We start from the raw sequence: 57671 nt of genomic DNA on the forward strand, positions 1-57671 counted from the left end.
ATTTCAAAGTTAATAATTTTTGAAAACACTCTCTTAGTTTTGAATTAAATCAGTCCACTTTATGCTGACGATTTACATTATTAAGTTTCTAGTAATAACTGACCAACAACCAAATCTAAGGTCTGTAAAGAATTCTGTAATGTTGAAAACAAGCCAATGGACTGTATCCGCTTTTTCTTTAAACATATATTACAAATAATTTGTTGATTTAATTAAATTTTAGTCTGTAATTATATTTTAATTTGATTTTTTATAACTCCAAACCGCCATGCCATTTACAAATATTGCAAATCCGCTTACAATTAACAGATTGGGTAGTACTTCTGTAAATCCAGAACCTTTTAGTAAAACCATTCTAATAAACTCTACAAAGTATCGAATAGGATTTAACAACGTTAGATTTTGAGCCCATTTAGGCATGCTCTCGATGGGTGTAAACAATCCACTCATTAAAATAAAGATTACCATAAAGAACCATGCAATAAACATTGCTTGTTGTTGAGTTTCAGTATGATTAGAGATGTATAGTCCGAAGCCTAAAATTAACAGCAAATACACTGATGTGAAACCATATACAAGGAAAATGTTGCCTAGCATGGGAACATTAAAAACAATTTTTGCGATTAATAAACCCACTGTCAAAATCACTAAACCTAGCACCCAAAACGGAAATAATTTTCCAATAATAAATTGATATTTTTTTATTGGTGTTACATTTATTTGCTCTAAGGTGCCTAATTCTTTTTCTCTAACGATATTCATTGATGATAGAAATAAAGTAAGCATAGTGACTAATAAAACCAATATGCCCGGAACCATAAAGGTTTTGTAATTTAAGGTGTTATTATACCAAAAAGAGGGAATAACCATTATGTTTTGAGCAACTTCTATGTTTTCAGAGAAGTATTTTGACTGCTTTTGAATATTTTGATTATAGGTATTTAAAATCTGTGTTACATACACATTTTCAACACCAGCCGTTGCAGCATCAATGGCATTAATACTTACTGAAACACTTGCTTTTTGTTCTTTTTGTAGGTCACGATTGAAATGAATGGGAATAGTAACAATAATGTCGGTTTTCCCTTTTTGCATTTCTTCGATAGCTTCTTTTTCAGAATAATAAGGTTCTGTAACTTTAAAATAAGTTGATGCTTTAAAAGCATTTATTACATCTCTTGAATCCCGACTTTGATCATTATCGACAAAAGTAATACTGATATTTTTAACTTCAAAAGTAGCTGCATTAGACAAAATCAATAATTGCAAAATGGGTAGAATAAATATCAGTTGCAGCATACTTTTATCTCTAAAAATTTGCTTGAATTCTTTTTGTATGATGAATAGTATTGTTTTCATAATTTGTTTTCCTAACCCTGTCAGGATTTTAAACCCTGACAGGGATACAGTTTTTATTCTAATCTAATTTTATATTTTTTAATACTCACCGATATAAAAAACACGGTCATTCCAATTAGAATAAGCGTTTCTTTCCATATGTATTGAATTCCGACTCCTTTTAGCATAATGGCTTTTACAATAATAATAAACCATTTGGCGGGTATGATGTTGCTGATTACTTGCATGGGTAATGGCATACTGTTTATAGGAAATATAAATCCGGATAGAATAATTACCGGTAGCATCAAACCCATTAGCGACAGCATCATTGCCGTTTGTTGCGAATTAGAAATGGTGGAAATTAATATGCCTAACGAAAGTGCAGAAATGATGAATAAAATACTTTCAAATGCCAACAAAAAGATACTGCCGTTGATGGGCATTTTGAAAACAAAATAACCTAATGTCAAAATTACGATTGCGTTTATAATGGAAAGAAAAATATAGGGAAATACTTTACCGATAATTACCTGAAAGGGTTTTAATGGCGAAACTAAAAGGATTTCCATCGTTCCTAATTCTTTTTCTCGCGTTATAGAAATAGAGGTCATCATGGCTGAAACGAGCATCAAAATAACGGTCATCACTCCCGGAACAAAATTAAAAACACTTTTAAGTTCGGGATTGTATACCATTCGCGAATGCACTTCCACCTTGATTTGATTGGTATTGGGCTGTTTTTTTTGAGCTTGATAATTTTGAATTATCGCTGAAGTGTAATTTGCTATCGTGTTGGCAACATTGGGTTCCGTTGCATCGGTAATGGTTTGTATAATGGCTACCTTTTTTGTTTCTAAATTTTTACTAAAATTGGGTTCAAAAATTAAGACTGCTTTGATTTTTCCTTTTTTAAATTCCGATTCTATATCGCGTTCTTTTTCAATTTGATTTTCGACATTAAAATAAGGTGATGCTTTTATTTTATTGATGATTTTTTGTGTTTCTACATCATTTGATTGGTCTAAAATAGCAATGTCAACATTGTTAATCTCGTTTGTAATAGCAAATCCAAAAAGTAAAATTTGTGCAATTGGCATACCAAACAGAATAAACAAGGAGCGTTTGTCTCTGAAAATATGATAGAACTCTTTTTTTACAAATCCGATGAATCGTTTCATTTTGTCATTGCGAGGTAGGATAAAATCTTTTCCTCTTTTTTTAATTAGTTATTCGATATTCCGTGCTAATTTTAAAAACACATCGTTCATAGAATCAACTTTGAATTGTTGTTTTAAATTTTTGGGTGTATCAAGTGCTTCAATTGTACCGTCAACCATAATGGAAAGTCGATCACAATATTCTGCTTCATCCATGTAATGGGTAGTTACAAAAATGGTTATTCCTTTATAGGCTTGTGTATAAATCATTTCCCAAAATTGTCTTCGGGTTATTGGGTCAACACCGCCAGTTGGCTCGTCTAAAAAAACAATTTTAGGTTCATGCATTAAGGCGACTGAAAACGACAATTTTTGTTTCCAACCCAATGGCAACGAACCGACTAAATTATTTGCTACCTCTTGAAGCTCCAGTTCTTCGAGTAGTTGGGCAATTTTTTGTTTGATTTGTACTCTTGATAATCCATAAATTCCACCAAAAAAAGTGATGTTTTCTTTGATGGTTAAATCATCATACATGGAGAATTTTTGGCTCATATATCCGATACTTTTTTTCACCAAATCGGCTTGTGTATGTACATCAAAACCTGCGACATTGGCTTCACCGGAAGTGGGATTTGAAATGCCAATCAACATTTTCATCGCTGTTGTTTTTCCTGCTCCATTGGCACCTAAAAAACCGAAAATCTCTCCTTTATACACATCAAACGAAATGCCCTTGACAGCCGTGAAGTTGCCAAATTTTTTGGTTAGGTTTTTTACAGATATTATTTTTTCTTTTTCCATTTTTATTTACAAATCCATAAAAACATCTTCAATCGTTATTGTTGCTGGTTTTATAATGATATCGTTATGATTTTTATTTTTCAAATAGGTTTCTAAATCGTTTGGATTGAACGCTGCATTTTTATCTATGTAATGCACGTATTCACCAAAAGCATACACACTGTATTGATTAGGGTAATTTTTTAGATCGTGTATCAGTCCGTGTGTGTTTTTTGCTTGTACATCATAAATTACTTTTTCGTAATTACTAATGATGTTTGCTGGTGTATCTATTTTTAGAATTTTACCTTTTTGTATCAATGCAATCCTATCGCACAACGACGCTTCATCCATGTATGGAGTGGAAACTAAAATAGTAATCCCTTTTTGTTGCAATCGCTTGAGCATAATCCAAAATTCTTTACGAGAAACGGGATCAACTCCGGTGGTTGGTTCGTCAAGAAATAATACTTTGGGAGCATGAATTAAGGCACAACATAATGCTAATTTTTGTTTCATTCCGCCAGAAAGTGCTCCAGCTCTTCGGTCTTTGAATGGTTCAATTTGAATGTATATGTCTTTTATTAAATCATAATTTTCCTCAAGGGTAGTTCCGAAAATAGTAGCAAAAAAGTGTAAGTTTTCCTCAACAGTTAAATCTTGATACAGTGAGAATTTACCAGGCATGTAACCAACAGAGTTTCTGATTTCTTTGAGTTGTTTGATTACATCAAAACCAGCTACCTCAGCATTTCCTTCATTAGCGACTAATAGCGTTGTCAGTATTCTGAAAATAGTTGTTTTTCCTGCACCATCTGGACCAATTAAACCGAATAATTCTCCATCGTTTACATCGAAAGTAATATTTTCGACTGCTTTTGTTTTTTTATACGATTTTGATATGTTGTTGACGACAATACTCATTATTTTATCAACAAGAAATTACTTTCTTCGTGAGCATCTACCCAATGTTTTACGTTTATCGGAATGTTGAAATAATCACCTGATTGTAATGTAATAGTAGTTCCGTTTTCATCTTTGTACGTTGCATTACCAGAAACACAAACTAATAAAGCTGGTACTTTAGTCATGTGTTCTGCTAATTGCTCGTTTTTTGCAATTTGCAACGAAATTACTTTTCCATCGGTAGGTTGAAACAATACAGAAGTTTGAACCGCTTTATTTTCGGTGTGCAGATTTTTTAAATTCATAGTTGTTGATTTTGAGTTGATTGGAACTGTTTTGCATCCGATTAAAAGAAATAGAGATGCCATTGTGATAATCATTTTCATTTTTTAGATTTTTAAATTTGTTATTGTACCCACATTTCAGCAGGCATTCCGATTTTTAAACTGCCATCGTTTTTTACTTTCACTTTTACTGCATAAACCAGATTTACACGTTCTTCTTTGGTTTGAATTATTTTGGGAGTAAACTCTGCTGCAGAAGCTATCCATGATACAGTTCCTTGATACGATTTCATGTCTTTTTCGGCATCAATTTTAACCGTCACATTTTGTCCTACTTTTATGGTTGACAACTGCTTTTCGCTAACATAGATTCGCAAGGTCATTTCTGAAATGTCGGCGATTTTGTAGAGTGGTTTTCCAAATGCGGTGATTTCGCCCGGTTCGGCGTATTTGGTCAAAACAGTTCCATTAATTGGATTCATAATTTTGCTTTTGGCAATTTGGTCATTGATTTTAGAAATTTGTACATCTATCGATTTTAAGTCATTCAAGATGGGTGCATTTTGAGTTCCTACACTTTTTATTTGCTCTTCGATAACCTTCACCTTACCATCAATTTCATCTACTTGGCGTTTGGTTGCTGCATTTTCCGCATACATATTCCGGATTCTACTTTTCTCTAAATGGGCAGTTTTTAATTGTTCTTGCAGTACACTTTTTTGTGATACTACATTTGCGGACTTTGAAGATATAGTATTTTTAGTGGCAATTAATTGCTGCTTTGCAAAATGTAATTGTAACGTATCTATTAAACCAACTTGAGATTGAGATTTTAATTCATCCCCTTCTTCAATCTTTAAAAACTCGATTTTTCCGTTTGCTTCTGAAGAAATAGTTATTTCTGTTGTTTCAAAATTTCCATAACCATCTGCTTTATCGCTATTTTTGTTACAAGAAATTAATCCTATAGTTGCTAAAATTATGCTAATTACTTTTTTCATTATTTTTAAATTTTTCGGATACTAACTTTATTTCCCTTTGATTATTTCGTAATTTGATTTTGCGGCAGCCAATTGAATTTCATGCATTTTAAAATTGCTTTTTGCTTCAAATAAATGAGTTAATTCAACTAGGTATTCTGACGATGTTATTACACCGTTTTTCAACTGAGCATCTGAGGATTTTATCACTTTTTCTCGTATCTGAATTATTTCGACGTCAGAAAGTAAAAGTTGTTCTATTTTCTTTATCTCATAATCTTGCTCCTCTAATTGCATTTTGTTGTTCAATTCAAATACTTCTTTTTCAGTAGTAACTATTTCTTTTGTAATATCTAATGCTTTTTTATCTGTTTTGATTTTTCCCCAATCAAAAACATTCCAATTAACCTTTAAACCAACAATATAAAAGGTTTGAAAAGAATTGTCTAACATGTTTAAACCAGGATTACCATAACCGGCTTGACCAAAAGCATTTATTTTTGGAAGATTTAATTTAGAAATAATACTTTTAGATAGCTCTAATTGCTCATTCTGCAAATCATAAAAAGCAATTTCAGGTCTTGTTAAATTAGTGTCATTTGTGTACGACACTGGTTGTATCAACTTTGTTTCAGTATCAATTTCAGAAAAAGTTAATTCTGAAAGATTTTTTAGTAGTTTGATATTTTCAAATTTAATTTCCGTTAATTGTTGATTAATTTTAATAATCTCTGCTTCTAAAACTTGTTCTGAGGTTGGAAGGATAGCACCAAATTTCACACCTGATTTGACTTCTTTAACTTTAGAAGCAAGTAACTCTTTTTTGGATGTTAATAATATTTTTTTTTCCTGAAGTAATAAAACAGAAAAAAAATAGTGATTTATCCGGCTTTTTAATTGGTATAAACTGACTTCAATTTGTTGCTTTTGAGTTTTCGTTTGTGCTTCTTTTAATTTAGCATTTGCATCGATTATTCCTCCATTATATAGCAATTGATTTACATCTAAAGTTGCTCTATATTGATCTTTGTTTAATGGTTGAACTCCTGGCAATGTAGCTGGTAATCCTATGACTTCAGATTGATGACTTGCCTGAGCGTTTACATCAATTTTTGGTAACTTCCCTTTGCTTAAAGCTTCAATTTCATAACTTGATTTTTGTTGTATTAATCCTGTTTGTTTTGATAAAGGATAATTTTTAGAAGCTAAAGTGTAGCAATCATCCAATGCTAAAGTTTGTTGAGCTGTTGAGTTTATTATTGAAAATAATAATAGTAGGATTACGTTAGTTTTCATTTGTTTAAATTTTTATAGAATTTATGATAAACTCAGCCACTTCTGTTTTTCTATTTTCTAGTATTTTATGGTAGCTTTCATTATCTACATTAACTAAAGCCATTAAAAGAGGTTGACCTATAAAAGGAAAAATGTTTAAAGACATTATATTAATAAATAATTGTTCAGCTTCAATTGGTTTAATAATTCCTTGTTTTATAGCATCGTTTACTTGAATTTTAAATTTTTCAGTAGAAGGAAAATTTTCTTCAGATCGAAGTTTCATCACAAATTCTGGATTTTTATTCAATTCTTGAATTACAAAATTTGGTAAATACGGATGATTGATAACAAACGAAATATAACTTTCACTAAATCTTCTTATTTTTTCAAATAAATCAATTTCTTCATTTAGTACCTTATTTAATTGTGGAGCCAATAACGAAAAAGCACTTTTGAAAACTGCTTCAAATAAAAGTTGTTTGCTTCTGTAATAATAATGTAATAATGCTTTATTGATTTTGGCTTTATCTGCTATTTCTTGCATTCTTGCACCTTCCATTCCTTTTTGCTGAAAAATTTCTTTGGCGGCAATTAATATTTCATTTTCTGTGTTTTCAGTTTTAATTTTATCCATATTGTTTAATTATATAGTTTAACCATTTGGTTAACAAATTTACAAAAAAGATGCTTACTATTAATTTTTTATTGCTTTTAATTATTTTATTAAAATACTAAGTAGATTAATTGTTGTCTAGTGCAACTTTTAAAATTTAATTTAAAAAATTTCTAGTAAAAACTTAACTAAAATTAATTAATTATCCTTAATTTAGCTGTGAAATTAATTTTTAACAGAACACTAATTCGTACACCAATTTCAAAGATATTTAATAATTTTTAAGCAATATGAAGGATGAATTTGATTTTATCCTAAATTCATAACCCAAAGGTCCCGAGTTCAAATCTCGGTCTCGCTACAAGATTATTACTTTGAAAGTAAACGGATTAAGGTTCTTAATCCGTTTTTTTTTTCAAAAGTTGACAATACGAAAGATTTTTTAAAATATTCTTTCCTAAATGATGTATATATTATCACAGGAATAGTTTTTGATTGTTAGTATAAGAAGTGCTATCTTTCTATTTAATCTTTCTGTCCCTTAATTACTTTTCTACTGAATATGTAAGGTTTAGAAACACATTTCTACCCATTCTAGGAATGTTATTCCAGTCGGTAAATGTGGAATAATAAGTGTCAAATGCATTTTCTACACCCACATTCAGCATTAATTTTTGTGAATTCCATTTGAAATTGTATCCTGCCGAAGCATTCAAAATAACAAAATCAGGCGTGCTGTTTTCTCCATAAAAAGAACTGTAATTAGATTGTGTGGCATTTCCTTGTATAGTAGCTTCCGTTTGAAATTGATTCTTTTTATATTGTAATTGACTTTGGTATTGTAACGGACTTATAAATGGCAGATTTCGGTTTTCGGAATCTTTTCCATAACTATATTGCAGTTGATTATTCCAAAAAATATAATCGGTTAAACGATAATCAAATTTTAATGAACTGTGAATCAAATTGGCATAGGTTAGTTGATTATACACTTTCACACCACTTGCTCCAATGGTCATTGGAATAAAATTACTATCAGGAATTCCAATCATATAATCTAAAATATGAAAGATAGAAAAAGTGATTCCTGTTTTTAATTTTTCATTTTTAAACAAAACATCAAAACTTGCTTCAATTGATTTTTCATTGGATAAATTCGGATTTCCGATATAATCAAACAAATCAAAACTATTGAAAATATAAAACGCATAACCTTCTGTTACGGAAGGTGCTCGTTCTCCATATCCTGAACCAACTGAAAAATTCCACTGATTAATTTGATGTTTTAATTGCAATGAAAAGCTTTTCAAAAATCGATTTTGTTGGTCTGCCATTTCCGGGTAAAAAATTTGTAAACTTTCCAAACCAAACTCATTGGCTACTTTGTTTTGATGATAGCCAACAGAACCATTAAATTTTAGAGAGTTTCTAACCGAAAATTCAATTTCATCTTCCAAATAAATACCATTGTAAAGTGTTCGAACATCGGGCCAAGTATACATAAACATAGCATTTTCATTTGGGTCATTCGGATACATTGTCATTTCAGCAATAGACCGATTGTAAAAACCATTCAAATTAAATTGAATATGGTGCTTTTCTTTTGTGCTTTTTCCTTTTGAATAATAACCATACGTATCACTCCAACCAGGCATATCCATTCTGATGGGAACATCCGGCCGTTTGGAATCATCCATAAAGTGAGTAATCGTATTGAAATACAACTTGTTTTCCCAGTGATTTACTAATCCGGATTTTGGAGCAACTTCAAATTTTAACGAAGTTATTAGTGCTCTAGCCAACGAAATATCCATTGGTAAAGCAGGGTAACCAACATCATTAGCTTCATCAAAAATAATAGAACCTTCAATCAATTTGTTTTGAAACTGATAACCGGAAATTATAGAAGCATTCATTTTTTGGAACTGAGAATAAAGTACTTCCTCATTATCACCTGCAAAATAATTGTCGGCTTTTCGAAAGGTTAGACTCGCATCAGCATATAACGAACTGTCTTTGTAATGCACCATTCCGCCCAAAATTCGTTGCTTGTTATTGAATTCAAAACCACTGCTTAAACTTCCTGACCAACCTAAATTTGCTTGATTGCTGCTAAGTCGTTTCAAATCTAAAGCTCCGCCAATCGTTGGTCCGTGACAACTTCCTCCTTGACCGGATGAAATTGTAGCTTCCGAAAGATTCGATATTTCTACATACGAAGTCACCGGATCCATTTTATCAGTACAAGCACCAAAAATACGCATGCCGTCAATGGTAATGATTGTTCGCTCTGTTGCCATATTATTAATCATGGGTTCCCAAGCATAACTTCCGCGTTTAATCATATCGATTCGTCCGGATTGTTGTAAATATTCATCCAACGAAGCTAGTGGTTTTACTTGTTTTTGATTTAATCGAGAAGGTTTCCCAATAAGAATGACTTCATTTAGTCTAACAGGTAAAATACTGTCTTTCAATTGTTCTTGTGCCAAACAATAAGTTGTAGACAAAAGAACAAATAAAACATAAAATTGTTTTTTCATAATACATAGTAAAAGGCCAAAAGTTTAAATAACCTTTGGCCGTTAATACTGTTTTTAGAATTCTACTTCAAAGAAAATGCTACTTGCTTCATTTGATTCGGTAACTGTTTCTCCTTTTAAAACATCATTGGAAGCATTCACTAATTGAAGATTAATTTTCCAATAACCTGTCATGGTTAATGATAATTTCCCGTGATAAAATTCATCAGAAGTTGATTGGGTTAAATCTACATTATTTGGTGAGCCGTGATTTCCCATACTTGGCATTCTCGGATCAATCATCAGTTTTAGATCGTTTACAACCGGAAAACTCATCATGTTTTCCATTTTAAAAATCCCTACCGTCATATCATTGAGAGCTACTCTTGGTGTTTTTGGGTCAATTAAGGCAACAATATACCTTATGTTGTCTGTACCTATAAATGAATTGACTACCCTTTTTGACGAAGCAGGAACATCAATTATATCTGTTACAGTGTAATTAGTTCCATTTATGGAATAATCAACTTTTAAATCCCAATATTCAGTAGAATTTTGTGGCATTTGAAAAACGATGTAGCCGTTGTATAACGTTTCTTTTCCTGCTACTTTTTCAACCATTGACAAAGGACAAGAGTGACTCATCATGGTCATGTGCATAATAGGCATCCATTCTATTGTTGCGTTTTGTATGTAGTTGTTAGTGGTTTTGTCTTTGATTCGCAGAGTGATATCGTTGTATCCTTGTTGAGTAATGCCTGATGCTGTATATAATTCAACAACATGAGTGTCATTGGTAAATTCTTTGACTTTTAATAAACCATCTAATTCGTTAACAGGTTTTGATTCATCATCAGAAGAACATGATGTAACTAAAGCTAGAGCAAAAAGGAAAAATATTTTATAAATTTTCATTGTAAATTTAATTTTGAGTTATAGAAATAGTAACCACAAGCCCATAAAGCTATGAGTTGGAATTCACCGATTTTATCGGCTTATGGTAAAAATAATGTACTAGTAGTATAGTTGGATTAGAATTTAATCCAGTTTATAAATTTAAAAATACTAAAAGGAAGATTAAATAGTGGGCGGATGAAAAATGCTGGTATTATGTAATCGAAAGTATAGTCTGGAATAAGAAATAGAAACCTGATTTTTTTCAACATAAATTCGATTGAATTTAAATTCAGGAATGGTTTCTAAGAATAATAATTCTAAGGTTATATTACTTTTTGATTCATGGGAAGCCGGCGTGCTCTCTTCTGATGCATTGGCTAACTCAGCTTTTAAATGACATTTACCATTACATTCCAATTCCGGTTTTGCCTTGTTTTCACACAATTCCTTTGAGATATAATCATAATTCACCACATAATTCATCACCGGAAAAATAGGTCTGAATAAAAAGAAGAAGGTTACTATGGCTATAAAATATTTCAAAACGAGATAGTAATTTATTGTGCAAATATAAGGGTTAAAAAAACATGATTTGTATGATTGCAATCATAAATTTTCGAATAATTACACAGGAAATTTGTATCATAATTTTAACCTAAATTAATATGAACAAAATGTATTTATTAGCAGTTGGTTTGCTCTTATTTGTTTCTTGTGGAAAAGAAAAAACCAATGCTGGAGAAGACTTTACAAAAGCTTCTTCAACTGAAACCTCATCAGACCCATCTTCTTATGATCCAAAAAGAGGTGAGGGAAAATTTACCACAGTAGACTTGGGAACCGGTTTAGATGTAGCTATGGCTTCAGAAGGCGAAAAAGTGGCCGGCGTAAAATGTATGTCTTGCCATAAATTAACCGACGAACGTTTAGTAGGACCCGGTTGGAAGGGAGTTACCGAACGCAGAACTCCGGAATGGATTATGAATTTCTCAACGAATCCTGATCCAATGATAGACAAAGATCCAGAATTACAAGCTCAATTGGAATTGTGTTTGGTTCGTATGCCTAATCAAGCTCTAACCGATGATGATGCCAGACATATTTTGGAATACATGCGTCAAAATGATGGTGTGAAATAATTTTTGAAATAAACAATTTTAATATAAATCGAAAGTATATGAAAACAAATTTTTTAAAAATTACTTCAGCAGTAGTTTTAATTGCAGCTTTTCTAGGTTCTTGCAAACCCAAAAATACAAGTGATACAGTGAGTGGGGATGCAGCTCAAAAAGCATACGTAGCTCCAGGTAAATATGACGAATTTTACAACTTTGTGTCAGGCGGATTTAGCGGACAATTAAGTGTGTACGGACTTCCAAGCGGAAGATTGTTCAGAGTAATTCCTGTTTTTTCAGTTGATCCGGAAAAAGGTTGGGGATACAGTGAAGAAACGAAACCTATGTTGAACACTTCACACGGTTTTGTGCCTTGGGATGATTTACACCACACAGAAATGTCGCAAACCAATGGAGAAGTAGATGGACGCTGGGTTTTTGGTAATGCCAACAATACACCTCGTATTGCTCGTATTGATTTAAAAACATTTAAAACAGCTGAAATTATTGAGTTACCTAACAGCGGTGGAAATCACTCTTCTCCTTTTATTACAGAAAACACAGAATATGTGGTTGCCGGAACTCGTTTTAGTGTGCCCGGTGATTATGAAAATGGTGATGTTCCAATTAATACCTACAAAGAAAACTACAAAGGTCACATCAGTTTTGTAAAAGTGGGTAAAGAGGGCGAAATGGATATCGCTTTTCAAATTATGACACCAGGTGTAAATTTTGATTTATCGCATGCAGGTAAAGGCAAATCACACGGTTGGTTTTTCTTTTCTTGCTATAATACTGAACAAGCAAACACATTGCTGGAAGTAAATGCTTCGCAAAAAGATAAAGATTTTATCATGGCTGTAAACTGGAAAAAAGCCGAAGAATATGTGAAAGCAGGAAAAGGTAAAAAACAAAAAGTTCGTTATGCTCATAACACTTGGGACGAACACTCGCATACAGCAAAATCAGAAATTAAAACAGAAGTTTTAGTCTTGGATGCTTCTGAATTAAAAGATATTTGCTACATGATTCCGTGTCCAAAATCGCCGCATGGTTGTGACGTAGATCCAACAGGCGAATACATTATTGGTTCAGGAAAATTAGCTGCTTTAATTCCGGTATTTAGTTATGATAAGTTACAAAAAGCGATCAAAGACAAATCATATGAAGGTGACTATGGAGGAATTCCGGTATTAAAATACGAATCCGTTTTACATGGTGAAGTTCAAAAACCGGGACTTGGACCATTACACACCGAATTTGATGGAAAAGGAAATGCCTATACAACCATGTTCGTTTCTTCAGAAGTTGTGAAATGGGATATTAAATCGCTAAAAGTGCTTGATAGAGTTCCAACTTATTATTCCGTAGGTCACTTGTGTATTCCTGGTGGTGACAGTAAAAAACCATTTGGTAAATATTTAGTTGCTTATAACAAAATTACAAAAGATCGTTATTTGCCTACCGGACCAGAACTGTGTCAAAGTGCTCAAATATACGATATTAGCGGTGATAAAATGCAGTTGATATTAGATTTTCCTACCATTGGAGAACCTCATTATGCTCAAGCAGCACCAGCCGATTTAATTCGAAACAACGGACAGTTGAAATTTTACAAACTTGAAGACAACAAACACCCTTATGCTACCAAAGGTGAAAAAGAAGCCAAAGTAGTTCGTGAAGGAAACAAAGTACACATTTATATGACTTCTATGCGTTCGCATTTTGCACCGGATAATATTGAAGGTGTATTTTTAGGTGATGAGGTTTATTTCCACGTAACAAACTTAGAACAAGATTGGGATGTGCCACATGGATTTGCTGTAAAAGGTGCTGATAATGGTGAACTTCTAATCATGCCGGGTGAAACCACAACTTTAAAATGGGTTCCGGACAGAGTGGGAACATTTCCATTCTATTGCACAGATTTTTGCAGTGCATTGCACCAAGAAATGCAAGGTTATCTTCGTGTTTCTCCAAAAGGTTCTAATGTACCTCTTCAATATAGTTTGGGAACAAATTTTCCGGCTGTAAAATAATATAATTTCTAGGGAGCATCAGTTTCTTGATGCTCCCTTAATTCAAAAAAAATGAAAACAGTAAAAATATCTTTACTCTCAAGAGTCCTACTTTTGATTGTAGCAGGGTTGTTTTTAGGTTCGCTCTATTTTCCAATGTGGCAAATAGATTTAGATGCACCGCAATATCCGGAAGGTTTAAATTTAAAACTGTATGCCAATAAAATTGGAGGTGATGTAGAAATTATCAACGGTTTAAATCATTATATTGGCATGGCAACTTTGCATACCGAAAACTTTATCGAGTTTAAAATTCTGCCATACGTTATTGGCTTTTTTGGAATTTTTGCTTTAGTATCTACTTTAATTGCAAAAAGAAAATTTGTAGTAGCTTTATTTATTTCGTTTATACTTTTCACCATTCTTGCAGGTGTCGATTTTTATCGTTGGAATTATGAATACGGACACAATTTAGATCCTAATGCAGCGATTAAAGTACCCGGAATGTCTTATCAACCACCATTAATTGGGTACAAACAATTGTTGAATTTTGGAGCTTATTCGGTTCCTGATAGTGGTGGATGGATGTTAATTGGTAGCGGTTTGTTAATTTTTATTGTATTGACATTGGAGTACAAATGGTACAAGCGTTTTATAAAACCAAAAGCTGCTTTGTTACTAATGCCAATTTTTATCCTAACAGCTTGTAGTGGCAATGAGCCAAAACCAATTAAATTAAATGTAGATGCATGCGAATTTTGCAAAATGCCAATATCCGATGGAAAATTCGGTGCAGAAATTCAAACCCAAAAAGGACGCCATTTCATGTTTGATGATATTTCCTGTTTAGTGAAATACTGCGAAGAAAATGAATCTACAACAATTAAGAGTTATTACGTGCATGACTACACAAAGAATAATCAATTGATTGATGCTACTAAAGCTTTTTACATTAGTGGTGGCAACATCAATAGTCCGATGCACGGCAATACTGCCGCTTTTACCACTTTTTCGGATGCTCAGAATTTTGGTGATAAACTAAAAGCCAAAGCCATTAATTGGAACGAAATTTTAAAATAAATAAACTTTCTAATGCGATTACTTTTTATTTTAATAGTTTGTATTACTTCCCTTCAGGCTCAAAAACTGGAAGTAGGAATCAATAAACCGTATAAATCCATCAAACAAGCTTTAAAGGCTGCGAATGATGGCGATACTGTGTTGGTTTACAAAGGAATTTACAAAGAAGGTAACCTTCGAATAGATAAAAAAATTGTTTTCCTAGGAAAAGATTTTCCGGTTTTAGACGGACAGAAAAAAGTGGAAGTGCTTTCCATTCATGCCGACAGTGTGGTGGTTAAAGGTTTTAAAGTAATCAACTCCGGATTTGCAGCATTAGAAGATCCTTGCGGAATAAAAGTTTACAACAAATCGTTTGTGTTAATTGAAGGAAATCAATTGGATGATAATTTCTTTGGTATTTATATTCAAAATGGAAGAAATTGTGTCGTTAAAAACAATATCATTATTGCCTACGGAAAAGAAGAGCAACAAATTGGAAACGGAATTCATGCCTGGAAAAGTAATGATTTGCAAATCATCGGTAACACAATTAAAGGTCATCGCGACGGAATTTATTTTGAATTTGTCTACGATTCTGTAATCTGGCGAAACATCGCTACAAATAATATTCGCTACGGATTGCATTTTATGTTCTCTTCTAATGATTCATATCTAACCAATATTTTCAGAAATAATGGAGCTGGAGTAGCAGTAATGTTTTCTAAAAATGTCACGATGATCAATAATTATTTTGATGAAAATTGGGGAGCTTCTTCCTATGGACTTTTATTAAAAGAGATTTCAGACAGTTATATCCATTCCAATCATTTTAAAAATAATACGTCGGGCATTTACATGGAAGGAACTAACCGCATCAAAATTGAAAAGAATGTCTTCCAAAGCAACGGTTGGGCCATGAAAATTCAAGCCAGTTGTATGGATAATGAAATTGTAAACAATAATTTTCAAGGCAATACTTTCGACATGGGAACCAATGGAAGTTTGGTCTTAAACACGTTTAACAATAACTACTGGGACAAATATGAAGGCTATGATATTAACAAAGATGGTTTAGGAGATATTCCTTATCATCCGCTAAGTTTATTTGCAGTTTTAGTAGAAAAAAATCCATCTGCCATGTTACTGTTTCGGAGTTTTATGATAACATTATTAGACAAATCCGAAAAAGTGTTACCCAGCATCACGCCCGATAATTTTGTAGATAAAGCACCACTGATGAAGCCCCTGAAATTATGATAGAAATTAAAAATTTAACTAAAAAATTTGGAAAGTTAAACGTGCTCAACGATGTTTCACTTTCCTGTAAAAAAGGTGAATGTATTGCTTTAATTGGTCCAAACGGTTGTGGAAAAACAACATTGATTAAAACTATTTTAGGAATGGTTTTACCAGACAGCGGCTCTATTGATTTTAATGAAAAAAGTATAGTTAAAGAATATCTATACCGTGAAAAAATTGGATACATGCCTCAAATAGGACGATATCCGGACACAATGACCATCGGTGGTGTAATTGAAATGATTAAAGCCATCAGAAATTCTAATCAAGAATTAGATCAAGAATTATGGAACAGTTTCGAGTTAGACAAAATGTCAAATAAGCAAATGCGTACGCTTTCCGGAGGAACCACGCAAAAAGTAAGTGCAACATTAGCATTTTTATTTAATCCCGATGTTTTGATCTTAGATGAACCAACTGCCGGTTTAGATCCATTGGCTTCTGAGATTTTGAAAGATAAAATCATCAAAGAAAAAGAAAAAGGAAAATTAATTCTAATTACCTCGCATTTGCTGAGTGAGTTAGACGATTTGGTCACCGAAATTATTTTTATGCAAGAAGGCAACATTCATTTTCATAAAAAAGTGGCCGATTTGAAAACGGAAACCAATGAAACGAAAATTTCTAAAGCAATTGCGAGTATTCTAAAACAGAAAAAATGAACAGAATCATCAAAATTATATTAACCGATATCTTAAAAAACAAAATTGTTTTAGTCTATACCATTGTTTTAAGTCTGTTGTCTTGGAGTGCTTTTGGTTTAGAAGACAATAGTGCCAAAGGACTGTTAACCATTTTAAATGTTATTTTGTTTACAGTTCCGTTAGTGTCTATTTTGTTCACAACAATTTATCTATACAACAGTTCCGAATTTATCGAATTACTATTGAGTCAGCCCATCAAACGAAACAAAATCTGGCAAAGTTTATTTTTTGGTTTGAGTGCTTCGATGGTCTTGGCTTTTTTTATAGGAGCAGGAATCCCGTTGTTAATCAATGCATCAAATGCTGTTGGATTGATGATGATTTTAATTGGATGTTTGATTTCCGTAGTGTTTATTGCGTTGGCTTTTTTATGTTCTATTCTAACTCGCGATAAAGCAAAAGGTATCGGATTTGCCATATTAACTTGGTTATATTTTGCGTTACTTTTTGATGGATTAGTATTGTTTTTATTGTTTCAATTGTCCGAATATCCTATTGAAAAAGCAATGGTAGCTGTCACAGCATTAAGTCCGATAGATTTAGCCCGAATCCAAATATTACTGCATTTAGATGTATCGGCTATGATGGGTTATACCGGTGCTATTTTTAAAGATTTTTTTGGAACAACGGTCGGACTTTTTGCTTCCTTCGCTTTGTTGGTACTTTGGGTGGTAATTCCGTTTTATTGCTCATTGCGAAAATTCATCCGAAAAGATTTGTAATAACCTAATTTGAACTGCGATGAAAAAAGATATACACAACCGAAATGACATTATCCGATTGGTGAATGCATTTTATGAAAAAATAAAAACAGATCAAGTTATTGGTTTCTTGTTTACTGAAATTGCTCAAATTAACTGGGAAAATCATTTGCCAAAGATGTATGATTTCTGGGAAAACGTATTGTTTTTTACCGGAAATTTCGACGGAAATCCAATGCAAAAACACAAAGAATTGCATAACAAATGTCCGCTTTCGCATGCTCATTTTAATCATTGGAATGAAATTTTCAGACAAACGGTAGACGAACTTTTTGAAGGTAAAAAAGCCGAAGAAATTAAAATGAGAGCCAAGAATATTTCGGATGTTATTATGTATAAAACTATTCAATAATTAAAACTCAGTTAAATAAGCTTACTATGATTTGAATCATAAACAGACAGTTGTAAAGCTTTTATCTTTGATGAATAATTTAAAAAAATAACTTCCAATGAATACAGTAGAACAATTAACAGTTGGTGAATATGTTGCCAACGACTTTAGAACGGCAGCTTTATTTTCTAAATATGGCATCGATTTTTGTTGCAAAGGCAATCGAACTTTAGAAGAAGTTTGTGCTAAAAAAAATATAAATCCTGCTGATTTAGAAAAAGAAATAAATTCTGTTATTGAAACAAAAAGCGAAAACGTAATCGACTTTAAATCATGGTCTCCTTCCCTACTAATTGACTATATTGTAGAGAAACATCATTCGTTTGTTGAGGAAAAAACGCCAATATTACTTCAGTTTTTAGAAAAATTATGCAAAGTACATGGCGAACGTCATCCGGAACTCTTTGAAATAACTTCATTATTTAAATTAAGTGCAGGCGATTTAGCTCAACACATGAAAAAAGAAGAATTGATTCTTTTCCCTTTCATACAAAAAATGGTGAAAGCCCAAAAAGAAAATCAAGCCATCGAACAACCACATTTTGGCACAGTAGAAAATCCAATTGCGATGATGAAAGATGAACATTCTATTGAAGGAGAACGATTTGATAGGATTGCCACTCTCACAGATGGGTTTACACCACCCGAAGATGCCTGTTCAACTTACAAAGTAACTTACCAAATGCTAAAAGAATTTGAGCAGGATTTGCACAAACACATTCATTTAGAAAACAATATCCTTTTTCCAAAAGCGATTGAACTTCAAGAGCAATATCAATAACAAAATAAATAAATTCTAAGAACCGAAATTTGGCTGCTTTTTTTTAAGGCAGTCATTTTTCAATTTTAAAACTATAAAATCATGAAAACTTTGCTTAAAATTGTAATGCTTCTTTTACTTGTTGTAATGGTCTCTTGCCAAAAAAAAGACAGTCAAATAGAAAGTATTGAAATACCAGCAGAAGAACTGGAAGATGATTTTCACTCGCAGTCGGTTTCTTCAAATAATGGCATGTTGTGGAACGCAAATGCAGAAACTACGCAAGGAATAAAAAATATGCAGGACTTACTTGATAATTATTCTAGCGAGACTGGCAATTCTGAAAAATTAATTTCGGATTTAAAAGAAGAGTTTGCAATGATTTTTAAAAAATGCACGATGACAGGCGAAGCTCATGACCAATTGCACAATTATTTAATTCCGCTAAAAACCAAAATTCAAAATCTTTCAGCGGGAATTACTGTAGAAAAAACAGATGATATTAAAAAGTATTTAAAAGATTATTTTAGCTACTTTCAATAATCACAAGTATTTTGATGAAGAAGATTTTTATCGTCAATAATTAAGTAATATTGCAAAAAAAGAGGCTATGTTTTCAAAATCATGTGAATATGCAATTAAAGCCGCAATTTTTATTGCAACCAATTCGCTACAAGATAAAAAAGTTGGATTTGTTGACATCGCCAAAGAAATTGAATCACCAGAAGCTTTTACCGCAAAAATACTTCAAAAACTCTCAAAAGATGGAATAATTCAGTCTGTTAGAGGAGTTAATGGCGGTTTCTATATTCCTAAAAATTTAATTTCAAAAGTCAAATTAGCTCAAATTGTCTTTGCTATCGATGGAGATTCTGTCTTTAAAGGTTGTGGTTTAGGTATGGAAAAATGTAACGCAAATCATCCATGTCCGCTACATGAAAAATTTATGTCTATTCGAGATAATTTAAAAGAGATGCTTGAATTAACTAATTTGGAAGAATTGGCTTTAGGTTTTAAATCCGGGGAAACTTTTTTAAAATATTAATCTAATCAATAAAAAAAGCGTGAATACGAACATTCACGCTTTTTACGAATTAATAATTAAACTATAAAAAAAGTATTTTTATTTAGGCAATAACACATCTCCAATTACATGTATAATCCCGTTTGCCGTTGGAATACTGGCAACAATTTCTGAACCATTAACAAACGTTTTATCACCCTCTTTAGTAATTTTAACTTTCCCACCGTAAACCATGTCAAATTCTTGCTCGTTTTGCATGTATTCGGCTTTTAAAACACCAACATAGGTGTGATACCCTAAAATATTCTCTAAATCACCTTTTTTCTCAGGTTTTAATAAACCATCTACAGTTCCTGACGGAAGTTTATCAAAAGCAGCATTGGTTGGGGCAAATACGGTAAATGGACCTGCGTTGCTAAGAGCATCAACTAATCCAGCGGCTTGAACAGCAGCTACTAATGTAGAATGATCTTTACTTCCCACGGCGACTTGCACAATATTTGGATTAGAAACATCATCTTGAACACCGGATTGACCTACACTTAAATCTACACCATTTTCTGAAGGGGCTGCTGCAGGGGTTTCATTGTTTTGTTTGCAACTTAACACCAGTACACAACCGGCTAAAACGAGAAGTTGAATTGTTTTTTTCATAATTAGAATACTTTAAAATTTCTGACTCAAAGTTCATTCATTTAACAAATCTATTTTATGAGTGAAATCATAAGAAAGCTGTTTTCTAAACTTTTTTATGATTAAAAAATACAATTCCTAAGATACCGGTTAATAGAACAAGTGCAGATAAAAACAAAAGTTCGTTGGCATAAGGAATCAATATATAGTCTAGAGAAAATATTCCTTGTAATGCTAATAAGAATTCATTTAGAAAAATACCAAAAATAAATATTGCCAAGAAAATCATGGTTTTGGCAGAACGGTGAATTAATTCGTTTGTATATAAAAAGGTTAGTAAAAAACCAGAAATAATAGCTAATAATACCAAATGCAAATAGGCAATAACAATGGGTCTAAAACCAAAAGCCAACTTGCTTAACGCAGGAAAAACTGAACCAAATTGCAACAATAATTTGAGTGCAACACAAAAAGCGATTCCTTTGAATAAAATCTTTAAAAATGTGGATATACGGGGATTTATTTTGAATATTAGAAAAGATAATTTTACTAATTTATAAAAGGCAATCACTTGAACAATTGCCGCAATAACAGCAAGTGCATAAATCCAAACAGGTAATTTTAACCACAAAACAGATAATAAATAAGCCGGAATGCAACTCCAAGCAAAAAGTTTAAAAACAGTTGTATTTTCTTTGGCAGTTATTTGATTAGTTTGCAGTAAACTTACAAATAATCCTGTGCAAGCAAACCAAAACCATCCATTGTACTGAAAATGTAAATAAAAATAAATTGAAGACAAATACAAATCTTGCGGCACATTTTTGCTTGCCATCATGTAGGCTAATGCAAAAGTTCCGATAGAAGAAAACACACCAAAGAACAAGGATAATAGAAACCATTTTTTACTCAAAGAATGGGTGGGGATTTCTTTAGAATCTTTATAAAACCAAACGGCAAACCAAACAAATACAAAAATGCTTATGGTAGAGAATAAGATTGAAACAAAGCCATAACCTTGGATCATAAAACTAATTAGCATGACATATGCTCCAAATATATTAACCCAAAAAAGGGAGTTATATTTTAAAATTTTTGCTTCTGAAGTGTATTGCGATAAGTACTTCACCATTAAAACCATCAACAATTGTGTTACCCAACCCGAAAATGCAAAATGTGAATGAGCATGCTGAATATTTTTTTGAGCCAAAAATGGTAATTCAAAAGCTATTTTATAACGCATTAAAGCTCCCAAAAGTGCTACAATGAGTAAGCTTAAAAGTGAAATTTTTATCCAATACGCTAAAGTTTTATTTTTCATTAAAAATATAATTTATGCTTATCAATGTTTACTTTTTTTGATTTATTCATTTCTGAAAGTGTTCGAATTACAGTTTCAACACGTAAACCGGTAAAATCCGCAATCTCTTGTCTAGTAAGTGGAATAAGTTGCTTTTCCGAACAACAAAGCTGGTTTTGCCTTTTATAATTTTCTAAGAAAGATTTAATTCGATGTTCCGGTTTTTGATTAATAATTTGTTTACTGGAAATTGTTTTATCATAAATTCTTTTTGCCATTAATTCCAAAAAAGATAATTTCACTGATGGATAATCTTCTAAAATTTTCATCAATTTCTCTTTAGAGAGTTTAATTATTATACTGTCTTGAGATGCCACTGCAGTGGTTGGGTATACTTCGTTGATAAACAATGGTGGCTCTCCAAAACTGTTTCCTTTGCAAAAAACACCTTGCGTGAATTCTTTGCCTTCATCATTTGAGTTATACATTCGAACAGAACCGTCCATTATTTGATAATAAAATAAAGCCAAGTCATCTTCATAAAAAATAACATCGTTTTTTTTATATTTCTTAGCAATTGCTCCCCAAGTGAAAAGTAAATCTAAATCAATTTGCATACTTATATCTTATTAAAGATGTAAATGTCTTTAATGTGCAGCTAATTAAAAATGATAAAAGTCATAAATACAAAGTTTTAATGTATTTATCAACTTTGCACTTAAAAAAGAGATCGAATTAAAAGCAAAAAAAAAGTATGATAGCTTTCAAACTAGTTTAATGACAAAAAAATTGAGTGATAATCTACGTTATAAAATTAACTTTTTTATAATCTCATACATTTGAAGAATAATAGTATTAAAGATTTCAAAAGTTCCTTTATCTACTAACCAAACTCCTCCAATTTCAATTTTCATTTCTCACATAAAGACTAGTCGAGTCTAAAAAATATCATTTTCAATAGTGTAACAATTCTACAATCGTAATTGAATTACATTGCAAAATTCATATTTACAATTTAAAACGCAATAATCTTAATAAAAATATTGTAAGTTTTTTACATATATTATTTTATATTTAATGTATTTCAACGATTATTTTATACATTTCATCGATTAATTGAAATTACATTATTACTTTTGGCTTGTCAAAATTCAATTAAAAAAAGTAATCACTAAATTTTAGTATTATGAAAACTATTTTATTTAATAATGTAAAAAAAGGATGCTTATTTGTCTTCCTGATTTCTACAATATTAAGTCATTCTCAGGTTCAACTAAAAAACCAAGGATTTGAAGGAAGTACTTCCGATAACTTGTCGTATTCAGTTTCCTCTACATCCTATGTAACCGTTTCTAACACAACTGCAATGAGCGGAACAAGATCTTTGCGATTTACAGGCTCATCAAACAATTCAAGCAATGTTGTTTTTGAAAATGTTTTGCTTACTAATTATACAAATGCTCAAGTTTCTATAGCATTTGCAGCAACAAATGTTGATGATGATGAAGACCTTTTTATTGATTTTTCATATAATAATGGTTCTTCCTATACATCTACCATTCAACTTATTGATGGAAATAACGGTGGCAATGGGCAAAATTTAACTTTTGGAACAGGTGATACTGCTCCGGGTCAACCTAATAATCCCTACTTTTTCAACATCCCAAATAATAATTCTAGTGTTAGAATTAGAGTTAGAGCTACAAATCTTGATTCTAGTGAATTTTTTTATATCGATAATATAACAATTACCGCAATGGTAGACACAGATGGCGATGGAATTGAAGATAATGCCGATCTAGATGCTGATAACGACGGTATTCTTAATTCTATTGAATGCGAATCGTGTTTTACCGACTTTTTTACAAACGGAGATTTTGAAAACCCATCAATTGCAGCGTCAAGTTATTCAATTTTACCCACTAATAGTGTTCCGGGATGGCAAACCAGTGCCGAAAACTTTATTGAAATTTGGAGCTCAGGTTTCAATGGTGTTACCGCAGCTTCCGGAAATCAATTTGCCGAATTAAATGCAAATGTACCCGGTATTTTATATCAATCATTTTGCTTAAACGGTGCCGGTGGAACAATCAATTGGTCAATTAAACACCGCGGAAGATCGGGTGTTGACCAGGCTTTCGTGAAATTTGGCTCTTCTCTTGCAAATGCATTAGCCTCTACTCCTGTATCAACCATGGTAGACGGAAATACTGCTTGGGGAACCTATTCCGGTGTGTATGTTATTCCTGAAGGTCAAACTCAAATTGTTCTTACTTTTCAAGCGGGTTACACAGCCTCTGGAAGTCAATCAATAGGAAACTTTATTGATGATGTTAAAATAACAATCAACCAAGCATGTGTTGATACCGATAAAGATGGCAAACCAGATTATTTAGATTTAGATTCAGATAACGATGGTATTGCTGATATTGAAGAAGCTGGATTTAAAAATATGAGCAACCAAAAATCTACTTTCGATTTAAGCAATTCGTCCTTGTGGAAAGACGATAACAAAAATGGTTTAAACGATTATATTGAAACTTTAATTTCAGGTGGAAACTACTCCATTCCAGATACAGATGGTGATTCAGTTAAGAATTATCTAGACTTAGATAGTGACAATGATTCGCTTTTTGATGTTGATGAGGCTGGTTTATTAAACGGCGACGGAGATATAAACGGCGACGGAACCGGTGATGGTGCAGACACCGATGGAGACGGAATTTTAGATTTATATGACAATTCTACTTCTTTTGGAACTGTAGGAAGAGCTTATGCCCAAGATACCGATTCAAACGGAGTGAGTGATTATCTTCAATTAGACTCAAATTCAGATGGTAGTTTTGATATTCAATCTGGCTTGTATGCTCATTTAGATGCAAATAATGATGGAAAAATTGATGGTTCTGCCGATGTAGATAAAGACGGAATTATTGATAATTTCGATACTAATACTTCAAATTTTGGTTCTCCAAGAGACTTAAACAGAAAGTTATTTTTAGCTTTTGATGGCAGAAACGATTATGCTCAAGGCTCATCTGTTTTGGGCGGTTTATCTCAAGCATCAATGATGGCATGGATAAATCTAACTTCTCCTTATAATGCGAACGGAATTGTTGTTGGCCAAAGTAATTTTTACATCAGAGTATTAAATAATCGTAGACTGCAAGTTGTTTTAAATGGAACATCGCTACAATTCAATACTGCTCTTAGTGCTTCAAGATGGTATCATGTTGCTGCCACTTTGGGCGGAGGCTATTTGAAACTCTTTATAAATGGAAATAATGTTGCTAGTCTAAGTACAAATGCATCAATTAATGCAGATGCTACTTTGTTAACCATTGGAAAAAATCCAGTTGCAAATAATAATCTTTTCAAAGGAAAAATTGATGAAGTAAGGATTTTTAATACCAATCTTTCACCTCAACAGCTACAAAGAATGGTGTATCAAGAAATTGAAAACAATAATGGTCAAGTGAGAGGTGCAATTGTTCCTAAAAACATAGAAGACTTACCTTTTGCAAACTTACTACGCTACTATAGAATGGATGTTTACAAAAATGATATTATTGATGATTTAAGCACTCCAACTGTTGATACTGAAAGCGGAATGAGAATTTTTAACCATAAAATTATTAGTTCACAACAAGCTCCAATGCCTTTTGTAACACAACAAGGTGGTAGTTTTGCTGAAGCGGTAAATAATACTCACAATGAAATTAGAGGTTTAGATATTATAGATTCTAATTATTCAATTATTCAGGTAAAACACGATATCACAGAAACATCAAATATTACTACTGTTGGATTACTTATTGATCCAAACGTAAAAATCACGATGAACAATGATACTAAACTTCAAAATGATTGGTATCTGAAATTAGACGGAAAAATTGATTTAAAAGATCGTTCGCAACTTATTCAAACTGTAACTAGTGAATTAGCTCCTACAAGTATTGGAAGTTTGGAACGTGATCAACAAGGGCAAAGCAATAAATTTAATTATAACTATTGGTCGTCTCCGGTGAGTTCTATTAATAATTCAACCATAAACCATGGTTACACTGTTGCAGGAGTGATGAAAGACGGCACAAACGCGGCCAATCCGATGAATATTGCTTGGGTTAGCGGCACAAATAATCCGTTAACTAGCAACCCGATTACGTTGAGTAGCTATTGGATTTATAAATTCCAAAACGTATCTCCAATTTATGCCAATTGGGCAACTGTTGGTCAGAACGGAACATTATTAGCGGGTCAAGGCTTTACTTTAAAAGGAAGTGGTGCTGCTTCTGCTACACAGAATTTCACTTTTATCGGTAAACCAAACAACGGTGAAATCACAAGTTATGTTTCGGCAAACAACTTGAATCTGTCCGGAAATCCATATCCATCTGCTTTGGATGCGAATGAATTTATCAGTCAAAATTTAGGTTCAATTAACGGAACATTGTATATCTGGGAACATTTTGCAACCAACAACACACATACTCTTTCAGGTTATCAAGGTGGTTATGCAACGCGTAATTTAGTGGGCGGAACAGCTCCTGTTTCTCCTTCCGGAATTAGCGGATTAGGTTCCAGCAACAGAATTCCGGGAAGATTTATTCCGGTTGGGCAAGGTTTCTTTGTAAGAGGAAATACAACAGGTGGAAGCTTTGTTTTCAATAACAGTCAACGTTTGTTTATCAAAGAAAGCAATGCTAATTCAAGTGTTCTTTTCCGTTCAAGTGAAAATCAAACAAGTAGTGATGATGATATTGAATATGGAACAGATAATAACCAAGAAGACGAATATACTGAAGATGAATTCATGAAAATCAGAATTGGTTTTAATTCGTATAATAATTTCCACAGACAATTGTTGATTGGTTTTATGGATGAATTGGCAACGGAAGAAATTGATTTAGGGTATGATGCTATTCACATCGACAACCAACAAAATGATATGTACTTTTTAAATAATGGTGTAAAACTAATTATTCAAGGTGCTTCATATTTTGATGTAAACAAAACCTATCCGTTAGGAATCAAAACGTATGCTGCCGGAAATGTGGAGTTTACATTGGATGGAACCGAAAATGTGGATGAAGCAACAGACATTTTTATTCATGACAAAACAACCGGATTATATCATTCGATTAAGAATGAACATTTTACTATTGAATTGCCGCAAGGAGAAATTCACAACCGCTTTGAATTAACGTTTAGAAATTCAACTTTATCAACGGGTGATTTTAACCTTGATAATGAAATTGCGGTTGCCTTTACCAATGCCCAAAATCTACTAACGATAAAAAATAACTTAACCGATGTAACTGTGGAAACAGTGAGCATCTTTACGATCCTGGGTCAGACCCTTGCCACCTGGAATGTTGAAAATTTACCCCAAACCAACATTTCGCTACCGGTGAGCCAAGCAAGTACTGGCACCTACATTGTTCGTGTGCAAACGAATGCCGGAACAATTAGCAAAAAAATCATTATTAAATAGGGTTTTGATAATTGATTTTTGACACCGAAAGGCCCCTCGACGTGAGGGGCTTTTCATTTTTATATAGGTGGTGTTCAAAACCCAAACCTTTGTAAAAGTGCAACTTGTTTAAGGAGAATTGCTGAGTGTGTAGAAAGTTGTTGGGGAGAAATAAAAGGTGGTTTGGTGGTGGTTGAGAAAAAATATAATATATTTGGTTTTAACAAATTATGAGAGAAACTTTCGCTAATACAAGTTGTTTTGGGTGTATAGAGGGAGGTTTATTCCGCATATATATAAGTTGGTGGTAATTATCAGAAACAATGGATAAACTAGGGCTAAAATCTATCAATTTGAGGTATCTTTTGGGTAAAACAAACTTAAAAAGAGACCTTCTATATTTTGACAAACTAATATTTGATGAAAATGAATTAAAAATGAGTAAAATGCTTTCTGGTCCGCTTGGAGAAACTTTACTCGGAAAAAGTCAATTTGAAGAAATTCAAAGTTTTCAACTCGCTGAATTAGATTATCTGCAAGACAATAATTTGCTTCAAAGTTTTGATAGTAATAAATTAGAGAAAGTTGCTTATAAACTTGAACTTAAAACCTTTACTGAATATTTTGATGAGCACAAAAAAAATAGACTATTATTTAGTCACAATGATGTGATGAATTTAGGAAGTATATTTCAGGAATCAACGAATATACTACATGGGCTTGAAGGAAACGGAAATACAATTTACAAGAACTATTTCTTCTCTGAACTCATTAATGCAACTTCCGATGTTGACGTAATGCCAATATTTGATCTTTTCATACCAGAAAAAAAATCTGATTTAGGAAAAGAATATAAAATACTTGAAGTTGTTTTAAAGAAATTCCCTGTCATAGATGATTCTGTAAGTTGGGAACAACTAATTGAATTCAAAAAAGATACAGATTCAAAAAGAAAGTTTTTAGCATTAAGGAATTGGATGATAGACATATCTAAAGGCAGTTTTGACACAAAAGAAATTAGTGAAAAATTTGATTATTTATATTTAGAATACGAAGAACACTTAAAAAGACATAAACTAAAAACCAATTCAGGAGTTATTAAAACTTTTTCTATTACAACGTCTGAAATATTGGAGGACTTGATAAGATTTAAATGGAGTAAAGCTGTTAAAGCTGGGTTTGAAATTTTTGAAGAAAGCACAAAATTAGCGGAAATAGAATCCAACGCTCCTGGAAAAGAAGTTGGATATGTTTATGACATAGCACAAAAATTAGGTGTAAAATAACTACCGCCAACAGCAGTTTGTCCAAATGGCGGGTTCAGTGTTAAATTGAATATTCGGTTTTCAAATGAACATTAGTACTAAATTGAAAGTAGGTGCTTCGAAATCCGCCACTTCGCCAACTGGCAAAACGTTTATCAGTAATCAATATCCAAAGCATGCGAGAACTTAAACAATTAAACATAGAAGAAAGTATTACACAAGAAAAACTGATTTTTAAAGAAAGTTGGTTAGACAAATTTGATACAATTATAATTTATTTATTTTTCGGTTGGGCAAGTGTAATTCCGTTCATAATTTATTTTGACCCTCATCGAAACCAAAATGAAACTGGAATTTTTTATTACGTGCCTTTTCTTCTAACCTTATTAGGTATTTGGGTGATTTATAGAAAAGCAACAGAAAAAAAACTAATTAAAGTTTCAAGTAAGTTTTATGAAGATGAAAATAGAGAATTAATAAAAGTATACTTTAATAAAGAAAAATTTGAAAAAAATAGAGACTCAAAAAGATTAATAATTTTCAATGAAGACGCAGATTTCAACATTAACCCAAATTATAAAACTTCTTACATTTTCTTATTTGACAAGAACTATGTATTATTTACAGTTATAAAAGAAAGATTTAAATTAAACTTACCAACATTGATAAAACATTTGATTTTGAAAAGAGACTTGAAGAAATTACTAAACAATAAAATAGATTAAAGCTTCAAATCAGGGAATTAAAAAGTTCTACTGAACTATGTACTAAAAATCCACATCTTCTTAAAGCTGCGAAACGTTATAAAATTCTCTCCACAAAACCAACGCCTCCCTCAACCCCTCAAAATCCAATTTCACTCCTAATCCAAATGCAAAACTGTAACAAATTTAAAAATACCATACCTATTGTGTACTATTAAAATTTTAAAAAGGCACAATGAGTAATAGAAGAAATTGGTTAAAGCAAACAAGTATAGGCATTGTAGGTTTGGGTATTATTCCGTTTGAGCGTTTTGCAATTGCAACAAAAGAAGACATCATTGAAGAAAAAAATGTAGGCCTAATTCGGTTGCGGTCAAACGAAAATCCTTATGGTCCTTCAGTCTTGGCGAGAAATGCAATGCGTGATAGTATCAATGTCAGCAATCGCTATAATTGGGAGCTGTTGGACGAACTAATTGGAAAAATTGCTCAAAAACATACTTTAACTGATCAAAGCATACTATTGGGTGCGGGTTCTTCGGAAATTTTAAATTTAGTTGCTTTGTATTGCTCAAAAGAAAAAGGAAATTTACTTATTGCGGAAACTACTTTTGATTATTGGACAGTAACCGCTGAAAATGCAGGTCTTAAAAAAATTGCAATTCCTTTAACCGATGATAAAAATCACGATTTATCGGCAATGTTAAATGCAATTGACGCTGATACGAGATTGATTTATATCTGTAATCCTAATAATCCAACGGGAACACTTTGTGCTAGTGAAGCACTTTTAAATTTTATAAAGGAAGCTACAAAAAGAACAAAAGTTTTAGTGGATGAGGCTTACCTGGATTTTACAGACCAACCCTCACTTGCCAATCTTGTAACAGAGAATAAAAACCTAATTATTGCCAAAACCTTTTCAAAAATATATGGTTTAGCAGGTGCACGCATTGGCTATGCACTAGCACATCCGGAAACCATAACGGAAATGAACCAATTACACTTTTCTGCAAGTGGAAGTGTTAGCATACCATCTGCTTCAGCAGCTTTAGCATCGTTAAAGGATGATAAATTTGTAGCAGAAACAATTTTGCTTAATGCAGAAGCAAGAAAATACACGATTGAGCAATTGGAGAAGTTAAAAATACGTTGTATTCCGTCGCATACAAACTTTGTTTATTTTTCATTAGAAAATTATAGCAAAGACTTTTTTGAGCAGTTAAAAAAGAACAATATTCTTGGAACAAAGATTTATGAAGAAAAAGGAAAATGGTCGAGAATTACAATTGGTACAATGGAAGAAATGAAACAATTTATTAAGGCATTAGAGTAAATATAAAAGCTGTATTGAAATTATACGCATATAATTCATATATTTGCACGTACAACTTATCGTTATGGACACAAAATTGACCTTAAAATTAAATCAAGAAATCATTGAGAAAGCGAAGGTTTATGCTGCTCAAAAGAAAGTGAGTTTGTCACGAATCATCGAGAATTATTTAAATTCACTCACTAACGATGCAAAAAGTGACGATTCAATTGAAATTTCTGCTTTTGTAAAAAGTATAAGTACCGGCAATAAAATTCCTGCTGATTTAGATTACAAAAAAGAATATGCTGAACATCTTTTGAACAAACACAAATGAGTAAAAAGTTATTCTTGGACACTAATATTATGCTTGATTTTCTTGGAGAAAGAGATCCTTTTTATATTCCAAGTGCACAATTGGCTACTTTAGCAGATCACAAAAAAATAAAACTCATTGTTTCTCCTATTTCATTTGCTACAGTAAATTATTTTCTTGCCAAGTCGGAAGGAATTTCAAATGCAAAAGAAAAATTGAGAAAGTTTAAAATTCTTTGTGAAATAGCTTCACTTAATGAAAGCATTGTGGAAAAAGCTTTACATTCTGATTTTGAAGATTTTGAAGATGCGTTACAATATTTTTGTGCCTTAGATGCAAAATGTGATATCATCATTACTAGAAATCCAAAAGATTTTAAGCATTCTTTAATTCCAATTATGTCGGCTGAAGAATATTTAAAAAGTTTATAAAGATATACTCCTGAAAATTAAACGAGGGTAATTTTTACTCCCATTTTAAAAACGAGAGTAATTTTTTGTGTATTTTACTCTTGTGTTCTTAGCATCAGGTTAGTATACATAATTTTGTTGTCGTATTTTTCTACGTTTATTACCCTATAACAACGCCTCCTTCAACCCCTCAAAATCCAACTTCACCTGTTCGCCTGTTTGTAAATTTTTCAAACCAAAAACATTCTCTTTCATTTCCGATTCTCCGGCTATCACGGCAAAAGGAATTCCGCGTTTGTCAGCATGTTGAAATTGTTTAGCGATTTTGGCGGCATCGGGATATAATTCTACTTTAATTCCGCTACGGCGTAAGTTGGAAATCGCTTCCATTGCATAGAAACTTTCCGCATTTCCGTAATTAATAAAAAGGGCTTTGCTGGTGGCGGTCACCGTTTCGGGGAATAAACCTAATTCTTCCAAAACCAAGTAAATTCGGTCTAATCCAAACGAAATGCCGACACCACTCATATTTTTTAAACCGAAAATTCCGGTCAAATCGTCATAACGTCCACCGCCACCAATGGAACCCATTGCCACTTGCGGAGCGGTTACTTCAAAAATGGCTCCGGTGTAGTAATTTAAACCTCTGGCTAATGTGACATCCAAATCAATTTTTGCTGATTGTAATCTTAATTTTTCTATCGTTTCGCAAATGAATTTTAATTCTTCTACGCCTTTTTTTCCTTCTTCGGATGTAGATAATAAGTCATTCAACTTTTCAATCTTTTCAGAAACCGTTCCGGTGAATTGAAACAACGGTTGCACTTTTTCGATGGCTGATTCAGAAATTCCTTTTTCAAGCATTTCTTTTTTCACACCGTCCTCGCCTATTTTGTCTAATTTGTCTAATGCAACTGTAAAATCGATTAATTTATCTTTGGCACCAATTACTTCTGCAATTCCAGACAAAATTTTTCGGTTATTGATTTTGATGGTTGTTCCGCCTAAACCTAATTGCGTAAAAACCGCGTCATATAATTGAACCAACTCCACTTCTTGCCACAACGAAGTCGAACCGACAACATCTGCATCACATTGATAAAACTCTCTGAATCTTCCTTTTTGCGGACGATCGGCTCTCCAAACCGGCTGAATTTGGTATCGCTTAAACGGAAACTCAATTTCGTTTTGGTGTTGAACGACGTAGCGTGCAAACGGAACGGTTAAGTCGTAACGAAGAGCTTTTTCGGAGATTTTGGAAGTTAATTTTTTATAATCAATGTTTGATAATTCTTCCTGACTTACTTTATCCAAATAATCACCCGAATTCAATATCTTAAAAATCAATCGATCGCCTTCTTCCCCATATTTTCCCATCAATGTCTCCGAATTTTCAAACGAAGGCGTTTCAATCGGCTGAAAACCAAAAACCTCAAAATGATGTTTCATTATTGAGCTGATGTAATTGCGTTTTGCCACCTCTGCCGGTGAAAAATCTCTGGTTCCTTTGGGAATACTTGGTTTTTGAGCCATTGTTATATTAATTCTAATGTTGTAAGTTGCATTTTTGCCCGCCTCGGCGGGAGATTCTTATTTCGACTTCGTCATCTTGCAGAATGACAAAAATGAAAAGCTCTGCAAATATCTTACTTTTAAAAGAATTTTAAAGAAAACGTGTAACAAAAAATGTAAATTCGTGTCAAATGAAGATATGGCCAGTTTAGTAAAAGAAAATATAAAAATTGCGTTGGGTTCTATCAAAACTCAGTTGCTTCGTACGATTTTGACAATCATCATTATTGCCATCGGAATCACGGCATTGGTGAGTATTTTAACCGTTGTTTCTGCATTAGAAAACACCTTATCTTCTAATTTTGCATCGATGGGAGCCAATACTTTTACGATTCGGCAATATGAATTGGAAGTACGAATCGGTGGAGGCCGAAGAGGTGAACGAGAAAAAATTAACCCAATTATATCCTACCCGCAAGCAAAAGATTTTCAGGAAAAATACAACTATCCGTTTACCAATTCATCGCTTTCCTTTATTGCTACTTCAACGGCCGAAGTAAAGTTTGAAAACAAAAAGACCGATCCGGAAATCACTGTTGTTGGTGTTGATGAAAATTTTGCTCCAAATTCAGGCTTAGAATTAGCTGCCGGTCGAAATTTTACCGGTTTTGATATCGAAAACAATAATTATGTTTGTGTCGTGGGTTCCGATTTTGAAAAAGGATTACTAAAAGATGTCAATCCAATTGACAAAGTCATTTCCATTCGCGGAGCAAAATTTAAAGTAATTGGTATTTTAAAAGAAGAAGGTTCAACCTTTGGAAACAGTCAGGATTTGCGGGTGATGATTCCGATTCAAGTAGCTCGTTCGTTGTTCACGCAGCCCAACATCAATTACAATTTGAGTGTGATGGTGGAGAAAAAAGAATTGCTGGAAGCCGCTATCGATCAGGCAATGATTACCATGCGACAAGTTCGGAAACAAAATCCGGTAGAAGAAAACAATTTCGGAATCATTCGAAGTGACGAATTAATCAATCAAATTTTATCGCTAACTTCTGTGTTGAGTGCTTCAGCTTGGATAATTGGCATCATTACAATTTTTGGTTCTTCCATTGCTTTAATGAACATCATGCTCGTCTCCGTAACCGAAAGAACTCGGGAAATTGGTGTGCGAAAAGCCCTGGGTGCCAAACGAAAAACAATCGCTTTTCAGTTTTTCACCGAAACAATTGTCATTGGTCAATTAGGTGGATTGGTAGGAATTATTTTAGGTGTAACCTTTGGTTCAATCGCTGCATCTTTATTAGAATTCACCTTCGTCATCCCTTGGATGGCAATAATTGCAGCTGTGGTTACGAGTTTTGTGGTGGCGTTGGTTTCAGGGTTATATCCTGCAATTAAGGCTTCTAAATTGGATCCGGTGGAGGCTTTGCGGTATGAATAGTTATGGTAATTGGTTATTGGTAATGGGTAAAAGGTTCTAAAAACCAATAATCGTTAATTTTTTTGAAGCGAATGGCTCGGGCTTTTTCAGTAAACCATGTTCCCGCTTTCGCCTTTAGCCCGCCAAGGCGGGGCTACCGTCTCAATCGGGGCTAAAAAGGAAACCATGAAAACGAAAGTGCTAAAATACACCTGACAGGTTTTTGAAACCTGTCAGGTGTAAAAGTTAAAAACCACGCGACAAAAGCCTTAATGTCCCTTAATTTCTTAATGGTTTGAAAAAAAAAATTATTTGAACTTATATGACTTATATGGTTCAAAAAAATAATTTAATTTCAAACCTACGATTACCTATTCAATGAACACTGATTTTAAAAATTGTTAAAATCGAAAAATTCTAAATTCTGAATTCTAAATTCTGAATTCTGAATTCTAATTTCAACCAAAAGACGTCTTCACCATCCTATCATTTCCATAAATATCCTTCCGCAATTCAATGTTTTTAAATCCCAAATCAGTTAATAGAGAAACAGTTTCTTTTCCTAAATACTGATTAATTTCAAAAAACAACAAACCATTCGGCTTCAGATTTTGTTGAGCTAACTCAGCAATTTTCCTGTAAAAAATTAGTGGATCTTCATCTGAAACAAACAATGCTAAATGCGGTTCAAAAGCCAAAACATTCGTATTGATTTCTGCCTTTTCAAGATTCCTTACATACGGCGGATTGGAAACAATTACATCAAATTGATTTTGTAAATCGGAAGTTTCTAAAATATTTTTTTGCATAAACTGAACGTCAACCTCATTCATTTGAGCATTTTCGTTGGCTACTTTTAACGCTTCTTCCGAAATGTCAATGCCAAAAACCGTTGATTTCGGTAAATTCTTCTTCAGGGAAATGGGAATACATCCGGTTCCGGTTCCGATATCAACAATGGTTGAATTGAAATTATTTTTATTTTTGACTTCCTCTAAAATCCAATACACTAATTCTTCTGTTTCGGGTCGTGGAATTAATGTATGCTCATTCACTTTAAAAATCAAATCGCAAAAAAACGTTTCTCCTACTATATATTGAATGGGTTTTTGGTTTTTTAATTGTTCCAAAACAAGTTTCCATTGTACCAATTCTGATTCGGAAACTTTCAAATTGGGTTGCAAAGCCAAATCAACTCGTTTTAATTGATGGAATTTTTCCAACACCAAATAAAAGAAACTATCAATTTCTTGCTCATCAAAAAAAGGATACAATTCGCTGCGAAAGGAAGATTTTATTTCTTTAAAAGTCATAATCAATTATAATTCTTTCAACATCCAAACCGGACAAGAAGTGTGACCCGTGCATCCCATCGGTTTGTCTATGTAAACAAAACCGAATCTCAAGTATAATTTTTGTGCAGCTTGCATATACGGCATGGTTTCCAAATAACATTTTTCAAATCCAACAGACTGAGCAAATGTCAAACATTTCTCCATCATTTCAGAACCCAAACCTAATCCTCTGGCTTCTGATAAAAAATACATTTTTTGCAATTCGCAAATGGTTTCCGCTTCATTTTCTAACTGACTAATGCCGGTTCCACCAATAATTTTGCCATCATTTTCAACCACGAAATAAGAACTTCTTGGTGCGGAATAGGTTTCAAACATACGATCCAACGAAACATCTGCATAAGCAGTTCCAACTTTTGGCACATCGTGTTCAATTAAAACGGAACGGATTACGGCAGCAATCATTTCATTATCAGGTTCTTGAATAGGTCGGATGGTAATCATAAAAATCAATTCATTTAATAAGTTGTAAAAGTAAAACTATTTCTACTTTTTTAGACAAAAAGCGTAATTTTGTGTTCTAATGAATCACAAAAAATACATGCAACGTTGCCTTGAATTGGCCAAAAACGGTTTGGGAACCACCTACCCTAACCCGATGGTTGGCAGTGTAATTGTGTTTGAAAACCAAATTATCGGCGAAGGTTGGCATCAAAAAGCAGGCGAACCACATGCGGAAGTAAATGCAGTAAATTCTGTGAAAGACAAATCACTTCTTTCAAAATCAACTATTTACGTTAGTTTAGAACCATGTAGTCATTTTGGAAAAACACCGCCTTGTAGTGATTTAATCATTCATCATAAAATTCCGAATGTTGTGGTGGGAACAGTCGATCCTAATGAAAAAGTAGCCGGAAAAGGAATTGAAAAGCTTCATCAATCGGGAGCAACTGTTACCGTTGGTATTTTAGAAAAAAAATGTATTGAACTTAATCGAAGGTTCTTTACATTTCACAACCAAAAAAGACCTTTCATTATTTTGAAATGGGCAGAAAGTGCCGATGGTTTTCTTTCTCCTCAATCAAAAAATGAACAAAAACCGGTTTGGATTACCAATTTGTATTCCAGACAATTGGTTCACAAATGGCGAACAGAAGAACAGGCAATTTTGGTGGGAACAAACACTGTTTTGGCAGACAATCCGCAATTGAACAGTAGAGATTGGCAGGGAAATAATCCCATAAGAATTGTTTTAGATCGTTCTGGAAAAATTTCCAACGATTACGAAGTAAAAAACGGAAAGCAACAAACTATTTTTATAACAGAAAAGGAAAATTTTGTTTCGGTTGAAAATTGTAACTTCGAAACTATTATCTTTGATAATCAACTTGCTGAAAAAATTAGTAGCTTACTTTTTCAAAAAGGCATTCAATCGGTCATAATTGAGGGCGGACTTCAAACATTACAAACCTTTATTGATGCAAATTTGTGGGATGAAGCTAGAATTTTTAAAGGAAGTTTGCTTTTTCAGCAAGGAACAAAAGCCCCAAGCCTTGCAGGCGAAACCGTGAAACGAACAACTATTTTAAACGATGAACTTTTAATTCTTAAACGGCATGATTAATACAATTATTTTCGATTTTGGGGATATTTTCATAAACTTGGACAAACCGGGTGTAGAAAAAGCGTTTCGCAATTTAGGTTTAAAAGAATGGCATGCCGATTTGGACGAATTGAATAAACGATTTGAAATTGGCAAAGCAACCGAATTAGAGTTTATTCAAGGTTTTCAGAAACACCTTCCGGACGCATCTATTGATGAAATTAGAAAAGCGTGGAATGCTGTTTTAGGAGATTTTCCTGAATATCGTTTAGAATTTTTACAAAGTTTAAAAGGAAAATACAGATTGTTTTTGCTCACCAACACCGATATGATTCACATTGACCATTTTGAACATAAAGAAGGAATGTCGGTCACACGCGATTTTTATAATTGTTTTGAAAAAGTATATTATTCGTATGAACTAGGCATGAGAAAACCGGACGTAAATATTTTTAAACACCTTATCAACAAACATGATTTGGCACCCAAACGAACGCTTTTTGTGGATGACAAAAAAGAGAACACAGATGCTGCCGCTTCGCTAGGAATTGAAGTATGGAATTTGCAAGTTGGGCAGGAAGATGTAACTGAATTATTCGCAAAAAAAATAATTACCCTGTGACATACATTATTTTAAGTGTTCTTTTTAACGCTGTTCTTTTTGTCATTTTAAAACTTTATTCTCGATTCGAAATCAACACATTACAAGCATTAGTTGTAAACTATTTTACAGCGTTTATAATAGGTTTGTTCTTCACAGAAGTTGATTTTGATTACAACCACATTATTGAAAAACAATGGTATCCGGGAAGCTTTATGCTAGGCTTTTTATTTATTGGTGTTTTTTATGCGACAGCAATAACCTCGCAACGAAACGGACTTTCGGTGGCATCGGTTGCTTCAAAAATGTCGGTAATTATTCCAATCAGTTTTGGCGTATTGTTATTTAATGAGAAGTTGGGGATTGCCAAAATCATCGGTATCATAATGGCATTGGTTGCTGTTTATTTCACTTCAAAAAAAGAAAAAGGTGCTGTTTCTGATTCAAAAAACTTACTTTTCCCGCTTTTAGTTTTTTTTGGTGCCGGTGCAATTGATACAAGTTTGAAAATATTGCAGAATGATTATTTACCTGAAAATGAAATCTCATTATTTTCATCACATACTTTTTTGATGGCTTTTTTGGTTGGTGTTGTTGTAATTATAATAAATGTCATAAAAAATAAAATGAAAATAAAGGGTAAAAATATTTTAGCCGGATTTATTTTGGGGGTACCAAATTATTTTTCACTCTATTATTTAATCAAAATGTTGGATAGCGAAGTTTTTGAAAGTTCAACAATTTTCACGATTCACAATGTTGCGATTGTAATGGTTTCGACATTGGTTGGTATTTTATTTTTTAATGAAAAAATTTCCATGCGAAACGCTATCGGAATTGCCATGGCATTATTGGCTATTTTTCTTGTTACAAGTTGATATGAACGAATCAAAAGATACGTATAAAACTATTTCTGCTCCATCCGAAGAAATTCTGTTCAAAGAAAAAAACAGCAAATTCTTCGGTTATGCATTTCCTATTCTGAATGAAGAAGATGTAAAAATTCATTTAGAACAATTAAAAAAGCAACATTTTTCGGCAAGACATTGGTGCTACGCGTATCAAATTGGTACAGAAAAAATAAGTTTCAGAGCCAATGATGACGGAGAACCCAACAATAGTGCCGGAATGCCAATTTATGGACAAATTCAATCATTTGAAGTTACCAATATAGTAATTGTAGTAGTTCGCTATTTTGGCGGAGTAAAATTAGGCGTTGGCGGATTGATTTCCGCATACAAAACCGCTGCTCAAATGAGTTTAGAAAATGCTCAAATTATAGAAAAAACAATTGATGTTAATTTTCAACTCACATTCGACTATAAAAACATGAACAAAGTGATGCGAGTAATCAAAGAAAAAAACTTGGAAATCGTTTCTCAAAAAATGGAAATGAATTGCGAACTCATCATTTCCACTCGAAAAAAAAATGCCGAAACAACTTTCGACATTTTTTCCAATTTATTTGAAATAGAAATTAAAAAATTGGATTAATTTTCTAATAATTCCATTTTATCAATTATCATTTTAATATTTTCTGGTGGTAAGATTGGTTTGCCTGTTTTTATGTCTACAAACACCAAAACAAAATCGGCAGTTGTTAATAACTCACCATTTTCGTTTTCAATTTTACATTCAAATTCTATCTTCACAGAGCTTTGATTTTTGTATTTAGTTTTTACAATAAGTAAATCATCGTAACGTGCTGGTTTTTTGTAATTTATGTTGATATTAACAATAGGAAGTGCAACTCCACTTTCTTCCATGCTTTTATAGGAAATACCTTGATTTCTAAGCCATTCCACGCGTCCTATCTCAAAATAAGGCAAATAATTACCATGGTAAACAACGCCCATTTGATCTGTTTCGGAATAACGCACTCGAACGTTTAATTGATGTTCTTTCATAATTTTCTGTAATATTTTTCTTTATTGTATTTTTAAGTCATTAATCATCTTTACAACATTTTTTTTATAAAATCAATAGCATTTTATTTTTTTTTACGTTTTTTTGTTCACATATTTGTTATCCCAAAAGTTAATAAAGAAACACCCTGTTTTCTTTGTAAGATAACCTTTAGTAAACAACAAAATTTATAGAATTTATGAGCAAAACTGCGGAATCGGTATGGGAGAACTGTCTATCATTTATAAAAGACAATATTCAGGAGCAAGCCTACAAAACTTGGTTCGAACCGATTAAGTCAGTGGAACTCACAGACAATGCTTTATACATTCAAGTACCCAGCAAATTTTTCTATGAATGGTTAGAGGAACACTATGTAAAATTACTTAAAGTGGCCTTGACCAAAGAACTTGGAAAAAATGCAAAGTTACTGTATAAAATCAAAATGGAAAACACTTACGGCAATAAACAACCTTTTACGGAACAATTACCAAGTGCCCATAGAAGTCCGGTTAAACCACAAGATGTAGACGCACCCTTTAAAAATCTTAGTCCTGAGCTTAAAAACCCATTTGTGATTCCGGGTATCAGGAATTTAAAAATTGAATCACAATTAAATGCCAATTACAGTTTTGATAACTTTTTAGAAGGTGATTCAAACCGATTAGCTCGTTCTGCCGGTATGGCGGTGGCTAATAAACCTGGCGGAACTTCATTTAATCCATTATTAATTTTTGGTGGAGTTGGTTTAGGTAAAACACACCTTGCTCATGCCATTGGCGTAGAAATAAAAGATAAATATCCGGATAAAACTGTTTTGTATATATCTGCAGAAGTTTTTACACAACAATACATTGACTCGGTTAAGAAAAACACTCGAAATGACTTTATTCATTTTTATCAGTTAATTGATGTGCTGATTATTGATGATGTACAATTCTTATCAGGAAAATCAGGAACGCAAGATGTGTTTTTTCACATTTTTAATTTCCTTCATCAAAACGGAAAACAGGTTATCTTAACCTCAGACAAAGCTCCGGTTGACATGCAGGATATTGAACAACGTTTGTTGTCTCGTTTCAAATGGGGATTATCGGCAGAATTGCATCAGCCTGATTATGAAACACGAATTTCAATCCTAAAAAATATTTTGTATCGTGACGGCGTAGAAATGCCTGACGAAATTATAGAATATGTTGCTCGTAACATCAAATCAAATGTAAGAGAATTAGAAGGTGCTATCATCTCATTAATTGCTCAATCTTCTTTCAATAAAAAAGAAGTTACGTTAGAATTAGCAAAAGGAGTTGTTGAGAAATTCGTTAAAAATGTAAAAAGAGAAATCTCTATCGATTATATTCAGAAAGTAGTTTCCGATTATTTTCAATTAGATATTGATACATTACAATCCAAAACCAGAAAACGTCACGTGGTGCAAGCCAGACAATTAGCGATGTTTTTTGCTAAGAAATTCACTAAAGCTTCTTTGGCAAACATTGGTTCACAAATTGGAGACCGTGATCACGCAACTGTATTGCATGCATGCAAAACCGTTGATAATTTAGTTACTACAGATAAACAATTTAGAAAATTTGTGGATGACATTCATAAAAAGCTTTCCTTATAAAATGATAATTTCAGTATTCTTACTACATTTGAATACTGAAATTATTTTTAAAGAATCTACATTTTATGCCAGTTAAAATTTTAATGGTTTGTTTGGGAAATATTTGCCGTTCGCCATTGGCAGAAGGTATTTTGGCCTCTAAACTTCCCAAAAATGACTTTTTAGTGGATTCCGCCGGAACGGGTCATTGGCATGTTGGAAATCCACCCGATAAAAGATCAATCCTTACAGCAGAAAAAAATGGAATTGATATTACCAATCAACGCGGAAAATTATTCAAACCATCTTTTTTTCAGGAGTATGATTATATTTATGTAATGGACACCAACAATTACGCTGATGTAATTAATATGGCAAAAAACGAGGATGAGAAAAAGAAAGTGCAACTCATTTTAGATGAACTTTTTCCCGGTGAAAATGTCGATGTTCCGGATCCATACAGTGGCATTCAAAGTAATTTTGATCAAGTTTTTGAAATGTTGGAGGAAGCTTGTGAGAGTATTGCTAACAAGCTTTTAGAAAAGAAATAATATGAAACCCATCACTTTTTTAGGAAAACTATATTTAATTCCAACCACGTTAGGTGAAGTTGCTCCTGATGATGTGCTGCCGCAAACTGTAAAAAGAGCCATAGACTTCATCAATGATTATGTAGTGGAAAACGAAAAAACAGCACGTAAATTCATCAAATCAATCAATCCTGAAAAAGTGCAAGCGAATCTCAGAATTAATGTATTGAATAAACACACCGAGATTTCAGAACACAACGCAATGATTCAACCGTGTTTGGAAGGAAGAAATGTGGGTTTAATGAGTGAAGCAGGTTGCCCCGGTGTAGCCGATCCGGGAGCTGTGATTGTGAAATTGGCTCATGAAAGAGGAATTCAAGTGGTGCCGTTGGTTGGACCATCTTCTATCCTACTCGCTTTAATGGGTTCCGGAATGAACGGGCAAAGTTTTGCATTTAACGGTTATTTGCCCATTGATAAAAGTGAAAAGAAATCAGCCTTAAAAAATTTGGAAAGATTATCGTTCGAAAAAAATCAGGCTCAGCTATTTATTGAAACACCCTATCGCAACAATAAATTACTTGAAGATATTTTGCAATCGCTTCAAAATTCTACACGACTTTGTATTGCAACGGATATTACTTTACCAACCGAATTCATCAAAACACTTTCTATAAACGATTGGAAAAAGACAAAGGTCGATTTACACAACCGACCTACAATTTTTATTATTCAGAAATCCTGATTTATTTCACTTTCGCATTCTTGTTTGCCACAATGTGCGACGTATCATAACCTCCAAATTTTTTGATATAACTTTTAATAGAAGTTCCAAAACCGTCTTTAATACTGCGGTTTCCGTTACTTTTTAGAAATTTCTTCACAGAACCTGCACCGCCTAAGTGTGCAGCAGCCAACAATCCTGATTCAGTGATTGTTACACCTTTAATAACTTTACCTTCGTATTTTTCAATTTCATCACGAAGAATCCATTTGTTAATGGAAGCTAAGGCATTAAATGCTTTTTCTTGTAATTTTGGGGAATTCATAAATGCTAGACTATCACGAACACCAATAGTTCGCAATGTTCCCATACCAAATTGGTATTTTCCCATATATCCAAAGGAATTCACTAAATGATATTTTCCTTGTGATTCTTTAAAAGCTAAGGCTTGTTTAAAACCGGCATAAGTTTTCCCGGTTTGTGGGAATATTACGTTTGTATATTCCAATTCTTCTGCAGTGGGAACGGTGTAATGTAAAACCTCATCCGATTCATTTACATAAAACCAATTCAAATTCTCAAATTTATATGGTTTAAAACCTGTAGTAATTACGCCTACAATCAAGGCTATACAAGAATAAAAATACCATTTTTTCGACATATATGTTTATTTCTCAAGCTCTGTCACCATCTTGAATTTCACGGTGCAAATATACGCATTTTTATTACAAAATTGACTATCAACAAGTTAAACTTTTCTAAAAGTAGAAAACGTGAAATTTAGACTTCCCTGAGCTATTGATTTCAAAGGTGGGAGCAGGAATTTTGACCGTATTAAAAAGTGAGAAAATGGTCTTTAAAAAGTGTGAATTGGTTTCAATTTTCGATAAATCAACGTCAAAACTTAAGTAAAATTGACGAAATCTATCATCATTTATCATGAAATCATTTTTTTGGGAAGAAAGCATACCTTCTGCACTATAACCAACAGCTAAATTTAACCATTTTGGTATTTTGGATGTTTTAGCAAATGAATGAATATTCGCAGAGAGCCAATACGTTTGACCGTTATAATCTTTCAGAATTTGTTCATTGAAATTTTCACCTAATAATTCCGGTCGTTGATTGGCGTACTTAGTGTTGTGGAAAGAAAATTTAGGGATTATTCGTTGCTCATTCCACAACAATTCCTGTGAAACATATAAAGCTGTTCCGGTTGCATTGGCTGCTACATCGCCCCACGAAAATCCCCATTCGGCAGAATAGCCATCAAAAACTTCTACTGCGGTTAGAAAAACAAAACCGTAACCGGCTCCATAAATTAATTGATTTTTTTTGGAAACTCCGCTCCAAGCGAGCATTTCGGCACTCAATCGACCCAAATGATAGGAAGAATAAACGTGTCCGGCTTTATCCATTTGAAGCCAATCATTATTATCATTTTTAAATCGGAAAGACGATTTTTCGTAATCGGCATACCAAAGTTGGTTTAATCCAATTAAAGCAGCAGAGGTTAAAACTGATTCGGAAACGATAACTAAATTTCTCTTTTTTGTGTTTAATGTATCGGAAGGTTCTAAGAATTCATTTAAACCGGATTGAGCAACTGAACTATTTGCAAACAGCAAACAAAATATAAAAACTATGATAATAGAATTTCTCAATTAGTTTCCGGATGTTTGAGCATTTAACCAAGCAGCATATTTTCTTGCATTCACATTATGTTGTTCCAATGTGGTGGCAAATTCGTGATAACCAAAACGTTCGACACTGGCACAGAAATAAAGAAAATCGTGTTGTTCCGGATTTAAAACGGCATCAATTGCATTGACATCTGCCATAAAAATAGGTCCGGGTGGCAAGCCTGCATTTCGATACGTATTGTATGGAGATTCTACTTCCAAATGTTTGTAATACACTCGTTTAATCACTTGATTAAAGTCATTTGATACTAATTTAAATGCATAAATCACTGTTGGATCAGCTTGCAAAGGCATTCCGATATTCATTCGATTCAAATAAACTTTTGCAACACGAGGACGTTCTTCCACTTTTGCCGTTTCTTTATGAACGATGGAAGCTAAAATAGAAACTTCAATTGGCGTTAATCCCAATTTTTCCGCTTTGGCTTTTCGCTCATCATTCCAAAATCGAAAATATTCTTTTGCCATTTGATTTCTGAATTTTTCGGCAGAAGTATCCCAATAAAATTCAAATGTGTTGGGTAATAATAATGTAAAAACCGTTTCTTCTGTAAAACCGTTTTCTTCTAAAAATTTTGGATTTTTAAAAGCCTGCAGTAGCTGAATACTGTCGGCTTCAATTTGAGAAGAAATTCGTCCGGCAAAATTTTCCAAACGTTCTTGGTTGTTAAACGTTACTCGAACGGGAACACTTCTTCGTAAAGCCGAAACAATGGAATTGGTATTCATATTTTTAGTTAACTCAAATTTTCCGGCTTTCACTTCCGTAGAATATCCTCTGCGATTGGCTAAGGTTTCAAACTTATCCATATCTTTTATGTACGGAGAAACAATGGATTTAACTTCTTCAAAATTGGCATTTGTTGGAACAAAAACCGTCACTTTTTCTTCTGAAAAGCTTGTATTTGGGGTAAAAACAATTTGATAGACTTTAAACCCGAAATAAGCAACGATCAATAAAATCGCTAAGGAAACATAGAGGATTATCTTTTTAAAATTCATTTTTACTAAATTATTTTTTTATAATTAATTGATAGAATGCTTCGTCTGAATAATTTCCGTCACTAAAAATCCAATCTTTTTTTATTCCGATTAATTCAAAACCAAAGGACGTAAATAACGTTTTACTAGCCAAATTAGTCACTGAAATATTGGCAAAAAGTTGATGAATGTGCAAATAATTTTTCGCGTAAGCAATGAGTAATTCCAACGCTTCTTTTCCAAAACCTACACTTCTATCTTCTGGATTTTGAATGACAATTCCAATTCCGGCTCGATTGTTTTTGGGATCAAAATCAAATAAATCTATCAAACCAATGGCTTCAAACGTTTCATTTTTGCAAATAGCTAAACGCAATTGTTTGACTTCATAAATATCTTTGTGGGCATTTTCCAGATAACTTTTAATCAAAAACATACTGTATGGCGTTTGCGTTTGACTAACTTCCCACACAGAAGTGTCATTTTCCAGTCTATAGACAAACTCCAAATCATCGGGTTCCAAAGCTCTTAAATAGACGTGTTTTCCTTGTAATGAACTCATTTTATATTGTAGCTAATTCAATTTTTCCATCAAAAACAAATGATGCCGGTCCGATTAAGAAAACATTAGTATAATTTTTCCCTTCTTTTTTGAAAGTGACTTTCAATTCGCCACCTTCTACTAATAATGAAATTTCATTTGCAGCTGTTTTTCCGATAGCATTCATCGCAATTGCGGTGGCTGTAACGCCTGTTCCGCACGATAAAGTTTCATCTTCTACGCCTCTTTCGTATGTTCGAACGGCAAAAAGTGAATCGGAGATTATTTCCACAAAATTGACATTACTTCCTGCTTTTCCATACAAATCACTGTATCGAATTTGGCTACCAATTTCTTTTACTGGAACCGATTTTACATCTTCCACTAACGTAATATGATGTGGCGATCCGGTGTTCAAAAAAACATAATCAGAAGCCATTTTTATTTCATCCACATTTTTCATTTGTAGCGAAACGATTCCATCAACTGAAATTTTGGCATAATGTTCTCCATCTACAGCTATAAAAGTGGTTTCATTTTCAATGACATTCAGTTGTTTCGCAAAAGCCACGATACATCGGCCACCATTTCCGCACATTGAACTTTCATTTCCATCGGAATTATAATAGACCATTTTAAAATCTGAAATTTTGTCATTTTCTAGTAATATCAAACCGTCAGCACCTATTCCGAAACGTCTATCGCAGAGCTGTTTGATGAGTTTGGTATTATTTTTGGAGAAAACTCCCTGACGATTATCAATCATGATAAAGTCGTTGCCCGTTCCCTGGTATTTAAAAAATTGAATGGTCATTTTAGAATAATATAGAATACAAAAGTACAATTATTTTAAAGAAAAGTTAAGGTCTGTTAAAGAGCGTTAAACCTAATTTATCGAAACAATAAAACATATAAATTTACATTAATAAACTAAAATTAGATTATCTATGAAAAACGTAACCAATTTATTTTTAGTATCCTTATTTAGTGGTGTTATCACGTTAGGAACGTATAAACTATTTATTGAAGAAAATTCAATTACAAGCAAAAACATTGTGACAACCGCACCGATGTTTGCAACTAAAAATGTTGGCCTTTCGGCAGAAACAGTCGATTTTACGGAAGCGGCCGGCTCAGCTTTAAACCAAGTTGTGCACGTTAAAAATGTATCCTACAGAACAGTTTACAATCCGATTGAATTTATGTATGGTCATCGAGGCGGGCAACAGCAACAACAAATTGGAACCGGTTCTGGGGTAATTATTTCAGAAGACGGTTATGTGGTGACTAATAATCACGTTATTCAGGGAGCAACTGAATTAGAAATTACCTTAAATAATAAAAAAACATATCCGGCAAAATTAATTGGATCCGATTCCAAAATGGATATTGCGTTGCTAAAAGTGGAAACGGATGAAAAATTGCCTTATGCCATTTTTGCTGATTCTGATCAAGTGAAAGTAGGCGAATGGGTTTTGGCAGTTGGAAATCCATACAATCTAAATTCTACTGTGACAGCCGGAATTGTTTCGGCGAAAGCCAGAAATTTAGATACAAGCGGAATTCAATCGTTTATTCAAACGGATGCTGTTGTAAACCCTGGAAACAGCGGTGGTGCATTGGTGAACACACGCGGCGAATTAGTTGGAATCAATACGATGATTTCATCAAACACTGGAAGTTATGTGGGTTATTCATTTGCTGTTCCTTCTAATATCACTAGAAAAATTATCGAAGATATTATGGAATATGGCAATGTTCAAAGAGGAATTTTGGGTATTGAAGGACGAGAATTAAACGGTGCAACTTCAAAAGAATTGAACCTTACTGAATCGCAAGGATTTTATGTAAATAAAGTAACTAAAAATTCCGGTGCTGAAAAAGCAGGCATCAAATCGGGTGATGTTATTTTGAAATTAGACAATCAAAATGTGACTTCATTTGCCGAACTTTCGGGTTATGTAAATACGAAACGTCCGAATGATGAAATAAATGTTACGGTAAATCGTGATGGAAGAAGATTAGTAATTCCGGTGAAATTAACCAAAAAAGAACTATTGAATTATGAATTTTACGGATTGGAATTGGAAGATTTAGAACCAGCTGATAAACAACGATTCAAATTAAAACAAGGAGTAAAAATCAAAGATATTACGAATGAAAAATTGGCACCTTATGCTGATGAATTAAAAGGAAGTATTATTTTAAGTATTGATGGTGTAAAAGCCACCGATGTTGAAACTATTTCAAGAGGCTTGGGAAGTAAAACCGAAAAAGAAGGCGTTCGTGTTGAACTGATGCTTCGCAATGGACAAGTAATGCGAATCATATTATAAATTAGGTTATAGTTAGGGTAGTCCTGCAAAGTCAGAATTTGATTTTGCAGGATTTTTTTATTTAAAAAAAAGCAAAAAAAGTTTACGAAAACGTTTGAAATCTATACTTTTGCACAAAATTTTACAACACCAACTAATTTTTAAAGTATGAACAGCAATCCTTCATTGTACGAAAAAGAGCTTTCGTTTCAAGCAGACCGCAGAAGAGCCGGCGTTGAATTTATCAAAATCATTAGCGATTTGTGGTATGATAAATCGATTGAAGTGGTTCTTTTCCGTAATCAATTGATAGACAAAAATGTATCTGAAATTTTGAACTTGCACGAATATGCGGGCGAATTTGTAGGTAAACCTATCTCAATTTTCGACTCGGTTGAAATTGCTCGCGAAATGTTGTCGTTGGACTTACCACCATCAAAATTAGATATTGGTAAATTAACGTATGAATATCATTTGGAAGATGACAAATACCACAACACCAAATCGTTTGTAATTGATAAATTGCGAAAAGCAAAAGAATCAAATTCCATCAAACCGAAAGATGTTGTTTTATATGGTTTTGGAAGAATTGGCCGATTGTTAGCCAGAGAATTAATGTCTAAAACCGGAAAAGGAAACCAATTACGCCTTCGTGCGATTGTGACAAGAGATAAAAATGATGCTACAATTTTAGAAAAAAGAGCTTCTTTATTGCGATATGATTCGGTTCACGGCGATTTTCAAGGTTCTGTTATAGCTGATCCAAAAAACAATGCGTTGCTAATTAACGGAACTACGGTACATATTATTTCTGCCAATTCACCGGAAGAAATTGATTATACTGCTTACGGAATTGAAGACGCATTAATTATTGATAACACCGGAGCTTTTACGACAGAAGAAGCCTTGAAAAGACATCTTACTTCCAAAGGAGCTTCAAAAGTATTGTTAACTGCTCCCGGAAAAGGAGTTCCAAATATTGTGTATGGTGTGAATCACAAAGATCATAATCCGGATAAAGTGGATATTTTTTCAGCGGCTTCTTGTACAACTAATGCCATTACTCCAATTTTAAAAGCTGTAGAAGATACGCTAGGTGTTGTAAAAGGTCATTTAGAAACCATTCACGCCTACACAAACGATCAAAATTTGGTTGATAACATGCACAACAAATACCGAAGAGGTCGTGCTGCTGCTTTAAATATGGTAATTACCGAAACCGGTGCCGGAAGTGCTGTTGCAAAAGCATTACCAAGTTTAGCCGGAAAATTAACATCCAATGCCATTCGAGTTCCGGTTCCGAATGGTTCGTTGGTGGTTTTAAATTTGGAAGTAAGCAGAGAAACTTCGGTACAAGAAGTGAATGAAATCATGAAAAAATATGCTTTAGAAGGTCAATTGGTGGAGCAAATTAAATATTCGCTCAACAATGAATTGGTTTCTTCGGACATTGTGGGCACAAATGCTCCTTCAATTTATGACAGCAATGCCACTATTGTGTCTGCCGACGGAAAAAATGTGGTTTTATACGTTTGGTATGATAACGAATTTGGCTACAGCCATCAAGTAATTCGTTTAGCGAAATATATTTCTAAAGTACAACGGTACGCTTATTATTAATCAGGTTATATAGTTGAATAAAATCCGTTTCATTCGTTTGAAGCGGATTTTTTTTATTAAAATTTAGATCAAAGAACAATAGATTTTGAGTTTTAGAGTTTGTATACTAGAGATTTAACCCAAGAATCTATTATGAAAAACCTACTATTCCTGGTGATATTCACCTGTAATTTGTCGTATGCACAAAACAAACCTGTTGCCTACCAACATGGTCAAAACAGCATGGAATTGATTGCTAAAACCAAAACCGGAACAGTAGTCGTGAGTACATTCAATGCTAAAATGACAATACGCCAAGACATTGCTCAAAAAATATTTTCGCTTTTTCAACAAAATAAAATTAAACACAATGCTGTAGTAACCGTTTTGGGTAAAGAGGCAAAAGTGGTAGGTAAATGTTTCATAAAAAAGAAACACAACTTAACTAGTATTGAATTTTATTATGACAAAGTTTTTTGGCATAACGGAATGGTTGAAGTTCATGGAAAGTAGGAGTTTAATCCAATTATTCCATTCATTAAAACAAAAAACTCCCGATTGCTCAGGAGTTTTTCTATAAAATGGCATACTAAGATTTAAGCTTTTCCGGCAGCTGCAATTAAATTTAAAGCAGATCCGGCAACAAACCAACCAATTTGGCTTTCATTGTACGAATGATTGGCAATAATCACATCTTTACTTCCATCCGCATGAACGAATTCTAATGTCAAAGGTTTTCCAGGTGTGAAACTTACTAAATCAACAAAATTGATGGTGTCGTTTTCTTGAATTTTGTCGTAATCTGCTTCATTCGCAAATGTTAACGCCAACATTCCTTGTTTTTTCAAATTTGTTTCGTGAATACGAGCAAATGATTTTACTAAAACCGCTTTTACACCCAAGAATCGAGGTTCCATGGCTGCGTGTTCTCTTGACGAACCTTCTCCGTAATTGTGATCTCCAACCACAATCGAAGGAACTCCGGCAGCTTTATAAGCTCTTTGCACCGCAGGAACAGCATCATATTCACCTGTTAATTGATTTTTAACAGAATTTGTTTTTTGATTGTAAGCATTCACAGCTCCAATCAACATATTATTCGAAATATTATCCAAATGACCACGGAAACGCAACCAAGGACCCGCCATTGAAATGTGGTCGGTTGTACATTTTCCGAATGCTTTGATTAATAATTTTGCGTTGGTGATATTTTTTCCATCCCAAGGTAAAAATGGCTCCAACAATTGTAAACGTTCTGAAGTCGGACTCACAGCTACCTGAACACCACTACCATCTTCGGCAGGAGCTTGATAACCCGGATCTTCTGCATCAAAACCTTTTGGAGGTAATTCGTTTCCGGTTGGTTCATCTAATCTCACTTCTTCACCGTCTTCATTAATTAATGTATCAGTTAACGGATTAAATCCTAAATCTCCGGCAATAGCTAAAGCGGTAACCAACTCAGGAGAACCCACAAAAGCTAATGTATTTGGATTTCCATCGGCACGTTTAGAAAAATTTCGGTTGAATGAATGAACGATGGTATTACGTTCTTCTTTCTCTGCTCCTTCTCTGTCCCACATTCCGATACATGGACCGCACGCATTTGCAAAAACAGTAGCTCCAATTTTGTCAAACGTATCGATAAATCCATCACGTTCAATGGTATAACGAACGGTTTCAGAACCTGGTGTGATCGTAAATTGAGCTTTGGTTTTTAAATTTTTTTCAGAAACTTGTTTGGCTAAGGAAGCTGCTCGAGCAATATCTTCGTATGATGAATTGGTACAAGAACCAATCAAACCTACTTCAATTTTTAAAGGCCAATTATTTTTGATAGCTTCCTCTTTCATTTTAGAAATTGGCGTAGCCAAATCCGGTGTAAAAGGTCCATTTAAATGTGGTTCTAATTCCGATAAATTGATTTCGATTACTTGATCAAAATACTGTTCGGGATTAGCATACACTTCCGGGTCTGCCGTTAAATGTTGAGCTACTTTGTTAGCTGCATCAGCCACATCTGGTCTTCCTGTTGAACGTAAATAGCGATCCATTGAAGCATCATAACCAAATGTTGATGTGGTAGCTCCAATTTCTGCACCCATATTACAAATCGTTCCTTTTCCGGTACACGACATGGCGATAGCACCTTCGCCAAAATATTCAACAACAGCACCGGTTCCGCCTTTTACAGTTAGAATTCCGGCTACCTTTAAAATTACGTCTTTTGGAGCGGTCCAACCTGATAATTTTCCGGTTAATTTTACTCCAATTAATTTTGGAAATTTCAATTCCCATGCCATTCCTGACATTACATCTACGGCATCAGCACCACCTACTCCGATGGCTAACATTCCTAATCCACCTGCATTTACAGTGTGTGAATCGGTTCCAATCATCATACCACCCGGAAAAGCATAATTTTCTAAAACTACTTGGTGAATAATTCCTGCTCCCGGTTTCCAAAATCCGATTCCGTATTTATCAGAAACAGAAGAAAGAAAATCAAAAACTTCATTGCTTTGTTGTTTAGCACGAGCTAAATCGGTTTTTGCATCTACTTTTGCTTGAATCAAGTGATCACAATGAACGGTTGTTGGCACAGCTACTTTGCTTTTTCCGGCATGCATAAATTGCAGTAATGCCATTTGAGCAGTAGCATCTTGACACGCCACGCGGTCCGGTGCAAAATCAACATAATCTTTTCCTCTTGTGAATGCTTGGGTTGGAGTGCCTTCCCAAAGGTGAGAATATAAAATCTTTTCAGATAAGGTGAGCGGTCGTCCAACTAACTCACGTGCTTTTTCAACACGATCGGCTAGATTAGCATAGACCTTTTCAATCATTTCTATATCAAATGCCATAATAAATAAGTGTTATTTGTTTGTGGTGCGAATTTACGAAAACGTTAGAACATTGTAAAATTATTAGTGAAATATATCTTTTAGAAATCATTTTTTACAGAAATTCTGTTTTTTAGAAATTATTTTCAACAAAAAGCAATATTCAGCCATTAAAATACAAATATGGCAAAATTAGAAACCTAAATTATCAATATCGCAAAATCAATTCTGAAAAAGTTCTTCAAATCAGTTACTTTCGATGAGACTTTTACTTATCACTCCATTTTCGGAGTGGATTTTCGAAGAATTTGTACAATAATGTTGCCAATAGAAATGTAATTAGAAAATAACAAAGTGAATATAAATGTAATTGATTCATTGAAAGATTATCCGTAGGAAAATAAAATTGAAGCAACTGAAGAATTACACCATAATGAAGCAAATAAAGGGAATAGGAAATCAAACTAATAAAAGTAATCGGTTTATGAAGGAAAGTGAATGATGTTGATTTCCATTGTGATAAAATCGGAAGAAATAATAGACAAGTCAATGAAGTTAGCGGTAAATAGAAAATACTCCAAAAGTTTGGAAAAGCTTCAATTGTAAGTTGAAAAAAACCAACGCCAACAAACATAAATCCAAATAAAAGCATTCCTAAAAAGGCAAAAGGTAAACGGATTTTTTTCCAAAAAGCTAAACGATTTAATGAAATCCACGCGGCTAGAACTCCGATAAAAAAAGCATCTAAACGATAAATAACCAAAGCTTTTAGTTCTACATTCCACTGATCTAAAGTTATGTTTTGAGTTGTAAACGCATAATAAATTTTGGTGAAAACAAAGAATAACGCTAGTCCCAAAACGACTACAAGAAAAAACAATGGTTTATTGCTCGGCTTCACAATGGCTGTTTTGAGATAAAGAGCAATGAGAAGTAGTAAAAATGCAAACACACCAATTGAAACAGGCCACGATTCCGGGAAAAATGGCAACATCGTTGAACTGAAATTTTGAAGAAAGAAGAAATATTTCCACCAATCGGCTACGGCATACCCAACAATAAAACTAATGATAATATTTAAAATCAGAACAAAATAATAGTTTGGTAAAATTCGGAAGCTTCTTCGTTTGAGAAATTCTAGTACTTTTTTTATCGAAAAATCATTGTCTACATACAATTGATATAAAATTCTTCCCACCAAGAAACCACTTAAAACAAAGAAAATTTCTACTCCTAAAAAACCGGAAAATAGCCCAATTTGATAAATTAAACTTTGATTAGGTGGATAAATGGACAAACAATGTCCGAACATAATCATCAAAATGGCAGTTGTTCGCATAAAATCCAATCCAAAAATGTTATCGCTTAAAGATTTTTTTTCCATTTAGTTTAAAATTGGATACTCTGAAAGTATTAATTGGTTTTTCAAAATAAGTGTAAAAAAAGTAACCCATCGTAAACGTTATCAGCAGATAAACTAACGTAAAGATATGCAATTGAAGTATTGAAAAAGAACTCGTATCGATAAAATATTTCATCAAATAAAGCACAATACTGTAATGAATTAAATAAACAGAATACGATAAATTACACAAAAACGTAACTATTTTACTGAGTTTTTCCGAAGCCTTTTTCCATAAAAGTAGAGAAGGTAAAAAGCACAATACTATCAACGAAATGAATGGCAGAGCAACAATATTCCAAAACCAGGCGAGTGTATTCAAATTAAAAAACAAGAGCAAAATGATGAAAAAGAGAAGAAATAAAATTCCCATCAAAAACATCGAAAAACTTCTCTTTTGAAAAAAATCACTGTATTCTGTATAATAATAGCCGAATAAAATGCCAAACATCACCGAATCAATTCTAAAAATAACAACCGAACGAACTTCCGCTGTCCATTTTAGCAATGAAAATTCCGGATTTTCAATATGATAAATAATTTTCAAAACCACAGAAAGAATTAATAATCCATATACAATTAATAAAAAAAATGATTTTCTAAAGTTCAAACGGATTTGTTTCGCAAAAGCAAAAAGAATAAGTACAACTGAAACATAACTCAATTCTTTTATCGGTAAACTCCAAGATTCGGGAAACAAGGGCGGAATTGGTGTGGAAAAATTCTGAATAAACAAAAAATATTTCCACCAATCAGAAATCGAAAGTCCGACAAGAAGAGCAATACCAATGTTGATAAGCAGAATGAGATAATAGCTTGGTAAAATTCTAAACAATCGCCTTTTTACAAAATTGCTAACTTCTTTAAACGTGTATTGTTGATTTATAAATTGTTTTAAAATGATGCTCCCAACCAAATAGCCACTCAACATTAAAAACAGCTCAATTCCGATTAAACCTGAGAAATCTTGCATTTTTCCAATAATGCCATCAGATTGATAAATCCAAGAAATATGGGAGAAAAGCACCAATAAAATTGACAATGACCTGAGAAAATCTAATCCGAAAATTCTTTTCGACGCAACAATTTGATTATCAATCATAGAAATACTTAAATTTGCGGTCATGCGGAAAACAAAGATATATAAAATTTTATCACTGCTACTACTTCTCTCGATTGTGGGAGGATTGATTTGGTATGCACAATTATCTAACCGCCACAAGGCAATCGTGAAGACAACTTTGTTGCACAAAATCGGTTTGGTTGATAATGATTGGCAAGTGGAAAATAGTACAAAAGAGTACAAAATGCTATCGCCAACGTTTATTGTGGACGACATTTATAAATCGATGGAAGGACCAAAAGCATCCAATTATGTCATGCTTTCGCAGGATTCGACTTTGTTGTGGATTACCGGATTTAAAGTGATTGCACAAGATGCGAAAACCGGTGAAAAGATGTCGAATGATTTTATTTGTCATATGAATGTGGATATAAATGATTCGAAATATTATTCGAATTTTGGATTAGAAAATCGGATTGGCAAACAATATCCGAGATTAACTTCGCTTTCGCATGGCATGGAAACATTTGATTTTCCGGAAGGTTTTGGCGTACCGATGAAAGGAAATGATTTGCTTTTTGTAACGACGCAAACCTTGAATCACAACATAAAAGATGCGTATTATAAAGTGAAGCACCAAGTTTCCATCACTTATCAAGAAGATAAAAATATAAAACCATTGATGAGCAAAACGGCTTTTATTATGTTGCCGTATGACAAATATGATCCGTATAAAAGTCCGATTGATCCGGGTGCCGATTTTTGTATTCCGGTTGAAACCAAAAACCATAGCTACGACGATGGAAGTGGTAATAAATTATCCGGACATTGGGTTATTCCGATAGGAAAAAACACCTATCGAAGCAACATTAATCATCAATTAGAAATAAAGGATAGTTTACGATTGCATGCGGCAGCCATTCATGTGCATCCGTTTGCAACCCGAATTATGTTGTTTAATAAATCAACGCAAAAACCAGTGTTTACCAGTAAAGTAACCAATCATCAAAACCGAATTGGGTTAACTAACATTCAAAATTTTACTTCCAAAGAAGGAATTTGGTTGTATGAAAATCAGGAATATGAAATTGTGTTGGATGTAAACAATACGTCAAAAGAAGAACAAGATATGATGGGAAGTATGTTTTTGTTTTTTTATGATGAAGAAATGGATTTGATAGTGAATTCGAAAACTACTTCTGAACTGAAAAATTAACTAATTACTTTTTTTCTATCTCGTAAATTAGTCATTGGTTTTTCAAAAAAGCGATATAATAAATACGAAAAGACAAGTATTAACAACCAATACGTTAAAGTATAAGTCAATAAAGAAATACCTGTTAAATGATCGGAAGGTAAAATGACTTTCATACTATGCAAAATGATTGTATAATGTAAAAGATAAATACTGTACGACAAAAGGCTGAGTAAAGTAATGATTTTTAAAACCCACATCGATTGAATTTTAATCGTAAACAAAAAAGGCATTAAACAACAAATCGCAGCGGAATTTAGAGATAAGTAAAATATATTGAAAAACCCCGGATTTGTTTCAAACGTAATTCCCCAATAGAAAATAAAGAGGTGAAGCGTAACTATTCCAAACATGCCAATTGTAAAAAGCAACTTATTAACTGTTAGATTTATTGGAAAATTCACATAAAGGTAAAAAGCCAAAAACCCATAATAAATTGCATCCAATCGATAGACTGATACTTTTCTGAGGTTTTCATTCCATTCATAAATTGAAGCCAATTCATGTGTTGAATGAAACCAAAATCGAATTAAAATTACAACGGTTATGATGAAACACGTAATCCATAAAAATAGTTTTTTTCGATTCAAGTTTGGAAAAAAGCGAATCATCAAATAAAGTAAAACCGGTCCGAGGATATAACAAAACTGTTCCACCGACAAACTCCATGATATTCTTGAAAAGTCGGGAGAATGTGAGAAAAAGTTTTGAAGATAAACAAAATACAACCCAATTTTTTCAGGGATTTTTCCGTAGATTAAATACCAAAGAATGATATTTATGATTAAAACAAGATAGTAATTTGGAAGTGTTCTAAACCATCTTCGTTTCCAGAATTCGCGGACATCTTTAAATGAAAAATCATCCTTTTGAATAATTCGGTAGATAATTTTTCCTATCAAAAAACCACTGATTACAAAAAATATTTCAACGCCAATCGTTGCCGTAAAATTCATGAACCATTTGATGTAAGGTGGATAGTTTTCACTTATCCATAGCGAATGCGAAAAGACAACCAAAAATATGGCTATGGCTCGAGCTAAATCTAACCCGGGAACTCTTTTTTCAAGCTCGATGTTGAGTCCAAACATTTCCGAGTAGTTTGGGTTGGTTTAGTATAACTTTTCAATTATTTTTTCAATCGTAAGTCCTTCTGCATCGGCTTTGTAGTTTTTCACTACACGATGACGCAGAATTCCTTCGGCCACAGCCTTAACATCTTCGATATCGGGTGAAAATTTACCATTAAAAGCAGCATGAGCTTTTGCAGCTAAAATAAGGTTTTGCGAAGCTCTTGGTCCCGCACCCCAATCGATATAATTTTTGATAAAATCGGTAGCTAAATTACTCTCCGGACGTGTTTTGGTAACTAAAGTCACAGCATATTCAATTACATTATCTGCAACAGGAATTCGACGGATTAAGTGTTGAAAATCAATGATTTCCTGAGCTGTAA

At 33.2% G+C, this 57671-nt stretch carries 56 protein-coding genes (1 of these 56 running past the window's edge); 28 read left to right on the forward strand and 28 right to left on the reverse strand.

The features are described from left to right. Positions 1–237 precede the first annotated feature (237 nt). The 11 genes from AC23MC_RS10600 to AC23MC_RS10650 form a co-directional block, all read right to left on the reverse strand. Positions 238–1359, reverse strand: coding sequence for an ABC transporter permease (locus tag AC23MC_RS10600; protein WP_487568418.1), 1122 nt, complete (start codon positions 1357–1359; stop codon positions 238–240). A gap of 53 nt (positions 1360–1412) precedes the next feature. After that, positions 1413–2519 carry an ABC transporter permease gene (locus AC23MC_RS10605; protein WP_487568417.1) on the reverse strand — a complete coding sequence of 369 codons (1107 nt, stop codon included), beginning with the start codon at positions 2517–2519 and terminating at the stop codon, positions 1413–1415. Positions 2520–2567: 48 nt separating this feature from the next. Then, positions 2568–3302, reverse strand: a complete 735-nt coding sequence (locus AC23MC_RS10610; protein WP_487568416.1) for an ABC transporter ATP-binding protein — start codon at positions 3300–3302, stop codon at positions 2568–2570. A 6-nt stretch (positions 3303–3308) separates the two neighbouring features. After that, a complete protein-coding gene (locus AC23MC_RS10615; RefSeq protein WP_487568415.1) occupies positions 3309–4205 on the reverse strand; it encodes an ABC transporter ATP-binding protein in 897 nt (298 codons plus the stop codon). Continuing rightward, complete coding sequence (locus AC23MC_RS10620; RefSeq protein ID WP_487568414.1) at positions 4205–4573, reverse strand: cupin domain-containing protein; 369 nt, start codon at positions 4571–4573, stop codon at positions 4205–4207. Before AC23MC_RS10620 ends, AC23MC_RS10615 begins: the two co-directional genes overlap by 1 nt. Positions 4574–4593: 20 nt before the next feature. After that, positions 4594–5472, reverse strand: coding sequence for an HlyD family secretion protein (locus tag AC23MC_RS10625; protein ID WP_487568413.1), 879 nt, complete (start codon positions 5470–5472; stop codon positions 4594–4596). Positions 5473–5499: 27 nt separating this feature from the next. Next, positions 5500–6747 (reverse strand): TolC family protein, encoded by a 1248-nt coding sequence (locus AC23MC_RS10630; RefSeq protein WP_487568412.1) that lies wholly within the window; start codon positions 6745–6747, stop codon positions 5500–5502. 4 nt (positions 6748–6751) lie between these two features. Beyond that, complete coding sequence (locus AC23MC_RS10635) at positions 6752–7363, reverse strand: TetR/AcrR family transcriptional regulator (RefSeq protein ID WP_487568411.1); 612 nt, start codon at positions 7361–7363, stop codon at positions 6752–6754. Between the two features lie 524 nt (positions 7364–7887). After that, a complete protein-coding gene (locus tag AC23MC_RS10640) occupies positions 7888–9885 on the reverse strand; it encodes a TonB-copper family protein (protein WP_487568410.1) in 1998 nt (665 codons plus the stop codon). A 54-nt stretch (positions 9886–9939) separates the two neighbouring features. Then, a complete protein-coding gene (locus AC23MC_RS10645) occupies positions 9940–10779 on the reverse strand; it encodes a hypothetical protein (protein ID WP_487568409.1) in 840 nt (279 codons plus the stop codon). A gap of 162 nt (positions 10780–10941) precedes the next feature. Then, complete coding sequence (locus tag AC23MC_RS10650) at positions 10942–11304, reverse strand: hypothetical protein (RefSeq protein ID WP_487568408.1); 363 nt, start codon at positions 11302–11304, stop codon at positions 10942–10944. A gap of 122 nt (positions 11305–11426) precedes the next feature. Between AC23MC_RS10650 and AC23MC_RS10655 the strand changes: the two genes are divergently transcribed. The 10 genes from AC23MC_RS10655 to AC23MC_RS10700 all read left to right on the forward strand — a co-directional run bounded on the left by AC23MC_RS10655 (position 11427) and on the right by AC23MC_RS10700 (position 19916). Continuing rightward, complete coding sequence (locus AC23MC_RS10655) at positions 11427–11900, forward strand: c-type cytochrome (RefSeq protein ID WP_487568407.1); 474 nt, start codon at positions 11427–11429, stop codon at positions 11898–11900. Positions 11901–11938: 38 nt separating this feature from the next. Continuing rightward, positions 11939–13915, forward strand: a complete 1977-nt coding sequence (nosZ, locus tag AC23MC_RS10660) for a Sec-dependent nitrous-oxide reductase (protein ID WP_487568406.1) — start codon at positions 11939–11941, stop codon at positions 13913–13915. A gap of 51 nt (positions 13916–13966) precedes the next feature. Continuing rightward, a complete protein-coding gene (locus AC23MC_RS10665; RefSeq protein ID WP_487568405.1) occupies positions 13967–14974 on the forward strand; it encodes a nitrous oxide reductase accessory protein NosL in 1008 nt (335 codons plus the stop codon). Positions 14975–14986: 12 nt separating this feature from the next. Further along, positions 14987–16213 (forward strand): nitrous oxide reductase family maturation protein NosD, encoded by a 1227-nt coding sequence (locus AC23MC_RS10670; RefSeq protein WP_487568404.1) that lies wholly within the window; start codon positions 14987–14989, stop codon positions 16211–16213. Next, positions 16210–16917 (forward strand): ABC transporter ATP-binding protein, encoded by a 708-nt coding sequence (locus tag AC23MC_RS10675; protein WP_487568403.1) that lies wholly within the window; start codon positions 16210–16212, stop codon positions 16915–16917. The genes AC23MC_RS10670 and AC23MC_RS10675 overlap by 4 nt, the downstream gene beginning before the upstream one ends. Then, entirely contained in the window at positions 16914–17681 is a 768-nt protein-coding gene (locus tag AC23MC_RS10680) for an ABC transporter permease subunit (RefSeq protein WP_487568402.1), read from the forward strand. Before AC23MC_RS10675 ends, AC23MC_RS10680 begins: the two co-directional genes overlap by 4 nt. Positions 17682–17700: 19 nt before the next feature. Beyond that, positions 17701–18072, forward strand: coding sequence for a group III truncated hemoglobin (locus AC23MC_RS10685; RefSeq protein WP_487568401.1), 372 nt, complete (start codon positions 17701–17703; stop codon positions 18070–18072). 97 nt (positions 18073–18169) lie between these two features. After that, positions 18170–18892 carry an iron-sulfur cluster repair di-iron protein gene (gene ric / locus AC23MC_RS10690; protein WP_487568400.1) on the forward strand — a complete coding sequence of 241 codons (723 nt, stop codon included), beginning with the start codon at positions 18170–18172 and terminating at the stop codon, positions 18890–18892. An 81-nt stretch (positions 18893–18973) separates the two neighbouring features. Continuing rightward, positions 18974–19414: a hypothetical protein gene (locus AC23MC_RS10695; protein ID WP_487568399.1), complete on the forward strand. Its 441-nt coding sequence runs from the start codon at positions 18974–18976 to the stop codon at positions 19412–19414. A gap of 67 nt (positions 19415–19481) precedes the next feature. Beyond that, the gene (locus AC23MC_RS10700) at positions 19482–19916 is read left to right on the forward strand and encodes an RrF2 family transcriptional regulator (RefSeq protein ID WP_487568398.1); all 435 of its coding nucleotides are present in this window, start codon (positions 19482–19484) and stop codon (positions 19914–19916) included. Positions 19917–19994: 78 nt separating this feature from the next. Here the strand turns inward: AC23MC_RS10700 and AC23MC_RS10705 are convergent, their stop codons facing one another. From AC23MC_RS10705 to AC23MC_RS10715, 3 genes are all read right to left on the reverse strand, one after another. Next, complete coding sequence (locus AC23MC_RS10705) at positions 19995–20549, reverse strand: fasciclin domain-containing protein (RefSeq protein WP_487568397.1); 555 nt, start codon at positions 20547–20549, stop codon at positions 19995–19997. A gap of 85 nt (positions 20550–20634) precedes the next feature. Beyond that, the gene (locus AC23MC_RS10710; RefSeq protein WP_487568396.1) at positions 20635–21849 is read right to left on the reverse strand and encodes a hypothetical protein; all 1215 of its coding nucleotides are present in this window, start codon (positions 21847–21849) and stop codon (positions 20635–20637) included. Beyond that, positions 21849–22445 (reverse strand): Crp/Fnr family transcriptional regulator, encoded by a 597-nt coding sequence (locus AC23MC_RS10715; RefSeq protein WP_487568395.1) that lies wholly within the window; start codon positions 22443–22445, stop codon positions 21849–21851. Before AC23MC_RS10715 ends, AC23MC_RS10710 begins: the two co-directional genes overlap by 1 nt. 569 nt (positions 22446–23014) lie before the next feature. Here AC23MC_RS10715 and AC23MC_RS10720 point away from each other — a divergent pair. The 6 genes from AC23MC_RS10720 (at position 23015) to AC23MC_RS10745 (ending at position 31332) form a co-directional block, all read left to right on the forward strand. Beyond that, positions 23015–27322 carry a LamG-like jellyroll fold domain-containing protein gene (locus AC23MC_RS10720; protein ID WP_487568394.1) on the forward strand — a complete coding sequence of 1436 codons (4308 nt, stop codon included), beginning with the start codon at positions 23015–23017 and terminating at the stop codon, positions 27320–27322. Between the two features lie 302 nt (positions 27323–27624). Further along, positions 27625–28587 (forward strand): hypothetical protein, encoded by a 963-nt coding sequence (locus tag AC23MC_RS10725; protein WP_487568393.1) that lies wholly within the window; start codon positions 27625–27627, stop codon positions 28585–28587. A 155-nt stretch (positions 28588–28742) separates the two neighbouring features. Beyond that, on the forward strand, positions 28743–29291 hold the full coding sequence (locus AC23MC_RS10730; protein WP_487568392.1) for a hypothetical protein: 549 nt from the start codon (positions 28743–28745) through the stop codon (positions 29289–29291). Positions 29292–29505: 214 nt separating this feature from the next. Continuing rightward, positions 29506–30606 (forward strand): histidinol-phosphate transaminase, encoded by a 1101-nt coding sequence (gene hisC, locus AC23MC_RS10735; RefSeq protein WP_487568391.1) that lies wholly within the window; start codon positions 29506–29508, stop codon positions 30604–30606. A 64-nt stretch (positions 30607–30670) separates the two neighbouring features. Continuing rightward, a complete protein-coding gene (locus tag AC23MC_RS10740) occupies positions 30671–30922 on the forward strand; it encodes a DUF6364 family protein (RefSeq protein ID WP_487568390.1) in 252 nt (83 codons plus the stop codon). After that, complete coding sequence (locus AC23MC_RS10745) at positions 30919–31332, forward strand: type II toxin-antitoxin system VapC family toxin (RefSeq protein WP_487568389.1); 414 nt, start codon at positions 30919–30921, stop codon at positions 31330–31332. Before AC23MC_RS10740 ends, AC23MC_RS10745 begins: the two co-directional genes overlap by 4 nt. 144 nt (positions 31333–31476) lie before the next feature. Here AC23MC_RS10745 and hisS read toward each other — a convergent pair whose 3' ends face one another. Further along, complete coding sequence (hisS, locus tag AC23MC_RS10750) at positions 31477–32844, reverse strand: histidine--tRNA ligase (protein ID WP_487568388.1); 1368 nt, start codon at positions 32842–32844, stop codon at positions 31477–31479. Positions 32845–33022: 178 nt separating this feature from the next. On the opposite strand from hisS, the gene AC23MC_RS10755 reads away from it, so the two are divergent. After that, positions 33023–34270: an ABC transporter permease gene (locus AC23MC_RS10755; RefSeq protein ID WP_487568419.1), complete on the forward strand. Its 1248-nt coding sequence runs from the start codon at positions 33023–33025 to the stop codon at positions 34268–34270. 437 nt (positions 34271–34707) lie between these two features. Here the strand turns inward: AC23MC_RS10755 and prmC are convergent, their stop codons facing one another. Beyond that, positions 34708–35562, reverse strand: coding sequence for a peptide chain release factor N(5)-glutamine methyltransferase (gene prmC, locus AC23MC_RS10760; protein WP_487568387.1), 855 nt, complete (start codon positions 35560–35562; stop codon positions 34708–34710). Positions 35563–35568: 6 nt separating this feature from the next. Further along, positions 35569–36048: a GNAT family N-acetyltransferase gene (locus tag AC23MC_RS10765; RefSeq protein ID WP_487568386.1), complete on the reverse strand. Its 480-nt coding sequence runs from the start codon at positions 36046–36048 to the stop codon at positions 35569–35571. A 79-nt stretch (positions 36049–36127) separates the two neighbouring features. Between AC23MC_RS10765 and ribD the strand changes: the two genes are divergently transcribed. The 4 genes from ribD to AC23MC_RS10785 are packed head-to-tail and all read left to right on the forward strand — an operon-like array spanning position 36128 to position 39242. Further along, positions 36128–37168, forward strand: a complete 1041-nt coding sequence (ribD, locus tag AC23MC_RS10770; protein WP_487568385.1) for a bifunctional diaminohydroxyphosphoribosylaminopyrimidine deaminase/5-amino-6-(5-phosphoribosylamino)uracil reductase RibD — start codon at positions 36128–36130, stop codon at positions 37166–37168. Further along, a complete protein-coding gene (locus tag AC23MC_RS10775; RefSeq protein ID WP_487568384.1) occupies positions 37161–37769 on the forward strand; it encodes an HAD family hydrolase in 609 nt (202 codons plus the stop codon). The genes ribD and AC23MC_RS10775 overlap by 8 nt, the downstream gene beginning before the upstream one ends. Beyond that, positions 37766–38626, forward strand: a complete 861-nt coding sequence (locus AC23MC_RS10780) for an EamA family transporter (protein ID WP_487568383.1) — start codon at positions 37766–37768, stop codon at positions 38624–38626. Before AC23MC_RS10775 ends, AC23MC_RS10780 begins: the two co-directional genes overlap by 4 nt. Before the next feature lies 1 nt (position 38627). After that, complete coding sequence (locus AC23MC_RS10785; protein WP_487568382.1) at positions 38628–39242, forward strand: IMPACT family protein; 615 nt, start codon at positions 38628–38630, stop codon at positions 39240–39242. Here the strand turns inward: AC23MC_RS10785 and AC23MC_RS10790 are convergent. Next, entirely contained in the window at positions 39239–39655 is a 417-nt protein-coding gene (locus tag AC23MC_RS10790; RefSeq protein WP_487568381.1) for an acyl-CoA thioesterase, read from the reverse strand. The genes AC23MC_RS10785 and AC23MC_RS10790 overlap by 4 nt on opposite strands. Before the next feature lie 197 nt (positions 39656–39852). On the opposite strand from AC23MC_RS10790, the gene dnaA reads away from it, so the two are divergent. The 3 genes from dnaA to AC23MC_RS10805 all read left to right on the forward strand — a co-directional run bounded on the left by dnaA (position 39853) and on the right by AC23MC_RS10805 (position 42534). Beyond that, positions 39853–41280 carry a chromosomal replication initiator protein DnaA gene (gene dnaA, locus AC23MC_RS10795; RefSeq protein ID WP_487568380.1) on the forward strand — a complete coding sequence of 476 codons (1428 nt, stop codon included), beginning with the start codon at positions 39853–39855 and terminating at the stop codon, positions 41278–41280. A gap of 65 nt (positions 41281–41345) precedes the next feature. Then, a complete protein-coding gene (locus AC23MC_RS10800) occupies positions 41346–41810 on the forward strand; it encodes a low molecular weight protein-tyrosine-phosphatase (RefSeq protein WP_487568379.1) in 465 nt (154 codons plus the stop codon). A gap of 1 nt (position 41811) precedes the next feature. Further along, positions 41812–42534, forward strand: coding sequence for an SAM-dependent methyltransferase (locus AC23MC_RS10805; protein WP_487568378.1), 723 nt, complete (start codon positions 41812–41814; stop codon positions 42532–42534). A gap of 1 nt (position 42535) precedes the next feature. Here the strand turns inward: AC23MC_RS10805 and AC23MC_RS10810 are convergent, their stop codons facing one another. The 5 genes from AC23MC_RS10810 to dapF form a co-directional block, all read right to left on the reverse strand. Continuing rightward, positions 42536–43174, reverse strand: a complete 639-nt coding sequence (locus AC23MC_RS10810; RefSeq protein WP_487568377.1) for a peptidoglycan-binding protein LysM — start codon at positions 43172–43174, stop codon at positions 42536–42538. Between the two features lie 97 nt (positions 43175–43271). After that, positions 43272–44177 (reverse strand): DUF2279 domain-containing protein, encoded by a 906-nt coding sequence (locus AC23MC_RS10815; protein WP_487568376.1) that lies wholly within the window; start codon positions 44175–44177, stop codon positions 43272–43274. Beyond that, positions 44178–45218: an endolytic transglycosylase MltG gene (gene mltG, locus AC23MC_RS10820; RefSeq protein ID WP_487568375.1), complete on the reverse strand. Its 1041-nt coding sequence runs from the start codon at positions 45216–45218 to the stop codon at positions 44178–44180. A 10-nt stretch (positions 45219–45228) separates the two neighbouring features. Beyond that, complete coding sequence (locus AC23MC_RS10825) at positions 45229–45759, reverse strand: GNAT family N-acetyltransferase (protein WP_487568374.1); 531 nt, start codon at positions 45757–45759, stop codon at positions 45229–45231. Position 45760: 1 nt separating this feature from the next. After that, positions 45761–46552 carry a diaminopimelate epimerase gene (gene dapF, locus AC23MC_RS10830; RefSeq protein WP_487568373.1) on the reverse strand — a complete coding sequence of 264 codons (792 nt, stop codon included), beginning with the start codon at positions 46550–46552 and terminating at the stop codon, positions 45761–45763. Between the two features lie 133 nt (positions 46553–46685). On the opposite strand from dapF, the gene AC23MC_RS10835 reads away from it, so the two are divergent. From AC23MC_RS10835 to AC23MC_RS10845, 3 genes are all read left to right on the forward strand, one after another. After that, the gene (locus AC23MC_RS10835) at positions 46686–48074 is read left to right on the forward strand and encodes a trypsin-like peptidase domain-containing protein (protein WP_487568372.1); all 1389 of its coding nucleotides are present in this window, start codon (positions 46686–46688) and stop codon (positions 48072–48074) included. Between the two features lie 147 nt (positions 48075–48221). Then, positions 48222–49673 (forward strand): glyceraldehyde-3-phosphate dehydrogenase, encoded by a 1452-nt coding sequence (locus tag AC23MC_RS10840; protein ID WP_487568371.1) that lies wholly within the window; start codon positions 48222–48224, stop codon positions 49671–49673. Positions 49674–49805: 132 nt separating this feature from the next. Beyond that, positions 49806–50165, forward strand: a complete 360-nt coding sequence (locus AC23MC_RS10845; protein WP_487568370.1) for a hypothetical protein — start codon at positions 49806–49808, stop codon at positions 50163–50165. Positions 50166–50248: 83 nt separating this feature from the next. Here AC23MC_RS10845 and AC23MC_RS10850 read toward each other — a convergent pair whose 3' ends face one another. The 3 genes from AC23MC_RS10850 to AC23MC_RS10860 form a co-directional block, all read right to left on the reverse strand. Then, positions 50249–52516 (reverse strand): aconitate hydratase, encoded by a 2268-nt coding sequence (locus tag AC23MC_RS10850; RefSeq protein ID WP_487568369.1) that lies wholly within the window; start codon positions 52514–52516, stop codon positions 50249–50251. A 247-nt stretch (positions 52517–52763) separates the two neighbouring features. Beyond that, positions 52764–53879 (reverse strand): acyltransferase family protein, encoded by a 1116-nt coding sequence (locus AC23MC_RS10855; RefSeq protein ID WP_487568368.1) that lies wholly within the window; start codon positions 53877–53879, stop codon positions 52764–52766. After that, positions 53854–55023: an acyltransferase family protein gene (locus AC23MC_RS10860; RefSeq protein ID WP_487568367.1), complete on the reverse strand. Its 1170-nt coding sequence runs from the start codon at positions 55021–55023 to the stop codon at positions 53854–53856. Before AC23MC_RS10860 ends, AC23MC_RS10855 begins: the two co-directional genes overlap by 26 nt. Between AC23MC_RS10860 and AC23MC_RS10865 the strand changes: the two genes are divergently transcribed. Further along, on the forward strand, positions 55022–56176 hold the full coding sequence (locus tag AC23MC_RS10865) for a hypothetical protein (protein WP_487568366.1): 1155 nt from the start codon (positions 55022–55024) through the stop codon (positions 56174–56176). The genes AC23MC_RS10860 and AC23MC_RS10865 overlap by 2 nt on opposite strands. On the opposite strand, the gene AC23MC_RS10870 is transcribed toward AC23MC_RS10865, so the two are convergent. Together AC23MC_RS10870 and AC23MC_RS10875 are read right to left on the reverse strand one after the other, a co-directional pair. Continuing rightward, entirely contained in the window at positions 56173–57306 is a 1134-nt protein-coding gene (locus tag AC23MC_RS10870; protein ID WP_487568365.1) for an acyltransferase family protein, read from the reverse strand. The genes AC23MC_RS10865 and AC23MC_RS10870 overlap by 4 nt on opposite strands. Before the next feature lie 21 nt (positions 57307–57327). Then, positions 57328–57671, reverse strand: partial view of an AAA family ATPase gene (locus AC23MC_RS10875; RefSeq protein WP_487568364.1) — the 3' end only. 610 nt of this gene lie beyond the right edge of the window; only the last 344 of its 954 coding nucleotides appear in the window; the start codon falls outside the window, past its right edge; it ends in the stop codon at positions 57328–57330.

The sequence above is a fragment of the Flavobacterium sp. T50_26 genome (genome assembly GCF_057652995.1).

Excerpts from the sequence above, each read along its gene's own strand:
- AC23MC_RS10600 (WP_487568418.1), bottom strand. The coding sequence starts at position 1,359 with ATGAAAACAATACTATTCATCATACAAAAAGAATTCAAGCAAATTTTT.
- AC23MC_RS10605 (WP_487568417.1), bottom strand. The coding sequence starts at position 2,519 with ATGAAACGATTCATCGGATTTGTAAAAAAAGAGTTCTATCATATTTTC.
- AC23MC_RS10610 (WP_487568416.1), bottom strand. The coding sequence starts at position 3,302 with ATGGAAAAAGAAAAAATAATATCTGTAAAAAACCTAACCAAAAAATTT.
- AC23MC_RS10615 (WP_487568415.1), bottom strand. The coding sequence starts at position 4,205 with ATGAGTATTGTCGTCAACAACATATCAAAATCGTATAAAAAAACAAAA.
- AC23MC_RS10620 (WP_487568414.1), bottom strand. The coding sequence starts at position 4,573 with ATGAAAATGATTATCACAATGGCATCTCTATTTCTTTTAATCGGATGC.
- AC23MC_RS10625 (WP_487568413.1), bottom strand. The coding sequence starts at position 5,472 with ATGAAAAAAGTAATTAGCATAATTTTAGCAACTATAGGATTAATTTCT.
- AC23MC_RS10630 (WP_487568412.1), bottom strand. The coding sequence starts at position 6,747 with ATGAAAACTAACGTAATCCTACTATTATTATTTTCAATAATAAACTCA.
- AC23MC_RS10635 (WP_487568411.1), bottom strand. The coding sequence starts at position 7,363 with ATGGATAAAATTAAAACTGAAAACACAGAAAATGAAATATTAATTGCC.
- AC23MC_RS10640 (WP_487568410.1), bottom strand. The coding sequence starts at position 9,885 with ATGAAAAAACAATTTTATGTTTTATTTGTTCTTTTGTCTACAACTTAT.
- AC23MC_RS10645 (WP_487568409.1), bottom strand. The coding sequence starts at position 10,779 with ATGAAAATTTATAAAATATTTTTCCTTTTTGCTCTAGCTTTAGTTACA.
- AC23MC_RS10655 (WP_487568407.1), top strand. The coding sequence starts at position 11,427 with ATGAACAAAATGTATTTATTAGCAGTTGGTTTGCTCTTATTTGTTTCT.
- nosZ (WP_487568406.1), top strand. The coding sequence starts at position 11,939 with ATGAAAACAAATTTTTTAAAAATTACTTCAGCAGTAGTTTTAATTGCA.
- AC23MC_RS10665 (WP_487568405.1), top strand. The coding sequence starts at position 13,967 with ATGAAAACAGTAAAAATATCTTTACTCTCAAGAGTCCTACTTTTGATT.
- AC23MC_RS10670 (WP_487568404.1), top strand. The coding sequence starts at position 14,987 with ATGCGATTACTTTTTATTTTAATAGTTTGTATTACTTCCCTTCAGGCT.
- AC23MC_RS10675 (WP_487568403.1), top strand. The coding sequence starts at position 16,210 with ATGATAGAAATTAAAAATTTAACTAAAAAATTTGGAAAGTTAAACGTG.
- AC23MC_RS10680 (WP_487568402.1), top strand. The coding sequence starts at position 16,914 with ATGAACAGAATCATCAAAATTATATTAACCGATATCTTAAAAAACAAA.
- AC23MC_RS10685 (WP_487568401.1), top strand. The coding sequence starts at position 17,701 with ATGAAAAAAGATATACACAACCGAAATGACATTATCCGATTGGTGAAT.
- ric (WP_487568400.1), top strand. The coding sequence starts at position 18,170 with ATGAATACAGTAGAACAATTAACAGTTGGTGAATATGTTGCCAACGAC.
- AC23MC_RS10695 (WP_487568399.1), top strand. The coding sequence starts at position 18,974 with ATGAAAACTTTGCTTAAAATTGTAATGCTTCTTTTACTTGTTGTAATG.
- AC23MC_RS10700 (WP_487568398.1), top strand. The coding sequence starts at position 19,482 with ATGTTTTCAAAATCATGTGAATATGCAATTAAAGCCGCAATTTTTATT.
- AC23MC_RS10705 (WP_487568397.1), bottom strand. The coding sequence starts at position 20,549 with ATGAAAAAAACAATTCAACTTCTCGTTTTAGCCGGTTGTGTACTGGTG.
- AC23MC_RS10710 (WP_487568396.1), bottom strand. The coding sequence starts at position 21,849 with ATGAAAAATAAAACTTTAGCGTATTGGATAAAAATTTCACTTTTAAGC.
- AC23MC_RS10715 (WP_487568395.1), bottom strand. The coding sequence starts at position 22,445 with ATGCAAATTGATTTAGATTTACTTTTCACTTGGGGAGCAATTGCTAAG.
- AC23MC_RS10720 (WP_487568394.1), top strand. The coding sequence starts at position 23,015 with ATGAAAACTATTTTATTTAATAATGTAAAAAAAGGATGCTTATTTGTC.
- AC23MC_RS10725 (WP_487568393.1), top strand. The coding sequence starts at position 27,625 with ATGGATAAACTAGGGCTAAAATCTATCAATTTGAGGTATCTTTTGGGT.
- AC23MC_RS10730 (WP_487568392.1), top strand. The coding sequence starts at position 28,743 with ATGCGAGAACTTAAACAATTAAACATAGAAGAAAGTATTACACAAGAA.
- hisC (WP_487568391.1), top strand. The coding sequence starts at position 29,506 with ATGAGTAATAGAAGAAATTGGTTAAAGCAAACAAGTATAGGCATTGTA.
- AC23MC_RS10740 (WP_487568390.1), top strand. The coding sequence starts at position 30,671 with ATGGACACAAAATTGACCTTAAAATTAAATCAAGAAATCATTGAGAAA.
- AC23MC_RS10745 (WP_487568389.1), top strand. The coding sequence starts at position 30,919 with ATGAGTAAAAAGTTATTCTTGGACACTAATATTATGCTTGATTTTCTT.
- hisS (WP_487568388.1), bottom strand. The coding sequence starts at position 32,844 with ATGGCTCAAAAACCAAGTATTCCCAAAGGAACCAGAGATTTTTCACCG.
- AC23MC_RS10755 (WP_487568419.1), top strand. The coding sequence starts at position 33,023 with ATGGCCAGTTTAGTAAAAGAAAATATAAAAATTGCGTTGGGTTCTATC.
- prmC (WP_487568387.1), bottom strand. The coding sequence starts at position 35,562 with ATGACTTTTAAAGAAATAAAATCTTCCTTTCGCAGCGAATTGTATCCT.
- AC23MC_RS10765 (WP_487568386.1), bottom strand. The coding sequence starts at position 36,048 with ATGATTACCATCCGACCTATTCAAGAACCTGATAATGAAATGATTGCT.
- ribD (WP_487568385.1), top strand. The coding sequence starts at position 36,128 with ATGAATCACAAAAAATACATGCAACGTTGCCTTGAATTGGCCAAAAAC.
- AC23MC_RS10775 (WP_487568384.1), top strand. The coding sequence starts at position 37,161 with ATGATTAATACAATTATTTTCGATTTTGGGGATATTTTCATAAACTTG.
- AC23MC_RS10785 (WP_487568382.1), top strand. The coding sequence starts at position 38,628 with ATGAACGAATCAAAAGATACGTATAAAACTATTTCTGCTCCATCCGAA.
- AC23MC_RS10790 (WP_487568381.1), bottom strand. The coding sequence starts at position 39,655 with ATGAAAGAACATCAATTAAACGTTCGAGTGCGTTATTCCGAAACAGAT.
- dnaA (WP_487568380.1), top strand. The coding sequence starts at position 39,853 with ATGAGCAAAACTGCGGAATCGGTATGGGAGAACTGTCTATCATTTATA.
- AC23MC_RS10800 (WP_487568379.1), top strand. The coding sequence starts at position 41,346 with ATGCCAGTTAAAATTTTAATGGTTTGTTTGGGAAATATTTGCCGTTCG.
- AC23MC_RS10805 (WP_487568378.1), top strand. The coding sequence starts at position 41,812 with ATGAAACCCATCACTTTTTTAGGAAAACTATATTTAATTCCAACCACG.
- AC23MC_RS10810 (WP_487568377.1), bottom strand. The coding sequence starts at position 43,174 with ATGTCGAAAAAATGGTATTTTTATTCTTGTATAGCCTTGATTGTAGGC.
- mltG (WP_487568375.1), bottom strand. The coding sequence starts at position 45,218 with ATGAATTTTAAAAAGATAATCCTCTATGTTTCCTTAGCGATTTTATTG.
- AC23MC_RS10825 (WP_487568374.1), bottom strand. The coding sequence starts at position 45,759 with ATGAGTTCATTACAAGGAAAACACGTCTATTTAAGAGCTTTGGAACCC.
- dapF (WP_487568373.1), bottom strand. The coding sequence starts at position 46,552 with ATGACCATTCAATTTTTTAAATACCAGGGAACGGGCAACGACTTTATC.
- AC23MC_RS10835 (WP_487568372.1), top strand. The coding sequence starts at position 46,686 with ATGAAAAACGTAACCAATTTATTTTTAGTATCCTTATTTAGTGGTGTT.
- AC23MC_RS10840 (WP_487568371.1), top strand. The coding sequence starts at position 48,222 with ATGAACAGCAATCCTTCATTGTACGAAAAAGAGCTTTCGTTTCAAGCA.
- AC23MC_RS10845 (WP_487568370.1), top strand. The coding sequence starts at position 49,806 with ATGAAAAACCTACTATTCCTGGTGATATTCACCTGTAATTTGTCGTAT.
- AC23MC_RS10850 (WP_487568369.1), bottom strand. The coding sequence starts at position 52,516 with ATGGCATTTGATATAGAAATGATTGAAAAGGTCTATGCTAATCTAGCC.
- AC23MC_RS10855 (WP_487568368.1), bottom strand. The coding sequence starts at position 53,879 with ATGGAAAAAAAATCTTTAAGCGATAACATTTTTGGATTGGATTTTATG.
- AC23MC_RS10865 (WP_487568366.1), top strand. The coding sequence starts at position 55,022 with ATGCGGAAAACAAAGATATATAAAATTTTATCACTGCTACTACTTCTC.
- AC23MC_RS10860 (WP_487568367.1), bottom strand. The coding sequence starts at position 55,023 with ATGACCGCAAATTTAAGTATTTCTATGATTGATAATCAAATTGTTGCG.
- AC23MC_RS10870 (WP_487568365.1), bottom strand. The coding sequence starts at position 57,306 with ATGTTTGGACTCAACATCGAGCTTGAAAAAAGAGTTCCCGGGTTAGAT.